Raw genomic sequence first — 57,671 nt, 5'->3', positions numbered from 1 at the left:
ATTCGTTACAGCCACGACACGTATCCTGTGTCAGCGCCATGTATAGCCCAACCCGATGCCATAGGTGATCTGGTCGCGGGTGCCGCGCTGGGTGACGATGGGGCTGTCGGCCGCGTCGCCGGTCAACCGCTGCGTATAGACCATGGCCCCGGCATACCAGTTCTTGTCGATCTGGTAGAGGAGCGCGAGCCACCCGGTGTACTGCTCCAGCCCACCCCCGGGGTTATACGCCGGCAGGCCGCTGGCAGCCGCATCCGCGTCGGTCACGCCGAAATACGTGCGGTTGAAGCTGTCGCTGACCCAGGTTGCGCCCAGGCCGATGCCGGCATAGATGCGACGGTGCATCGGCACCCATGCCGAGACATTGGCGGTCACGCGGGCGCCGCCGTAGACGATGCCCGCATTCGTCATCACGTTGATGCCGCCGCGCAGACGGAACGGGATGGAGCCTTCATGCAGGTACTCGTAGCCGATCCAGCCGCCGGCCTCGACCGTCGTGTCGATCTCATGGATGCGCGACACTACCGGGTCGTCGACCCCACTGCGCCCGAGGCGCAGCGACACCGCGGGCCCCCACTGGAAGCCGGTCAGCCCGCCGAAGTTGAATTGCGCGTACGGCCCGTACCACTCAAGCAGCCGCCCGCCCGGCGTCACATAGCGCACGCCGGGTACAACGCCGATCATGCGGTCCTTGCCACCCGCGAACTCGGTGGTCGAACCTACGCCGAGGCCGACCATGTTGGGCAGCGCTCCAGGCAGATCCACGGGCGACGCGGCGCTGCTCCCTGTGGCCAGTGCCAAAGCCAAGCCCACCAGGCCCGGGCCTGCGATACGCCGGATCAGTGCCGTCAGTGCCATGTCTTGCCCTCTTCCAATCGAATACGCCGATTCAGGCGAATCTATCAGCACATGGACGGCGCGGACGCAGGTCAGTGATATGAAAGTTTTCGGGCCCGCGCAGGCGGTTTGTCGGAGAGGGCTTGCGCCGCAGCGGGATGCCGCACGGCGGCGTAGCGGTCACTGGAATAGCGACTAATATAAAAGCGCGCCAGCCGGCACCCCCTGATCGGAGACAGGCGCGACGTTGAGGCGGGCCATCATGCGTCCCGGTCCGCGCAGGAGTGTGCAATGACAACAAGGCAGAAACTGCACGCGTGGACCGCCGTGGCGTGCATGGCGCTTGCCATGGCATCGGGCGTGGCCAGTGCCGACGAGGTCCCGCTGGTCACAGGCAAGCAGTGGACCGAATCGACGGAGCAGATGAAGAAGGCCTACCTGGTGGGCATTGCCAATGTGGTGCAGGTCGATGTTGCCTACCACGCCGGCAATATCCCGCCCGACTCGCAAACCATCGTGCCGCGCCTGGCCAGGGGGTTAAAAGGCCATACGCTGGATTCGGTCCGCGACGGACTGGACCGCTGGTATGCCGCCCACCCCGACCGCCTGCAGCGGCCGGTGATCGAGACCATCTGGTTCGAGATGGTGGTGCCTGGACTGCAGGGCAAGAAGTAAGGCAAGGCCATGAAACGACTTCAATGGATCAGCGCAGCGCTGGCGGTGGCCAGTGTTGCCGCATGCACGGGCATGACGCCGCAGCAGCAAGGTACCGTATCGGGAGCGGCCATCGGTGCTGCAGCCGGCGCCGGCATTGCCGCCATCGCAGGCGGCAGCGGCTGGACCGGTGCTGCCATCGGCGCGGTGGCGGGCGGTGTGGCGGGCAATATCAAGGGACGCAACGAGCAGCAGCGGTATTGACTGCCGGGGCTTTCACGCGCGTAGCCGCGGCACGATCAGTCGCCGTGGCGTGACTCCCTGCCCGACGGCAACGTGCCTGGACGTCGCCGTGCGTCCGTTCGTTGTGCATGGCTGCTTGCCGCTCAGCGGGAATCCAATCATGCCAGCAAGATGATGCTCCCGGTCACCAGACGCTGGCTTCGCTCGACAACCCGGCGGTAGGCGAGGCGAACCCACCGCATCCGCGCGAGCAGATCGTCGCTTTCGATCCGCACCGCCGTCTTATGCTGCTCGAGCAGGCCCTGATCGTCATCGGTTTCCGAGCCGGTTGGCTTCCGGTCGTGCGCAGCAACGACACCCCTCGTGAGAGGAAGAGGCACGAAAAAAGAAGCGCGGACATGCCGCGCTTTCCAATGTCCTGTCAGAAACGGGGAGTGTTCTGCAGGGGAGGCCTCAATGACACTTTATGTTCGCCCCCCCATGGAGACAATTGAAACATTCTAAGGACGGCTTTAAGCACTTTGCGAAAAGTGTCACAAAGAGACATGTGAAGGCGGGCTGCCGGAACTGGCCTGCGGATGCTCGGCTCAGGTCTTGCCCGGGCGTAAACAGCTCTTGAGGCAAAACGCGCGAAAACGCAGGAAACCGTCGTGGGGATTGGTGCGCCCGGCTGGGATCGAACCAGCGCCGTTCCAGTCACGCGCGTTTCGCTGCAGCCTCTTGAAATTCATCTGCCACCAATAGCGGGGCTTTGTTAGCAGTCCTCGGCTTCTGCGGGCACGTGGAACGCAAACCGTCGATATGCTCATTGAGGTTTGCCGGAATCGTCTGCCACATCGGGTCCAGGATGAAGTCGATTCCTTCGCGCCGAGCCTGCTTTGCAGCCGGTACAAAATCCGCGTCTCCCGCGATGAGGACAATCTGGTCGACCTGTTTTTTGAAGGCCAGGGACGACACGTCCACGCCGATCCGCATGTCGACGCCCTTTTGCCGGATATCGACCGTCACGTCTTCAGGGCGGAGGTCATTCATCTGGATTTTGCCTGCGAGCAGCTCGCCGACTTTATGCGGCTTGATCGCCCACTGCGTATAGGCGGACAAGTGGCCCAAACGGAGGGCAACTTTGCGCATTCCTCGCAAGTGCTCGTGGAGCGCCAAGCGAAATATGGCCTCATCCGACTTGCTGAAGTCGATGGCTTTCTTGCTGATGGGGTTGTGCATCTTCTTATCCAGAGGTGGGCAGTCATAGAAGAAGATACGGTAAAGCTCCCGTCGCTCGCGACGCTGGCGCTGTCGTTCCGCAGGAGCGTCCTGGGCGCCTCCTGGGCGGCGCGGAGCCTTCGGGGCCAGGTGGGCGCAAGCCCAGCGATGAGCGCACTCTGCCGCGCGGCGCGGGTTGTGCGCGTTCTCAGGTTCGATCGCCCGAAAGCGCTTAATGAAGAAAGCCCCGTCAATCAGAATGGCAGTCGGCATTGCGCCTCCCTTCGATTTTCTCGTTGTCAGACGCAAGAAAGCCCATGGGCTCGGCACGCTGCTTGATGTTTGCAACGGCGTACTGCCATGGGCTGGATGTCGAAACTTTAGCAACTGCTAACTGAATGTGCAACGCAAAGTCGCACTTTGTAGCACTTATCCATTCGATCGCACCCGTGCCAGCGCCAAAGGTAGGTGCAATTTAGGTGCAGTCGCCCTTCGCGGTGGTGGGAAAAGCCGGAATCCCTTGATGGGATTGGCGCGCCCGGCTGGGATCGAACCAGCAACCCCTGCCTTCGGAGGGCAGTACTCTATCCATTGAGCTACGGGCGCGCGGAAGTGGTATGGCACTGGCGGCAAGCACTGCCGCGGGTGCAACCGTTGCGGCGGACGAACGCCGCCGCAGGAAAGTCACATAGGATACCGCGTTTGCAGCGACGCGTCCATGCGCAGGAATCCGGGGGCGTCGCCGGACGTCTCGAAACCGCCTCTTTTGACCCTGCCATGAGGCCTTTGGGGCTATAATCGCGAGCTATTTCCGTTAAAACGCAGCCGCGCGGCGGTCGTAAACGGGGGACAGTACCGAACCACGCAATCAGAAGGACCCAGGCGTTCAAGGGCCCCATAAATCAAGCCGAGCGTGAGCGGCTGAAGGTTTCCTGCAAAACTGAGAGTTCTGTATGAGCGACGTCCAACACCAACACGACGAACACGAGTCTCCCATCAAGACGCCGAAGCAGCTGATTGCGGTGGTGATCGCTGCGTTCCTGGTCCCGATCATCGTGATCATCCTGCTGGTCAATTTTGTCGGCCACGGCTCCAAGGAAGGTGCCGGGTCGGTCACCACGGCGGAAGCCATCAATGACCGCATCAAGCCGGTCGCGTCGCTCGAGATCAAGGACGCCAACGCACCGCGCGTCTTCAAGACCGGCGAGCAGGTCTACAAGGAAGTCTGCGCTGCCTGCCACGCCACGGGTGCGGCGGGTGCGCCGAAGTACAGCAACGCTGGCGACTGGGCCAGCCGCATCGGCCAGGGTTTCGACGGGCTGATGAAGTCGGTCCTGAACGGCAAGGGCGCCATGCAGGCCCGCGCCGGCACCACGCCGGACGACTACACCGACTACGAACTCGGCCGCGCCGTGGTCTACATGGCTGACGCCGGCGGCGCCAAGTTCCCCGAGCCGGCCGCGCCTGCCGCCGCTGCTCCGGCCACTGCCGCGGCATCGGACGCCGGTGCCGCACCTGCAGCAGCGGCTGCCCCGGCGCCCGCTGCCGCTGCGCCGGCACCGGCCGCAGCGCCTGCTGCAGCTTCCGCCGATGTCGGCAAGAAGGTCTACGAGCAGGTCTGCGCTGCCTGCCACGCAGCTGGCGTTGCCGGTGCTCCCAAGTTCGGCGACAAGGCCGCCTGGGCGCCGCGCCTGAAGGAAGGCATGGACGCCGTTCACAACTTCGCGCTGAAGGGCAAGGGCGTGATGCCGCCGAAGGGTGGCTATGCCGGTCCGGATGCCGACGTCATCGCCGCCGCAGACTACATGGCCAGCGCTGCCAAGTAATACCGGCTCCGCATACAAAAAAAAGCCCGCGACATGTTCGCGGGGTTTTTTTCGCCTGTCGGTCGCGCGCCTGGATCGGCGCCGCCGCTTTAGACCACGCGGGAATATCGCGGCATGAACCGCACCGGCTGGGCGCCGTCGTTGGCGGCCGGCTGCGCGGCAGGCGGCCGCGAAGCGTCTTCGCGCAAGTACCGGTCGAACACCATGGCGACGCGGCGTACGAGCAGGCGGCCCAGCATGGTGACTTCGATCCGGCCCGGCTCGCGCCGGACCAGGCCATCGGCGCCAAGCCGGTCGAGATCCGCGAGTTCGGCGGCAAAGGTGTTCGCGAAATCGATGCCATGGCGTGCCTCGATCTGCGCGATGTCGAGCACGCCATTGCACATCAGCGCGCCGATAATCTCGCGGCGCAGGTGGTCGTCGCGCTCCATCGTGAAGCCCCGCATGACCGGCAGCCGGCCGGCGTCGAGTGTGGCGTAGTAGTCGTCGAGCGTGCGCGCGTTCTGCACGTAGCGCCCCGCCACGGCGCCGATCGCGGAAATGCCGAAGCCGAGCTGGTCATAGCCGGCATGCGTGGAATAGCCCTGGAAATTGCGTTGCAATCGTCCCTCGCGCTGGGCCACGGCGAGATCATCATCGGGCAGCGCGAAGTGGTCCATGCCGATATAGACGTAACCGGCGGCGGTCAGGCGTTCAATCGTGGAGACGAGGATATCGAGCTTCTCGCCCGCGCTCGGCAACGCGTTTTCGTCGATGCGCCGCTGCGGCTTGAAGACGTGCGGCAGGTGCGCATAGCTGTAGACGGAGAGCCGGTCGGGCCGCAGCGTCAGTACCCGCTCCACGGTGGCATTGAAGCGCGCCGTGGTCTGGTGCGGCAACCCGTAGATCAGGTCCAGGCTGACCGAGCGGAAGCCCAGTTGGCGCGAGGCCTCGACCACGGCGCGGGTTTCCTCGAACGGCTGTACGCGGTGGATGGCCTGCTGCACTTCGGGATCGAAATCCTGCACGCCCAGGCTGACGCGGTTGAAGCCGAGTTCCGCGAGCAGCGCCATGCGTTCGTAGTCGACGCGGCGCGGATCGATCTCGATCGAGTGCTCGCCGTCGGCCGGCAGGTCGAAATGCTTGTGCAGCGATGCCATCACGCGGCGCATCTCGTCCGGGTTCAGGAAGGTCGGCGTGCCGCCGCCCCAGTGCGATTGCAGCACCTGCCTGCGCTCGCCAAGGTGTGCCGCCGCCAGGGCCATTTCGCGGCCGAGGTAGTTCACGTACTTGGCGCTGCGCCCGTGGTCACGCGTGATGACCTTGTTGCAGCCGCAGTAGTAGCAGATGTTCTCGCAGAACGGGATGTGCAGGTACAGCGACAGTGGGGCCGGCGCCGCTACGCGGCAGTCCGCCAGCGCAGCGTGGTAGCCGGCCTCGTCGAGGCCGCCGTGGAAGCGGTCAGCCGTGGGGTAGGACGTGTAGCGCGGGCCGTTGCCGTCGATGCGGCCGGCCAGTGCGCGGAAATCGGACAGGGCGCGGCGGTCGAGCGCCGGCGATGGCGTGGTGGACGTGTTCATGGGGGCGGACTTATCGGGGAGTTTGATGATCCATGCTAGTTCCGTGACGCGTGTAGGGAATTGACGCGCGTCAAGCACGACAGCCGCAACGCACGCACAGACCCCACGTCAGCGGGGGCATTTCGTCACATTTCTGTCATGGGTGCCGGATACGCTGCGCCCCGCACCTCTGGCAGCCACCGCCTGGAGCACCAGCCATCCCCGTCCCCATGCACTCGATCCCGCACTTTCCGACGTACCCATCGCTGCGCAACGAAACGCTGCCAGCCTCTGCGCGACGCCGCCAGCTGATGGCCGCGCTTGGCGGCCTGGCCGCCGCACCGCTGGCCCTGGCCCAGTCGCCGGCCCGGCGCACCGTCGTGGTCGGCCATCTGCTCGACCGCAACGGCGCCCAGGCCGACCTGGCGCGCGACTACCTGGCAGGCGCCAAGGTCATGTTCGACGCGGCCAACGCCGGTGGCGGTCCGGTACGGATCGCGCATGTCGTGCGCGACGCCGATGCCGATCCGCGCGCGGCGCTCATGCAGGCGCTGTCGCTCGTGGACGGCGAACATGCCGAGTTGCTGTTCGGCCCCGGCGACCGACTGTTGCCGGCGCTGGCGGCCTCGTCCGAACTGCACCGGCGCGGCGTGCAGATCGTGGCGCCGCTCTCGGGTCTCGCGCTGAACGCGGACAACGTCTGGTTCACGCGCGCCGACTACCAGGCCGAGCTCGACACTGCGGTGAAGCAGTTGCGCGACTATGGGCTGACACGCGTAGCACTGGCTGTCTCGGCGGAATTTGCCTCGACCGTGCCCGGTGATGGCGCATCGTGGCTGGGCCGGCTTGAATCTGCGATGGGCACCCGTGCAGTACCGCTGGGCAGCAACCCGGAGGCCGCCGCGCGCAGCATCGCGGCGCAACGGCCGGGCGCCGTGATCGTGGCGGGCGACACGCTGGCCTATGCCGGCCTCGGCCGGGCCCTGGCCGCGCAAGGCTGGTATGGATTTCTGGTCGGGCTTTCTGCAGTCAGCCCGACGGTGGCGCGTGAAGTGCTCGGCGCAGGCTACCCGGGCGGCATGGTGCTGACGCAGGTCGCGCCCGGCCCGCAGGCCGCCACGCTGCGCGTGGTCAAGGAACACGTGGTGCGCATGAAGCAATACCTTGACGAGCCACCCTCGCCTGCGACCATCGCCGGATACATCGGTGCGGCATGGCTGGTACGCGCCCTCGGCGCATGGCGCGGCGGCGGCTCCGCGGAGTTGCGGCGCGCGCTGCAGGCACGCATCGACGTGGGCGATTTCACGCTCGACTTCACGCAGGGCCAGCGCGGCTCGCGCTACGTGCAGCTCGCCGCCTCAGGGGCGCGGTAAGTTGATACGCACGCGCAGGCCGCCGGCCTCGCTCCGCGCCAACGCCAGAACATATCAGGCGCGGCCCCCCCGTCGAGCCATGTCCCGCTGGTACCGCCCTGTATCAGCAGGGATACCACAGCCGCACGGGCCATCGGGGCATCACCTGCGCAGCCTCAACCCTGCGCCGCCTTGCCACCATTGCCGAGCAGCGCCTTCAGCGCGCCAAGCCGATCCTTGGGACTCATCGCGGGCGTTTCGTCCTTCGGCGCAGGCGCCTCTTCCAGCTTCATCTCGCCGATGAACCGCGACGGCTCGCAGGAATAGGTCTCCCGCGCGCGCTTGCGCTTCTTGCACCAGCTGATGTGCAGGCTGCGCTGGGCGCGCGTGATGCCCACGTACATGAGGCGGCGCTCTTCCTCGATCTTCTCGTCGCCCATGTCCTCGTCCTCGCGGCAATGGGGCAGGATGCCCTCTTCCACGCCGACCAGGAACACGTGCGGATACTCCAGCCCCTTGGACGCATGCAGCGTGGACAGGCGCACCGCGTCGGGATCTTCCTCGCGCCCTTCGAGCATGCTCATCAGCGCCACGGTTTGTGTCAGTTCGAGCAGGTTCTTGCCTTCGTCGCCGAAGCCATCGGCACTGTCGAAACCAGTGGCTTCACTCTCGCCGTCCGGCTCGGGCCGCGTGCCCTTGCGCTTGAGCCAGTCGAGGAACTCCAGCGTGTTGGTCCAGCGCGACTGGGCCTGCCGTTCGTCGAACGCGTCGTACAGGTAGGCTTCGTAGTGGATGCCTTCCATCATGTCGTCCAGCACCACGCTGGCCGGGTCCTTCGTCGCGCGGTCGGCCAGGCGCACCATCGATTCGCAGAACACGCGCAGCGGCTCCAGCTGGCGCGGCTGCAGTTTCGCTTCGATGCCACCCATCATGGCCGCCTCGAACAGCGACACCTTGGCCTGCCCCGCGAACGTGCCCAGCACTTCGAGCGTGGTGTTGCCGATGCCGCGGCGCGGCGTGGTGATGGCACGGATGAAGGCAGGATCATCATCCGGGTTGGCGATCAGCCGCAGGTAGGCGCAGATGTCCTTGATCTCGGCCTTGTCGAAGAAGCTCTGGCCGCCCGACAGCACGTACGGGATGCGCTCGCGCCGCAGGATCTGCTCGAACAGCCGCGCCTGGTGGTTGCCGCGATAGAGGATGGCGTAGTCGCGGAACTGCGCGCGGCGTTCGAACTTGTGCGCGGACAGGCGGAACACCACCGACTCGGCCTCGTGCTCCTCGTCGTTCATCGGGTGGACGGCGATCGGGTCGCCCATGCCGTGCTCGCTCCACAGCTTCTTGTCGAACAGCTTCGGGTTGTTGGCGATGACCGCGTTGGCGGCCTCCAGGATGCGCACCGTGGAGCGGTAGTTCTGTTCCAGCTTGACGACCTTGAGGTCGGGGAAATCGGTCTGCAGCAGGCGCAGGTTGTCCAGCGTGGCGCCGCGCCAGCCGTAGATGGCCTGGTCGTCGTCGCCCACGGCGGTGAACGCCGGCGCGCGCAGGTGCGAGCCGCCCGCCAGCAGCTTGAGCAACTGGTACTGGCATGCGTTGGTGTCCTGGTATTCGTCGACGAGGAAGTAGCGCAGGCGGTTCTGCCACTTGAGTTGCACTGCTTCATTGCGCGCGAACAGTTCGGCGGGCAGGCGGATCAGGTCGTCGAAATCGACCGCCTGGTAGGCGTGCAGCGTGGCCACATAGTTGCGGTAGACCAGCGCGGCCTGGTGCTCGTCGGCGTTGGCGGCCTGCGCGATCGCCGTTTCGGGATCGACCATGCCGTTCTTCCACAGCGAGATGGTGCCCTGCACACCGCGGATCAGCTTCTTGTCGGTGGTGCCGAGCTGCTCCTGGATCAGGCCGAAGCAGTCGTCCGAATCCATGATCGAGAATTGCGGCTTCAGGCCCACGTGTTCGGCCTCCAGGCGCAGGATCTGCACACCGAGCGAGTGGAACGTGCACACCGTGAGCTGCTTGAGCCGCAGGCGCTTGCCCTCGCGCGTGGTCTTGCCTTCCATCAGCTTGCCGATACGCTCCTGCATCTCCTTGGCCGCCTTGTTCGTAAAGGTGACGGCGGCGATGTGGCGCGGCTCGAAGCCCTTGTCCTCGATCAGGTGCGCGATCTTCTGCGTGATCACGCGCGTCTTGCCCGAACCCGCTCCGGCAAGGACGAGGCAGGGCCCGTCCAGGTAGCGGACGGCTTCGGATTGGGCAGCGTTCAGGCCGTGGGTCATGCGCGGGATGTCTGGCGTGGGTGGGCGGTGGAGGCGCTTGGTACACAACATGCCGCAGCATGCCGGCGGCCGGCGCGAAGCCGGCCATGTTAACACGCTCGGCCGAGGGTGTTCTGTCAGCGGAAATCGCTATTTCCTTGCCGCGGACATTACCGAGGTAACACTTGGTAAGTCCCAAAACCCGCGGTATGCCGCGGCTTCTAATCAGTATGGCGGGATGGATTCCGATCCGCCCCCAACGTATTCGAAGTCACTTCCGGAGCCAATCATGAAAACACTACGAGCCCTTGGCAAAGCGACACTGGTCGGCGTGGCGGTAGCCGCCCTGGCGGGCGGCTGTGCCGATATGACGCCAAAGCAACGTAACACCGCCATCGGCGCGGGCGCCGGCGCGGTGGGCGGTGCCGTGCTCACCAACGGCAGCGCGGTAGGCACTCTGGGCGGTGCCGCCCTCGGCGGCGTGATCGGCAACGTGGTCACGGACGACAACCACCATCACCGCTAATTTCGTGGCAACAGCGGGCGGGCCTGCCGCGTTGACAAAGGCAGGGCCCTCCCGTACATTGCGCGCATCCGACCGGGAGAGCGCGCACAGTCTTGCGCCGCCGAAGGGGTATCACCCGAAAACTCTCAGGCACCACGGACCGTTCGGATCGGCATGCAATATGCACACGATGCATGCCGCACTCTGGAGAGCGGCACCCGCCATCAATGGCGAGCGTGCCCACCGAAGGGGCGCGCGAGGATGAGGTCCAGCGGATCCGTCTCGTAATCTCTCAGGTATCGAGGACAGAGGGGTCATCCGCCGCAGCGGATTGCAACGCCATTCGGGCGAAGCAAGCGTTGCGGCGGATGACCCTTTTTTTGTTTTCGCAACCCGAGACTGCCCGAGGATTCCATGACGCTCCAGGCCACGCCCCTCAATGCCATCCACCGCGCCCTCGGCGCCCGCATGGTCGACTTCGGCGGCTGGGACATGCCGGTCAACTACGGCTCCCAGATTGAAGAACACAACGCGGTGCGCAGCGACGCCGGCATATTCGACGTGTCGCACATGTGCGTGGTCGACCTGGCCGGCGCGAATACGCGCGCCTTCCTGCGAGGCCTGCTGGCCAACAACGTCGACAAGCTGCAGACGCCGGGCAAGGCGCTCTACTCGTGCATGCTCGACGAGAAAGGCGGCGTGATCGACGACCTGATCGTCTATTTCTTCGCCGAGGACCGCTTCCGCCTGGTCGTCAACGCCAGCACGGCGCTTGGCGATATCGAATGGATCCGCGCCCGGAACGACGCCACCGACAGCGGCGTGAGCATCACCCCGCGCCGCGGCGATGTGGCCCCGGCCGGTGCGCTGCCCCTGGCCATCGTCGCCGTGCAAGGCCCGAACGCCCGCGCCAAGGTGTGGAGCGCCTTCCCGTCCACCCAGCCTTCCGACGCCCTCAAGCCGTTCAACGCCGTCGTGGTCCAGGACGCCTCCATCGGCGAGATCATGGTCGCGCGCACCGGCTACACCGGCGAAGACGGCTTCGAACTGGTTGTGCCCGCCGAAAACGTCGCCGCCGTCTGGGAAAAGCTCGATGCCGCTGGCGTGCGCCCGGCCGGACTCGGCGCGCGCGACACGCTGCGCCTGGAAGCCGGCATGAACCTGTACGGCCAGGACATGGATATCAACACCTCGCCGCTGGACGCGGGCCTGGCCTGGACCGTGGATCTGCAGAGCGAGCGCGATTTCACCGGCAAGGCGGCGCTCGCCGCGGCTGGCCAGCGCCAGCAGTTCCTGGGCCTGATCCTGCGTGACAAGGGCGGCGTGCTGCGTGCGCACCAGAAGGTCATCACCGCCGCCGGTGACGGCGAAATCACCAGCGGCACCTTCAGCCCGTCCCTGTCGCAGTCGGTCGCTTTCGCGCGCCTGCCGATGGGCGTGGCGGTCGGCGACACCGTGCAGGTGGAGATCCGCGACCGCAAACTCGCGGCGACTGTGGTTAAACTGCCGTTTGTGCGTAATGGCAAGGCACTCGTGAGCTGAGGCGGCAACGCCCCGGCCCACCACAACGGTCGCCCGTCGCGCCTGCCCCATCCACCGATGGCAGGCGCCCGAACCAAGAACAAATCTGAATCCGGAGAACCTTCATGAATTTCCCCGCTGACCTGAAATACACCGAGTCGCACGAATGGGTGCGCGTCGAAGCCGACGGCACCCTGACCATCGGCATCACCGACCACGCGCAGGATGCGCTGGGCGACATCGTCTTCCTGGAACTGCCCGAGGTGGGCAAGTCGGTCGGCGCCGGCGATGCGCTCGCCGTGGTGGAATCGGTGAAGGCCGCTTCCGACATCTACGCCCCGGTGGCCGGTGAAGTCATCGCCGTCAACGAGGCCGCCACGGCCGCGCCGGAAAGCGTGAACGCCGACGCGTTCGATGCCTGGCTGTTCAAGCTCAAGCCGGCCAACAGCGACGATGTCAACGGCCTGATGTCGGCCGACGCCTACAAGGCCAGCGTCGGCGCCTGACGCACGTCATTCCCGCACAGGCGGGAATCCAGTGTCTTTGATGCGCCGCTGAAACGCTGAAAAAGTCACTGGGTTCCCGCCTGCGCGGGAACGACAAGCAGATTTTGATGCGCGGCGGCATGGCCGACCACCTGCCACCGCGCCCCCAACGAGGTTCTTGCCATGAACGCCCCGCTTCCCATGACCGCTGCCCAAGGTAACCGGCCCACGCTGGCCGAACTGGAGGCGCGCGACGCCTTCGCCGCCCGCCATATCGGCCCCGACACCCCCGAACAGCAGCACATGCTCAAGGTGCTCGGCTACGACAGCCGCGCCGCGCTGATCGATGCCGTGATCCCCGAAGCCATCCGCCGCCGCGACGGCATGCCGATGGGCGAGTTCACCGCACCGCTGTCCGAGGAAGCGGCACTGGCCAAGCTGCGCACGCTGGCCGGCAAGAACAAGGTTCTCAAGAGCTTCATCGGCCAGGGCTACTACAACACGCTGACCCCGGCCGTGGTCCTGCGCAATATCTTCGAGAACCCGGCCTGGTACACCGCGTACACGCCGTACCAGCCGGAAATCTCGCAGGGCCGCCTGGAAGCGATGCTGAACTTCCAGCAGATGGTCATGGACCTGACCGGCCTCGATATCGCCAACGCCTCGATGCTCGACGAAGGCACCGCCGCGGCTGAAGCCATGACGCTGCTGCAGCGCGTGAACAAGCACGCATCGAACACCTTCTATGTGGCCGACGACGTCCTGCCGCAAACGCTGGAAGTGGTACGCACGCGCGCCAGGCCGCTGGGCATCGAAGTGAAGGTCGGCCCGGCTGCCGATGCGGCCTCGGCGCACGCGTTCGGCGTGCTGCTGCAGTACCCGGGCGTCAACGGCGATGTGACCGACTACCGCGCCATTGCCGACGCCGTGCACGCCGCCGGCGGCCTGGTGGTGGCGGCCGCCGACCTGCTCGCGCTGACGCTGATCGCCGCGCCGGGCGAATGGGGCGCAGACGTGGCCGTTGGCAACTCGCAGCGCTTTGGCGTGCCGCTCGGTTTCGGTGGCCCGCACGCGGGCTACATGGCGGTGAAGGATGCCTTCAAGCGCTCGATGCCGGGCCGCCTGGTCGGCGTGACCATCGACGCGCAGGGCAACAAGGCCTACCGCCTGGCCCTGCAGACGCGCGAACAGCATATCCGCCGCGAAAAGGCGACCTCCAACATCTGTACCGCGCAGGTACTGCTGGCCGTGATGGCATCGATGTACGCCGTGTACCACGGCCCGCAGGGCCTCAAGCGCATCGCGCAGCGCGTGCACCGCCTGACGGCCACGCTGGCCGCCGGCCTGCAGATGCTAGGCTTCACGCGCACCAACGCGACGTTCTTCGACACGCTGACGCTCGAAACCGGCTTCAATACCGAGGCCATCCATGCTGCCGCCACCGCGCGCGGCATCAACCTGCGCCACGTCAGCGCCACGCGTATCGGCGTGTCGATGGACGAAACCGCCGCCCGCGATGACGTGGTGGCGCTGTGGGAAATCTTCTCGCACGGCAAGCCGCTGCCGGCATCGCTGGCGTTCGACGCGATCGAAGCTGCAGTCGAAGACGCCTTCCCGGCCGGCCTCGCGCGCCAGAGCGCGTACCTGACGCACCCGGTGTTCAATACGCACCATGCCGAGCACGAGATGCTGCGCTACCTGCGCATGCTGGCCGACAAGGACCTGGCACTGGACCGCACCATGATCCCGCTGGGCTCGTGCACGATGAAGCTGAACGCCACCAGCGAGATGATCCCGGTGACCTGGCCCGAGTTCAGCCAGATCCACCCGTTCGCGCCGCTGGACCAGTCCGTGGGCTACCGCGAGATGATCGACCAGCTCGAGGCCATGCTGTGTGCGGCCACCGGGTACGCCGCGGTGAGCCTGCAGCCGAACGCCGGCTCGCAAGGCGAGTATGCGGGCCTGCTGATCATCCACGCCTACCACGCCAGCCGCGGCGAGAGCCATCGCGACATCTGCCTGATCCCGTCGTCGGCGCACGGCACCAACCCGGCGTCGGCACAGATGGCCGGCATGAAGGTGGTGGTGGTGGCCTGTGACGAGAACGGCAACGTCGACCTGGAAGACCTGGCGAAGAAGGCCGAGCAGCACAGCAAGAACCTCGCGGCCATCATGATCACCTACCCGTCCACGCATGGCGTGTTCGAGCAGGGCGTGCAGCAGATCTGCGAGATCGTGCACAAGCACGGCGGCCAGGTCTACGTGGACGGCGCCAACATGAACGCCATGGTCGGCACTGCCGCACCGGGTCACTTCGGTGGCGACGTGTCGCACCTGAACCTGCACAAGACTTTCTGCATCCCGCACGGCGGCGGCGGCCCCGGCGTGGGTCCCGTGGCCGTGGGCGCGCACCTGGCCGACTTCCTGCCGAACCAGGACAGCGTGGGCTATCGCCGCGACGACAACGGCATCGGCGGCGTATCGGCCGCGCCGTTCGGCTCGGCCAGCATCCTGCCGATCTCGTGGATGTACATCGCGATGATGGGCTCCGCCGGCCTGACCGCCGCCACCGAGAACGCGATCCTGGCCGCCAACTATGTCGCCAAGCGCCTGTCGCCGCACTACCCGGTGCTGTACACCGGCCAGCACGACCTGGTGGCGCACGAGTGCATCCTGGACCTGCGCCCGCTACAGAAGGACACCGGCATCAGCAATGAGGACGTAGCCAAGCGCCTGATGGACTACGGCTTCCACGCGCCGACCATGAGCTTCCCGGTGCCGGGCACGCTGATGATCGAGCCGACCGAGAGCGAGGCCCTGCACGAACTGGACCGCTTCATCGACGCGATGATCGCCATCCGCCAGGAAATCGGCCGCGTCGCCGACGGCACCTTCGACCGCGACGACAACCCGCTCAAGCATGCCCCGCACACTGCGGCGGTGGTCACCGCCAACGAGTGGACCCGCAAGTACACGCGAGAAGAGGCAGCCTATCCGGTGGCATCGCTGCGTACGCAGAAGTACTGGCCGCCGGTCGGGCGCGCCGACAACGTCTATGGCGACCGCAACCTGTTCTGCAGCTGCGTGCCGATGAGCGAGTACGCCGAAGGCTGAGCCGCGGACTGAGGTCGTCTTTTGCCTGGCGTCCGGCTACGGCCGGCCTCCAGGCGCGCTATGCTCGACCATAGGGGCGCCGCGCGTCGCGGCGCCACCAGCACAGCGGAGGCTGCATGTGGAATCTCAGTGCCCCCTGGTGGGAGTTCGTGCTGCGCGGCCTGATCGTCTACGGCGCGGTGCTGGCCCTGCTGAGGTTGTCGGGCAAGCGACAGATCGGCCAGCTCACGCCGTTCGACCTGGTATTGCTGCTGGTGCTGTCCAATGCCGTGCAGAACGCCATGAACGCCGGGGACAACTCCGTGACGGCAGGGCTGATCCTGGCGGTGACGCTGGTGGCAGCCAATGCGGGGCTGGGCTATCTGACCTGGCGCAGCCGCAGGCTGGAGGTCCTCGTCGAAGGCCGGCCGCAGTTCCTGATCCATGACGGCAAGGTGCTGCGCGACGTGATGCGCAGCCAGCGCATCAGCTTCGACGACCTCAACAAGGTGCTGCGGCACGCCGGCTGCAGCAACGTGGCCGACGTGCATTTCGCCATCCTGGAAACCGACGGCACGGTATCGGTCAAGGCTCGCCAGCCGCCGGCCGAGACTGCGCCGGCCAGGTCGGCCGCCTCGGTCTGGAGTGAAGTCGGCAAGGACGACGCCGTTTGAACCCGCAATGTCCGCTTGCGATCCGCGGGCGGCAGTGACCTCAGGAGCTTGTCCGTGGCAGTCAGCGTCTTCGATCTGTTCAAGGTGGGTATCGGCCCATCGAGCTCGCACACCGTGGGACCGATGCGCGCCGCCCTGATGTTTGCGCATGGCCTGGAGCGTGACGGCCTGCTGCCGCGGGTGTCCAGCGTGCGCGTGGAACTGTACGGTTCGCTAGGTGCCACCGGCAAGGGCCACGGCACCGACAAGGGCGTGATGCTGGGCCTGATGGGCGAAGCGCCCGATACCATCGACCCCGACTCCATCGACACCCGGCTGCGCGCGCTACGCACCAGCCGCACGCTGTCGCTGCTGGGCCGGCACCCGATCCCCTTCGTCGAGAAGGAGCACATTGCCTTCTACCGGCGCGAGGCCATGGCCGAGCATCCCAACGGCATGAAATTCCACGCGTACGACGCGCAAGGTACGTCGCTGCGCGAGGCACGCTACCTGTCGGTCGGCGGCGGCTTCGTCGTTACCGCGGGCGCGCCCAACACGCAGGTGCTCAACGCGGCGCAGCAGCTGCCGCATCCGTTCCGCACTGGCAAGGACATGCTGGAAATGGCGAGCGGGAGCGGCAAGAGCATCGCGCGCCTGATGATGGAAAACGAACTCACGTGGCGCAGCGAGGAAGACGTCACCGCCGGGCTGCTGCATATCTGGGACGTGATGCAGGCCTGCGTAGTGCGCGGCTGCCGCACCGACGGCGAACTGCCGGGCCCGTTCAAGGTCCGCCGCCGCGCGCCGGAGTTGTACCGCAGCCTGACCGAGCGCGCCGAGCGTACACTGTCCGACCCGCTGTCCGTGATGGACTGGGTCAACCTCTATGCCATTGCGGTCAACGAGGAAAACGCAGCGGGCGGCCGCGTGGTGACGGCGCCGACCAACGGCGCGGCCGGCATCATCCCGGCCGTGCTGCACTACTACGACCGCTTCGTGCCCGGCGCCAACCGCCAGGGCGTGGTGGACTTCCTGCTCACCGCCGGCGCGATCGGCCTGCTCTACAAGCTCAATGCGTCGATCTCGGGCGCCGAAGTCGGCTGCCAGGGCGAGGTGGGCGTGGCCTGCTCGATGGCGGCCGGCGCGCTTGCGGCGGTGCTGGGCGGCTCGCCCGCGCAAGTGGAGAACGCCGCCGAGATCGGCATGGAGCACAACCTTGGCCTGACCTGCGATCCGGTGGGCGGGCTGGTGCAGATCCCATGCATCGAGCGCAACGCCATGGCTTCGGTCAAGGCGGTGAACGCGGCGCGCATGGCGCTGCGCGGCGACGGCACGCACTACGTATCGCTCGATTCGGTCATCAAGACCATGCGCGAGACCGGCGCCGACATGAAAACCAAGTACAAGGAAACGGCGCGCGGCGGGCTGGCTGTGAATATCGTGGAGTGCTGAGGCCGTTGGGGCGTATGATGGCGCCAGGCTCCCAAGGGCGCCACCGCTGGTGCCCACAAGAACCAAAGCAAGAGCGAGGCGGCCATGCAAACCTTCTACCAGCTGTTCGACGAAACTTCGTCAACGTTCACCTACCTGCTGATCGATGCCGCCACGCGCGAGGCCGTGCTGATCGATCCGGTCGACCACCAGTTCGAGCGCGACATGGCCGTGCTGCGCGAGGCAGGGGCCAGGCTTGCGTGGGTGGTGGAAACGCATGCGCATGCCGACCACATCACTTCCGCAGGCCACGTGGCCATGCAGACCGGCGCGCATACCGCGGCGCCGTCCGGGTGTGACATCAAGCCTGCGCAGAAGCAGCTGATCGATGGCGATACCCTTGCCTTCGGCGCGCAGGTGCTGCGAGCCATCCATACGCCGGGCCATACCGCCGGCAGCATGAGCTACCTGTGGGAAGAGCTGGCGGCCGATGGCGTGGCGCGCCGCGTGTTCACGGGTGACGCGCTGCTGATCGACGGCTGCGGGCGCACCGATTTCCAGTCGGGCGATGCCGGCACGCTGTACGACAGCCTGACGCGCAAGCTGTTTGCACTGCCCGACGACACGCTGGTCTACCCGGCGCACGACTACAAGGGCCACACATCGTCGACCATCGGGCGGGAGCGCGCGCATAACAGCCGCGTGGCCGGACGCTCGCGCGACGAGTTCATCGAGATGATGCGCAACCTGAACTTGCCCCGGCCGAAGCTGATCGACGTGGCAGTGCCGGCCAACAGGCGGCTCGGGCTGCGCGACGGCGAAAGCGTGCCCCACGGCGCATGATGCGCGGCGAACTCGCCGATTCCGTCCGTCCAAAACTCTGAATTGACTTCGCGCCACCCGCTGCAATACTGATCTCTCCACCCATTCTGGCGTGCGGATGCGCTGCAGCGTGACGCATCCAGCGCGCCGGCCCACTCACAGGGGATTTCGTCATGAAACCTAACGGGAATGCACGCCGTGGATTGGGTACGCTGGCGGCGGTGCTGGCTACGCTGGCCGTCGCACCGGCCCAGGCGCAGCAAAAGCCGATTGCCTATCCCGCCAAGGGACAGAGCCAGCAGCAACAGTCCAGCGACGATGGCGCGTGCTATAGCTGGGCCAAGCAGCAGACCGGCGTCGACCCGGCCCAGGCCGCAGCCGCGCCCCCCCCTGCACAGGCGCAAGGCGGCCAGCGCGTGCGCGGGGCGGCGGCGGGCGCGGCAGTGGGAGCGATCGCGGGCGATGCCGGCAAGGGTGCGGCGGTTGGCACAGTCGCGGGCGGCGTCGCCCACCGGCAATCGCGCCGGCAGGCCGCAGCCGCCAATCAGCAGGCCGCGGCCAACACCGGCCAGGCGATGTCCAGCTACTACCAGGCCTGGGGGGCGTGCATGCAGGGGCGCGGCTACACAGTGAAGTGAGGTGAGCGCCGTGGGCAGCGTCAGGCTGCCCAGCGCTCGCAGGCCTGGCGCACGGTTTCGCGCTGGCTTCGCGCATCGGCGTCGACCTGGCGCAGCCACTCGGCGTCACCGTCGCGCCGCTCGGCCAGCGCGCGGATGTTGGCCAGCGCCTGCAGCGATCCCAATGCCTCGGCATGCGGGACCAGCGCATCGCAGATCGACAGGATGTGCTCGGCGATCGGCCGGCGCGTCAGCTCGTTGGGATGTACATATTCGCCCTCCAGCCCGAAACGGCAGGCCTGGAAGCGGTTGAAGGTGTAGACCAGGTAGTCGTCTTCCTGTGGCATGAACGGGCGCGACAGCAGCAGGTAGCGCGCCAGCATCTGGATGTACGCGGCGATGTCGCAGGCGCGGCCGACCGTCAGCGGCGTATCCATCACGCGCACCTCGATCGTGCCGAATTCGGGCTTGGGGCGGATATCCCAGTAGAAGTCCTTCATGCTCTCGATCACGCCCGTATTGCGCATCTTCTCGAAGTACGCGGTGAAGGCGTCCCACGTGAGCAGGAACGGCGCGCGCCCGCTCATCGGGAAGGCCGCAACCGAATTCAGCCGCGCCGACGCGAAGCCGGTATCGACGCCCTGCACGTAGGGGGAGGACGCCGCCAGCGCGACAAAGTGCGGCACGTAGCGGCCGATGGCATGCAGCAGGAACAGCGATTCGTCCGCACTCGGGCAGCCGATATGGACATGCTGGCCGAACACCGTGAACTGCTTGGCGAGGTAGCCATACAGCTCCGAGATGTACTGGTACCGCGGCGAATCGGAAATGATACGGTCGGCCCATTGCTGGAACGGATGCGTGCCGCCACCGCTGATGCCGAGGTTGAGCGAACGCGCCGCGGCCTGCATCAGGTCGCGCATGGTGGTCAGCTCTTCCACCGCCTGGTCATAGGTATGGCAGATGCCCGTGCTGATCTCGATCATCGACGGGCTGATTTCCGGCTTGATGTCGCCGGCATGCTGGGCACCCTTGAGCGCGCGGAGCAGGTCGGGCGCGAATGGCGCCAGGTCGTAATCGTGCCGGTTGACCAGCTGCAGCTCCAGCTCCACGCCGAAGGTCAGCGCCTCGGAATGCTTGAACGGTTCGAGCGACATCAGCGCCCTCCTCCATTGCTGCGCAGATCGGCACGGACTTCACCGGCGAAGCGCAGTGCCCAGGCCGCGATCACCGGGCCCAGCAGTTGCTCGATGGCCAGCGCGCACAGGATGATGGCGGCCAGAGGTTCCCCGGTACCCGGATACAAGCGCGCGACGTCGTTCATCAGCAGGTACGCCAGGCCCGACATGGGTGCCAGCGCCAGCCCGAGCGCCATGCACTGGCGCAGGCTCAGCCCCGAGAACGAACCCAGCGACACCACGCCCGCCAGCTTGGCCGTGTGGCGCAACAGCACCAGCACCACGGCATAGGCGCCGCCGACCACCCAGTCATGCGCGGTGAGAGGCAGGCCCAGCGATACCACCATGACAATGATCAGCAGGCTGCCGGCGCTGCCGAAGTGCGTCGGCCACACATGCGGCTGGCTATCCTGGTGCTTGAACACGACACCGGCCAGCAACAGCGCGATCGGCATCGACAATTTTAGTACCCGGGTCAGCGCCAGTGTGAAAAGTACCAGGCCCACCAGCACGAGAAAGCTGTAGTGATCGTCCACCGACATCCGGCCGTAGATGGCGTGGCCCACCTTGCCAACCACCCAGGCCAGCAGGCAGGAGCCGACCAGCAGGTAGAGCGGGTGCAGCAGCGCGGCGCCCAGGTTGCCATACTCCGAATGCAGCCAGCCGGTAGCCACCTGCACGATCACGGCGGCGTAGATGCTGTTGAGCGCGGCCATGGCCATCAGGCGCTCGGTCACCTGGCCTTCGGCGCGCAGTTCGTTCTTGAGCTGCAACACGATGGTCGGCGACGTGCTCACCGCGATGCCGCCGGCCAGGATGGCAATGGCTGGCGAGGCCCCGATCCATTGCAGCACCGCGGCGACCAGGCCCCAGGTCAGCAGGCTTTCGAAGGCGCTGGTCAGCAACAGCCAGCGGTTGGCGCGCAGCCAGGTCAGCGAAAGACGGTGCCCCAGTTCGAACAGGGCCAGTGCCAGCGCCATATCGATCAGGATACGGGTCTGGGCGATCATGTTGTCGTCGACGATGCTGCGCCCGAGCATGCCCGCGCACAGGCCCGCCGCCGCGTAGCCGACAATGCGGGGACAACGCAGCCAGCGGCGGCTCAGTTCGCCCGCAAGGCCGGCGCCGACCAGCGCCAGGCCGACCCAGAACAGGCCGCCGGGCGCGAGCGGAAGTGACGGGAAAAGTTGGCTCAGTCCATTCATGCGTGACATGGTAATGGAAGCACATGACATTCCTTGTCAGTGATTGTCTGACACCGCACGGAATGCGCCAAATTTTGCTTCTAACTTTCAATAAAAAACGCCATCTTCGCTGATGGCGTTTCTCATTGCGGAATTACCCCAAGCGGGGGACGTCAGGACGGCGTCAGACGCCCCACAGCTTCCACTTGGGCCGAGTCGCCCGCAGGGCGGTCTCGACCTTCATGTTCAGGCCGCGCGTGCGGCCTTCGCCGGCGCCCGCGGCACGCGCCTTGTCGAAGTAGGCGAGCGCCGTCTCCCGCTGCCCGAGGCCGACAGCCGACTCCACGGCGCGCAGCCAGGTTTCGGCATCCCAGTCGTCACGTGCGGCAAACGCGGCGGCGAAGTCCTCCAGCGCAGCCGCATGGCGTGCGGCCGCGTTGTGGATCAGCGCGCGCTGGATGCGCGGCGCGGCCTGGTCCCACGCATCGCCTTCGGTCATGGCGACGGCCTGCTCGAACAGCGGCAGGGCACGTTCGTGGTCGCCCAGGTCACGCCAGACCTGGCCGAAGCGGTTGAACAGCCACACGTCCTCCACCAGCAGCGCGCGGCGCTGCTGGGCGTCGATCTCGGCCAGCGCATCGGTGCGGTCGTGCTGGTCCATGCCGTCCATGCGCGCCTGCACCAGCGCGGCGTAGTGGGCGCGCGCATGCGCCATCGGATGCGCGGCCTCGCTGCGTGCCTCCACGGGCAGGGCGTCGAGGCGGGCATCCATGTGCGCCATGGCCGCGCCGGCAGCCTCGGCCGCCTCGGCGCCGCCGATGGCCTTCCAGGCCGCGATCAGCCGGCTGAACGCCCACGTCACATCGGCCGGGTTACGTTCGAGCGGATAGCGGTTGAGCACCTCGCCCGCCAGCTCCACCACTTTCTGGTGCTGGCCGGCGCTGGTGTGGCAGTCGAGCAGGTCGATCCAGTGGTCGATGAACTCGCTCGCCGCCATGCCCTTACGGTGCAGGGCGATGCGCGCGTCCAGGCTGGCCGCGTCGTCGGGCAGGCTGCGCGCCAGCAGGCGGCACAGCAGCGAATAGACGTGGGGGTCGGCGTTGCCGCCATGGCCGCCGGCATCGCCTTCATCCGTGGCGAAGTAGTTTTCGAAGCGTGCCACGCCAAGCTGGCAAGCCTCCACCAGGCGGGGCCGCAGCGCGGCTTCGGCCTGCGGCACCTGGTCGATGAACTCGCCCAGCGCCGTGGCGGCACGGTAGTAGCCGGCGCCATCGTCGCACTGGGTGGTCAGGCTGAAATTCAGCCAAGGCTGGGCATCGGCACCCTGCGCGCCGGCCTGGGCGGCCTTTGCAGCCTGGTGGCGCCACGCCATGGCGCGTACCTCGGTCTGCGGGTCGGGGCACTGGCGCTGGTAGACGGTCAGGTCGTCCTGGGCGCCGTCGGCGTCGCCGGTGCCGAAGCGCAGCGGCGCGCGCAGTCGGCGGGCCTGCGGATGATCGGGAAAATCGGCCAGCACCAGGCCGGCCTGCTCGCCGGCGAGCGCGTCGGCGGCCTCCGGTTCGAGCTCCAGCAGGTCCGGGTTGTCCAGTGCGATGCGGCCCAGGCAGACCCGCATCATGGGCTCGACCGGCTGGCCGGCGACCTCGGCGCGCGCGATGGCATCGCCCACCAGCGGCAGGATGTCCTCGGCGCCAAGGTCGGGGGCCCGGTACAGCAGGTCATGCCAGTAGCGGCCGGCGCCGGCCAGGTCACCAAGCCGGTAGCAGGCCAGGCCTGCATGGAAATGCGCGGCCCATTCGCCCGACACCAGGCCATTGCGCCGCGCGGCTTCGTGCAGCCACGGCTGCGCGTCGCGGTCGCGGCCAAGGCTCAACAGCATCGCACCGTAGCGATGCGCGATCACCCCACGCGAGGCCCAGCGGTGTGGCGCCGCCAGGCCCAGCGATTCCAGCCGCGCCAATGCGTCGTCGAGCACGGCGAAGGCTGCCTGCGCATCGCCCTTGTCGAAATGCAGCCGTGCCCGCAGCGTGACGAAATCGACCACTTCGGGCCGGGCCTGGGACAACTGGCCGGCGATTTCCAGCGCCTCATCGAACCGGCCTTCACCGGCCAGGTCGATTGCGCGGTCGTAGCTGACTTCCTGCACGGACACGTACTGCTCCTTCTGGATTGGATATGCGAATGCGGGATTATGCGCCAATGGGACGATCCCCCATCCGGGACAACAAACGGCAGCGGCCAGTTCAATCTTTAGGATTGCCAAGAAAAAAACGCCACCGGGCGGGTGGCGTTCTTCAGGCTGGTGCCGGCCGGCTTACTTGCCGCCAACCGTCTCCAGCACGGTCCACTTGCCGCCGACCACCTTGTAGACGGTGATGCCGCCGTCCTTCAGGTCGCCACGGGCGTCGTACGCCAGCGTCTTGGTGGTGACGCCCTGCATGTTGGTGGCGGCCAGCACCGGCAGGTAGCGCGCCGGGTCGGCCGAGCCGGCCTTGATCATGGCCGTCATCATCGCGGTGGCGCCGTCATAGGCGTACGGCGAATAGGTCTGCACCTTGGTGCCGAAGCGCTTCTCGTACTTCTTCTCGTACGCGGCGCCGCCCGGCATCTGGTCCAGCGGCAGGCCGGCCAGCGACACCACGGTGCCGTCGGCAGCCGGGCCGGCCAGCTTCAGGAAGTTGTCGGTCTTGGACATTTCGCCCGACACCAGCGGGGCCTTGATGCCCAGTTCCTTGACCTGCTTGGCCATCGGAGCAGACTGCGTCTCGGCGCCGCCGTAGAAGATGATGTCCGGGTTGCTGCGCTTGATGTTGGTCAGCACGGCCTTGAAGTCCACCGCCTTGTCGTTGGTGAACTCGCGGCGCACGATCTTGCCGCCGGCGGCCTTGGCGGCCTTCTCGAACTCGTCGGCCAGGCCCTGGCCGTAGGCGGTGCGGTCGTCAACGATCGCAATGTTCTTCGCGCCCAGCTTCTTCACCACGAAGGCGCCGATCACCGAACCCTGCTGGGTGTCGGAGGTCATCATGCGGAAGGTGGTCTTGAAGCCTTGCTTGGTGTATTCCGGCGCAGTCGCCATGGCGATCTGCGGAATGCCGGCGCGATTGTAGACCATCGAGGCCGGGATGCTGGTGCCCGAGTTGAAATGGCCCAGCATGCCCTGGATGCCGTTGTCCACCAACTTCTGCGCCACCACGGAACCGGTCTTCGGGTCGGCCTGGTCGTCTTCCGACACCAGCACGAACTTGACTTCCTTGCCGCCGATCTTCGGCTTGGTGGCGTTCATGTCCTCGATGGCGAGGACGACGCCGTTCTGCATGTCCTTGCCGTACTGGGCCTGGCCGCCGGTCATCGGCGCGGCGAAGCCGAGCTTGATTTCCTGCGCCTGGGCGAAGGCTGCCGTGGCACCGGTCAGGCCGGCGAAAGTCAGGGCAACGGTCAGGGCCGTCTTGTGGAATGTCGAGGTCATCAGTTCTCCTTGGTGGCTGGTTCAGCCTGTCTGCTGCGTCTTTTCTACGCTTATCGGGAACGCCGGCTGGGCGCTCCGCCCCTATGGATGCGTATGGCGGCAGGATCGCCGCCGCGCATACGCACATCAAACTTTGTCCGCGCCGGCTCAGCCGATCGTCATCAGGCTGGCGTTACCGCCAGCGGCCGCGGTGTTGACCGACAGCGAGCGCTCGATCAGCAAACGCTCCAGCGCGATATTCGGCTCACCCTGCGCCAGGCCCTGTACGCCGATGATCAGGCCCGGCCGCGCTGCCACCTGTTCGCATATGGTGCGCAACTGGTCCGAATCGCCATGGTGGATCACCGCGTCGAACTCGACCTCCGGTGAAGTCCAGTCGGCCACGAGGCGGACGCGCGATTGTACGCCCTTAGGCAACCGTGCAAACAGCCCGCGGGCAACAGGGTTTTCCGCCATGACAGCCTGGCTGCCGACGGCCAGCACGGCCGCCAGTTGCGTGGCAAGATCCGATTCCTGCGCGGCCAGGCACAGGACGTGATGGCGCGGCAGCAGCGAGTAGGTATTGCGCTCGCCGGTCGGCCCGGGCAGCGTCACCGAAATGCCGGCGGCCGAGGCTTCGGCAAAGCGGTCGCATGCGGCGGCCACCTCGGGCATCTCCGTCTTCGCCCAGTCCTTCAGCGCTTGCGCGGCGACCGGGCGCTCCGGCGTGGCCGGCGCGGTGCCCGAAGCCTCCGCATGGCGCACGCTGTGCACTACCGCATCCTGCGGGCAGACCGACAGCAGGCGGTGCAGGTACAGCGGGCCACCGGCCTTCGGGCCGGTGCCGGACAAGGACTCGCCGCCGAACGGCTGCACGCCCACCACGGCACCGACGATATTGCGGTTCACGTACAGGTTGCCCACGTCGGCGTGCTGCACGATCTGCGCAATGGTTTCGTCGATACGCGTGTGGATACCCATCGTCAGGCCATAACCGGTGCCGTTGATCTGGCCGATCATGGTGTCCAGCGACGCGCGCGGGAAACGCACCACGTGCAGCACGGGGCCAAACACTTCGCGCTTGAGTTCCTCAATGCTGTCGAGCTCGATCAGCGTCGGCGGCACGAAGGTCCCGTGGCGGCAGCTCGCGCCCTGCGGGGCATTCGGGTCGGCCTGGTGCACGCGGCGGCCCTTGGCGCGCATGGCGTCGATATGGCGCACGATATTGCCGCGCGCCTCGTCATCGATGACCGGGCCCACGTCGGTGGACAGACGGTCCGGGTTGGCCATGGCCAGCTCGGTCATGGCGCCCTTGAGCATCTCGAGCACGCGGTCGGCCACGTCTTCCTGCAGGCACAGCACGCGCAGCGCCGAACAGCGCTGGCCGGCCGAGTCGAACGCCGAGTTGACCACGTCGCCCACCACCTGTTCGGCCAGCGCCGAGGAGTCGACGATCATCGCGTTCTGGCCGCCGGTTTCGGCGATCAGCGGAATCGGGCGGCCGGCGGCATCGAGGCGGCCGGCGATATTGCGCTGCAGGATGCGCGCCACTTCGGTCGAGCCCGTGAACATCACGCCCTTGACGCGCGCGTCGCCCACCAGCGCCGCGCCGACGGTCTCGCCGCGGCCCGGTAGCAGTTGCACCGCGCCCGCCGGCACGCCCGCCTCGCGCAGCAGGCGCACGGCGGCGGCTGCGATCAGCGGGGTCTGCTCCGCGGGCTTGGCCAGCACTGTGTTGCCGGCGGCGAGCGCCGCGGCCACTTGGCCAGTGAAGATCGCCAGCGGGAAGTTCCACGGGCTGATGCAGACGACCGGGCCCAGCGGGCGGTGCGTCTCGTTGTCGAAGCTGCGGCGCACCTCGGCGGCGTAGTAGCGCAGGAAGTCGACGGCTTCACGCACTTCGGCGATGGCGTTGGAGAAGGTCTTGCCGGCCTCGCGCATGATGATTCCCATCAGCGACTGCATCTGCGCTTCCATCAGGTCGGCGGCACGCTCCAGCGCGGCGGCGCGCACGTCGGGCGGCGTGGCCTGCCAGATCGGCGCCGCGTTGGCGGCGGCCTGAAGGGCGGCATCCACGTCGGCCGGACTGGCCTCGGTGACCTGGCCCACCACGTCGCGGTGGTCGGCGGGGTTCAGCACCGGCGTGGTGATGGCATCGGGCGCGCCCGGCACCTCGGCACCGAGCATCGGCTCGGCCGCCACGCGTTCGCTGGTACCGGCCAGCAGCGCCGACGACAGCGACGCCAGCCGGTGTTCGTTGGCCAGGTCGATACCGGCCGAATTGGCGCGCGACTTGCCATAGAGGCCGCGCGGCGACGGGATCTTCGGGTGCGGCAGGCCGAGCGTGCCTTCGTCGCGATGCATGGCTTCGACCACGGCCACCGGGTCGGCCACCAACTCATCGAGCGAAATCGTGTCGTCGGCAATGCGGTTGACGAACGAGGTATTGGCGCCATTCTCGAGCAGGCGGCGCACCAGGTAGGCCAGCAGCGTCTCATGCGTGCCGACCGGCGCGTAGATGCGGCACGGGCGGTTGAACTTGCCGTCGGCGACGGGGCCCACCACCTGGTCGTACAGCGGCTCGCCCATGCCGTGCAGGCACTGGAACTCGTACTGGCCGGGGTAATAGCTGTGGCCGGCGATCTGATAGATGGCCGACAGCGTGTGCGCGTTGTGCGTGGCGAACTGCGGGTAGATCGCGTCCGGCACCGAGAGCAGCTTGCGCGCGCATGCCAGGTACGACACGTCGGTGTAGACCTTGCGCGTGTAAACCGGGTAGCCCTCCAGCCCGTCCACCTGGGCGCGCTTGATCTCGCTGTCCCAGTAGGCACCCTTGACCAGGCGGATCATCAGGCGGTGGCGGCTGCGGCGCGCCAGGTCGATCAGGTAGTCGATCACGAACGGGCAGCGCTTCTGGTAGCCCTGCACCACGAAGCCGATGCCGTTCCAGCCGACCAGCTCGGGCTCGAAGCACAGGCGCTCGAGCAGGTCCAGCGAGATTTCCAGGCGGTCCGCTTCTTCGGCGTCGATGTTGATGCCGATGTCGTACTGGCGTGCCAGCAGCGTCAGCGACTTCAGGCGCTCGTACAGCTCGGTCACCACGCGCTCGTGCTGGGCGCGGCTGTAGCGCGGGTGCAGCGCCGACAGCTTGATCGAGATGCCTGGGCCTTCATAGATGCCGCGGCCGCGCGAGGCCTGGCCGATCGCATGGATTGCCTGCTCGTAGGAAGCGAGGTAGCGCTGCGCATCCTCTTCCGTCATCGCGGCTTCGCCGAGCATGTCGTAGGAATAGCGGAAGCCTTGCGCCTCGTACTTGCGCGCGTTGGCGAGCGCTTCGGAAATGGTTTCGCCGGTGACGAACTGTTCGCCCATCAGGCGCATGGCCATGTCCACACCCTTGCGGATCAGCGGCTCGCCACCCTTGCCGATGATGCGCGTGAGCGCCTTGCTCAGGCCCGACTCGGTATGCGTGGCCACCAGCTTGCCAGTCAGCAGCAGGCCCCAGGTGGCGGCGTTGACGAACAGCGACGGGCTCTGGCCCAGATGCGACTGCCAGTTGGCGCCGCTGATCTTGTCGCGGATCAGCGCGTCACGCGTGGGCTTGTCGGGAATGCGCAGCAGCGCCTCGGCCAGGCACATCAGCGCCACGCCTTCCTGCGACGACAGCGAGAATTCCTGGATCAGGCCCTGCACCAGGCCTTCGCGGCCGGTGCCGACCTTCTGCTCGCGCAGCGCCGTGGCCAGCTTCTTGGCCATTTTGATGGCGGCCTCGGCCTGCGGCTGCGGCAACCGGGCCTGTTCCAGCAGCACCGGCACGCAATCGGTCTCAGGACGACGATAGGCAGAAGTAATGGCGGCACGCAGCACGGACTGCGGCTGGATGCTTTGCGCGAACTCCAGGAAAGGCTGGGGCGCACCGTCCGCATGGGCCAGGTCGCCCGCGTCAGCGCCGTCCGCATCCGCCGCACCGCCAGCCGTCGCCTCATGCGGCAGGTGGCCGTGCTCGATCTGCTCCAGGTACGTGAAGATCGCCTGCTTGATCAGCCAGTGCGGCGTACGGTCGATGGATTGGGCGACGCGCTTGAGGCGATCGCGCGAGGCGTCGTCAAGCTTGACGCCGAGAGTGGTGGTGGCCATGCGAGCTGTTCTCCGTAAGACAAGGCTGCGGGTCGATGCCGCCAGGACCGGCCTGGACGGCATAGGGGCCCGACCTGCGCAACCTCTGGGCTGGCGCGATCTTACTCCCGAAAAACGCAAAGGTGCAACCTAGTGCAACCACCATCTCGAAAGCCGGTTGCTACGGTTGCACCACAGCCATATGCAAACCGGCCTTCAGATCCTCAGCGGGTCGATTTCCAGTTGCCACCGGACGCCCCGGGCGTCCGCTCCAGCTTCCGGAAAAGTCCGCACCCACTCACTCACAAAGCGTTGCAATACTGGCCTTGAGCTTGCCTCCACCAGCATCTGCGCACGCTCCCGGCCGGCAATGCGGACCATCGACATTGGCACCGGGTCGTGCAGTTGCACCTCGGGCGCAAGGACGTTGCCGTCGGCCAGGCGGCGAACCGCCTGGAGGAACTGCAAGGCCCGCTCAAGCTGGCCATGCTCGGCAGTCAGCAGCACCTGGTAGCAGAACGGGGGCAACCCGGCCTGGCGCCGCTCGCGCAACTGGCCGGCGGCGAATCCATCATAGTCATGCCGCAGCAGGGCCTGCAATGCCGCGGCGTCCGGATAGCGGGTCTGGATGAGGACCTCGCCCGGCAGCCCGGCCCGCCCTGCCCGGCCCGCCACTTGCATCAACGATGCAAACAGGTGCTCGGCCGCGCGGAAATCGTGGCTGAACATGGCGGCGTCCGGATGGATCACGCCGACCAGGGTGACGCGCTGGAAGTCATGCCCCTTCGCGACCATCTGCGTGCCGACCAGGATGTCGACCTCGCCCGCATGGACGTCGTCGAACATCGCCTGCGCACTGCCCTTGCGGCGCGTGGAATCGGCATCGATGCGGGCGATGCGCGCCTGTGGAAAACGTGCCGCCAGCGCTTCTTCGATGCGCTGCGTGCCGCGGCCCAGCGGCGCGATATCCACATTGCCGCAATCGGGGCAATGGTGCGGCACCGGGGCTTCCAGGCCGCAGTGGTGGCAGCGCAGCCGTCGCTCAGGCCGGTGCAGCACCAGGTACGCGGAACAGCGCGGGCAGCCGGACAGCCAGCCGCAGCTATCGCAGGCGAGGACTGGCGCATAGCCACGGCGGTTCAGGAACAGCAGGCTCTGCTCGCCGCGCGCAAGACGCCCGTCGATCGCCTCCAGCAGCGGGATGGACAGGCCCTCGAACAGCGCACGCTGGCGCTGGCGCTCATGGTTCAGGTCGATCAGCCGCACGGCCGGGAGCGCCGCCTCGGCCTGTGCGCGCTCGCGCAGCACCAGCTTGCGGTAGGCACCCTGCTCCGCGCGCCACCAGGTTTCCATCGAAGGCGTGGCCGAACCCAGCACCACCGGGATCTCCAGCCGCTTGGCGCGCCACACGGCCAGGTCGCGTGCGGAATAGCGCAGGCCCTCCTGCTGCTTGTAGGAGGTATCGTGCTCTTCGTCGACGACGATCAGCGCGAGATGCGGCATGGACGCCATTACCGCCATGCGCGTGCCGAGCACGATGCGCGCCTCGCCACGATGGGCGGCCAGCCATTGCAGGCTTCGCTCCTGGTCGGCCAGCCCGCTGTGCAGCACCGCCAGCGGCAGGTGCGGGAACCGGGCGGCGATGCGCGACTGGAGCTGCGGCGTCAGGTTGATCTCAGGCACCAGCATCAGCACCTGCGCGTGCGGATCGCGTGCCAGGACCTGCGCCATCGCGTGCAGATAGACCTCGGTCTTGCCGCTGCCGGTCACGCCATGCAGCAGGAAGGGGGCGAACGATGCGGCGGCGCTGATGGCCTCGACGGCCGCACGCTGCTCCGCATGCAGGGGCGGCGCTACCGAAGGGGCCTGCGACGGCGCCGTGACCAGCAAGATGCGTTCGGCAGCCAGCGCCTCGACCCACCCCGCCGCGATCCACTCCGCCAGCCTGGCCGGCGCGGCAGCGCACAACTCGCGCGCCTCGGCCAGGCTCATCGGCTCCGGCACCATGCGGCCTTCGGCGCGATCGGCCAGCGCCTGCGCGAGCGCCCGCACGGATCGCGCGCGCACGGGCACAGCCTCCAGCAATGCAGGAACGTGCGCTGGCACCACGCGGTACGCTTCGGTACGTGCGCGCTGCGCGAGGCGTGGCCAGCCTTCCGGTTCGCGCAGTGATGGCGGCAGCGCCGGCAGCATCACTTCACCAAGGCAGCGCTGGTAGTAGCGCGCAGCGAATGCTGCCAGGTCGCGCCACTCCTCCGCCAGCGGCGCCAGCCAGTCCAACCGACCGGACACCGGCTTGAGACGTTCCGCGGGCACTGCGGAATCGGCTGCGCGCGCCACGGCCACCCCGACCATGCTACGGCGCCCGAAAGGCACCACCACCAGGTCACCTGGCGACACTTCAGGCCCGGCAAGATAGTCGAAGCAATCGTCCGCGGGAGTGTCAAGCGCCACGCGAACAATGCCCGCGCCGCGCAGTCCGGTGTCGTCTGGCAACGTCATGACAGGCGGTTATGGTGCACGGCGCGTGCGCGAAGGTTGTGCAGGATGCGACGCAAGGGAGACGGGTGGAGGCTTTGTGTGCGGCGCAACATCAACTTAAAGTAAAACTTCAAATGTGGCCCTAAGTCGATGATAGATGACTGCTTTTCCACTAATTCCATCGGCCCTGTGGATAACTTTGTTGAAAAGTCGCTCCGAGATGCCGCCAAAGCCCGAAAAACAAGGGAATCACTGGCAAGCGCGCTGGCATTGAAAAACTTCCAATTCCTTAAAAATCAAGACCTTGCAAACATCCCCCAGATGAGTTAAGGGGTTACCCGTTCTTGCACTGCGGCAAACCTATTGGTGTGCATAAGTCAAGCCTTCACAGTCAACTGCAAGCACCTTTTTGGCGAATGCATATGAAATTGTTTACTTGACAGGATCGCTGACGCGCCTCTCGCGGCACCGGCGGTGGCTGGCGCAAGGATCGCTGCACCGCGAGGTAACCGCTGCCGGCACACGCAGCGCCGGCCTTGCCGGGACAAGCGGTAGTTCAGTTGTTCGCCGCGCGCAGTTGCCGGCTGTAGCGATGCACTTCATCGACCAGTACGGCCACGCTTTCCGGCGGTGTGAATTGGGAGATACCGTGGCCCAGGTTGAACACATGGCCATCACTGCCGCCCGCGGCGGCATAGCTGTCCAGCACGCCACGCACCTGTTCGCGGATGGCAGCTTCCGGGGCAAACAGCACCGTGGGGTCGATATTGCCCTGCAGCGCCACGCGGCCGCCGGTGCGACGCCGCGCGTCGGCCAGGTTGACCGTCCAGTCCAGGCCAATGGCGTCGGCACCGGTTTCAGCGAGGCCTTCAAGCCACAGGCCGCCGCCCTTGGTGAACACGATGGCCGGGATCTGCTGCCCGGCATGCTCGCGCTTCAGGCCAGCCAGCACCTTGCGCATGTAGGCCAGCGAGAACGCCTGGTACATGCCGTCGGCCAGCGCGCCGCCCCAGGTGTCGAAAATCATCACAGCCTGGGCACCGGCCTCGATCTGGGCGTTCAGGTACTGGCTGACGGCCTGGGCATTGATGTCCAGGATGCGGTGCATGAGATCCGGGCGGCCGTACATCATCGCCTTGACCGTGCGGAAGTCGTCCGAGCCACCGCCTTCGACCATGTAGCAGGCAAGCGTCCAGGGGCTGCCCGAGAAGCCGATCAGCGGCACGCGCTGGCGGCCATCCTGCACCAGCGCGCGGCGGATTTCCGCCACGGCATCGAAGACGTACTGCAGCGACGCCATATCGGGTACGGCCAGCTTCTGCACGTCGGCCTCGGTGCGCAGCGGGCGGGCAAAGCGCGGGCCCTCGCCCTGGGCGAACGACAGGCCCAGGCCCATGGCATCGGGTACGGTCAGGATGTCCGAAAACAGGATGGCAGCGTCAAGCGGATAGCGGTCCAGGGGCTGCAGCGTCACCTCGGTCGCATAGGCGGGATTCTTGGCCAGTCCCAGGAAGCTGCCGGCGCGTGCGCGCGTCGCGTTGTACTCGGGCAGGTAGCGGCCCGCTTGGCGCATCAGCCATAGCGGCGTGTATTCGGTCGGCTGCCGGCGCAGCGCGCGCAGGAAAGTATCGTTCTGCAGTGCGGTCATGGTCATCCTCGTAAGACCGCCATTCTAAGGGATGGCCACGGCCCGCCGGTGCCTGACGCGACGGGCCGGTGTGCCGGAACGCTATGCCTCGTCGAACAGGCTGGTGAAGGCCCGGGCGGCGCGCTGCATCCATTCGCGGGCACGCGGCGCATCGGGCTGCAGGCGGGCGAAGCCGTGCGTCATGCCACCGGCTTCGATCGTGACCACGGTGGTGTCGTGGCGGACGAGGAAATCGGCATAGGCGAGACCGTCATCGCGCAGCACGTCGTTGGCAGCCACGACGATGGCGGTGGCCGGCGGCTGCATTGGCGGAGCCTTCGCCATCAGGTGGACGCGCGGATCGTCGTGCTGCACGCCGCGCGCCAGGCCGTCGGCGCCAATGAACTGGGTCCAGAACCAGGCCATTTCGTCGCGCGTCAGGCCAGGGCCATCGGCGAAGGCGCGGTAGCTTTCCGTACTGAGCACGGGCGCGGTGACGGGGTAGACCAGCAGTTGCGCTCCCACTACGTGCCGGCCGGCTTCGGCGTTGACCCGCTGGGCCGCGAGCGCGGCCAGGTGCCCGCCGGCACTGTCGCCGGCCACAGCCAGGAAGCCGGTATCGAGCCCCAGCGACGCCCGCTGTCCGGCAAACCACTGCACTGCCTCGACGGCGTCATCGCAAGGCACGGGAAATGGGTACTCGGGCGCAAGCCGATAGTCCACGCTCGCCACGGCACAGCCGGTGTCGGCGGCCAGCAGCGCAGCAACGGTATGGTGGGTCCGATGCGAACCGACTACCCAGCCGCCACCGTGAAAATAGACGACCAGCCGTGCAGGCTCATTGGTTGCATGCCTGAACAGGCGGGCCGTCAGCGCTCTGCCGTTCAGCGCCACCGGAAGGTCTGTCCATGTAATGCCGGCAGGATCTGGCACCACCGACGAGGCTGCGACTTCCGCGAAGCGTGCGCGCCGTGCGGGCGCATCAACGGGTACGGGCGCGCCAGCGTATTGCGCTGCCAGGCGGCGGTAGTAAGCAAGGAGTTGCGGATCGATAGCCATCGGGGTCAGGCAAAGAGGGATTCGGGCAACGCGGGACTCAGGACAGCCCAAGCTGCCGGGTCAGTTCGATCTTGCTGCAGCAATCCTGCACCGCCAGCAGTCCGGCTGCACGGGCCTGGTCGATCGCGGCATCATTCACGATGCCAAGCTGCAGCCATACGCCGCGCGCGCCAATGGCAATGGCATCCGCCACCACCGGCGGCGTATCCTCGGCACGGCGAAAGATGTCGACCCAGTCGATGCGTCCGCCCTGATCCCGGATCGCCCTGGCCGCGTCCTGCAAGCTGGCGTGGCAGGGCTCTCCGAGGATTCGCTCACCGGCATGGCGTGGGTTGACCGGGATGATGTGGAAACCATGCTGCTGCAGGAACTCGGCAACTTCATGGCTCGGACGGTCGGCACGGTCCGACAAACCGACAATGGCCACGGTCTTCATGCCGAGCATCTTCCGTACCGCGTCCTGCATACCTGTCATCACGGGCTCCGTTACATTGCCACGGCAGTCGCCGGGCGTGGTTCGAACGGAGCAATCGTAACCGCGAACGACGCGTGGCGCCGAAAACGTCGCATAGTTCGCCATCACACATGCGATCCGGATGCAAGAAGTTGCGCGTCAGAGACTCAAGCCGGAAAAAAGTGATGCATGGCCGCGCCAATGTGCGCATGGCGTTTCATTTACACCGACACGGCTTTCAACTTCTTGCAAAAGGATACATTTTGTTACTGCCATTGCAGGGACTTTCCCCCACAATGCATTGACACACCGACGTTTGGTGGATCGCGCCCCGCGAAGAAGCGAGAAGTCAGAAGATGGGGCGCTGAAGAAAGCCTTTGGCAGTGATTCCCGATTTTCCGGCCGAGCAGGCGATGCCTGCTGGCCGGATACCAGGAAGACCCGGTGGCGCGTGGCCTTGTTGGCCGCTTTTGCGAACGTGATTCGCTGCGCCTTAGTAGTCCTGGACCGAACCCGTTCCTTCGAATTGACCCCTCGAAGGGATTTTCCCGTCCGCGCGGAGCCTCCCCGGCCCGCGCGCTTTTTTTTGTCCAGAACAGCTGAAGGATATCTCCAGCCCAACAAAAAAGGCAGCCGCGTGGCTGCCTTTTTTGGGCTGTCGCACCGAAAAAACAACAGTGCGCCAGGTACTGCTTGTTGCTTACTTCTTACGACGCAGACGGGCGATGGCAGCCAGTTGCGCGGCGGCCACGGCGAGCTCGCTTTGAGCGCGTGCAATGTCCAGATCGCTGCTCTGGTTCTGCATCAGCTCTTCGGCGGCACGCTTGGCTTCCTGCGCCTTGGCTTCGTCCAGGTCGGTACCGCGGATGGCGGTATCGGCCAGCACGGTGACATGCTTCGGCTGGACTTCGAGAATGCCGCCGGCAACGAACACGAACTCTTCGCTGCCGTCTTCCTTCTCGATACGCACGGCGCCCGGCTGGATACGCGTAATCAGCGGCGTGTGGCCCGGCAGGATGCCCAGCTCACCCGACTCGCCCGGCAGCGCCACGAACTTCGCCTGGCCGGAGAAGATCGACGCTTCCGCGCTGACGACGTCTACAAGAATGGTTGCCATATGAATTCCTTTGTCCGTTCGCTTCACTTCTGACGGCAGACTGCGCAAGGCGGCCTGCCGCCACTCCCGCACCAGGGCGCGGGAGTACCAAAGCGAGGCTTACTGGAGCTTCTTGGCCTTCTCGAAGGCTTCGTCGATCGAGCCGACCATGTAGAACGCCTGCTCGGGCAGGTGATCGCACTCGCCATCCACCAGCATCTTGAAACCACGGATGGTTTCCTTCAGCGGCACGTACTTGCCCGGCGAACCCGTGAACACTTCGGCCACGTGGAACGGCTGCGACAGGAAACGCTGGATCTTACGCGCGCGGTTCACGGCCATCTTGTCTTCCGGCGACAGTTCGTCCATGCCCAGAATCGCGATGATGTCGCGCAGTTCCTTGTAGCGCTGCAGGGTCTGCTGAACGGCGCGCGCGACGTTGTAGTGCTCCTGGCCCACAACCTGCGGGTCCATCTGACGCGAGGTCGAGTCGAGCGGATCCACTGCGGGGTAGATACCCAGAGCGGCGATGTCACGCGACAGCACCAGGGTCGAGTCCAAGTGCAGGAAGGTGGTTGCCGGCGACGGGTCGGTCAAGTCATCCGCAGGCACGTACACGGCCTGGATCGACGTGATCGAGCCAGTCTTGGTCGACGTAATACGTTCCTGCAGCTTGCCCATTTCTTCAGCCAGCGTCGGCTGGTAGCCCACGGCGGAAGGCATACGGCCCAGCAGTGCCGACACTTCGGTACCGGCCAGCGTGTAGCGGTAGATGTTGTCGACGAAGAACAGGATGTCGCGGCCTTCGTCGCGGAACTTCTCGGCCATGGTCAGGCCGGAGAGTGCCACGCGCAGACGGTTGCCCGGCGGCTCGTTCATCTGGCCGAACACCATGGCCACCTTGTCGAGCACGTTCGAGTCCTTCATTTCGTGGTAGAAGTCGTTCCCTTCACGGGTACGCTCGCCCACGCCGGCGAACACCGACAGACCGCTGTGCTGCTTGGCGATGTTGTTGATGAGCTCCATCATGTTGACGGTCTTGCCCACGCCAGCACCACCGAACAGGCCAACCTTGCCGCCCTTTGCGAACGGGCAGATCAGGTCGATCACCTTGATGCCGGTTTCCAGCAGGTCGGTCGAAGGCGACAGTTCGTCGAACTTCGGTGCCTTCTGGTGAATCGCGCGACGCTCGTCCGAAGCGATCGGGCCAGCTTCGTCGATGGGGCGACCCAGAACGTCCATGATGCGGCCCAGCGTGCCCTGACCCACCGGCACCGAGATCGGCGCTTCGGTGTTCTTCACGGCCATGCCACGGCGCAGGCCGTCCGACGAACCGAGGGCAATGGTACGCACCACGCCGTCACCCAGCTGCTGCTGGACTTCGAACGTCAGGCCCTTCTCGGCGAACGACGTTTCGCTGCTGTCTTCCAGCACCAGCGCGTCATACACCTTCGGCATTGCGTCGCGCGGGAACTCGATGTCCACCACGGCGCCAATGCACTGCACAATATTTCCGATACTCATTTCGTATCTCCGATAGCTTGAATTCTTGACGCCTCAGACCGCTGCCGCGCCGCTGACGATCTCCGACAGTTCCTTGGTGATCGCTGCCTGCCGGGTCTTGTTGTAGTCCAGCTGCAGTTCGCCGATCACGTTCTTCGCGTTGTCGGATGCTGCCTTCATGGCCACCATGCGCGCCGACTGCTCGGACGCCATGTTCTCGGCCACAGCCTGGTACACCAGCGCCTCGACGTAGCGGACCAACAGCTCTTCCACCACGGTCTGCGCGTCAGGCTCGTAGATGTAATCCCACGAGTAGGCGCGCTTCTCTTCTTCCGTCTGCGACAGCTTGTCGGCGGCGAGCGGCAACAGCTGCTCAACCATCGGTTCCTGCTTCATCGTGTTGATGAACTTGGTGTACGCCAGGTACACCGCGTCGACTTCACCGTTGGTGAATGCGTCGAGCTGGACCTTGATCGCGCCGATCAGCTTTTCCAGGTGCGGGGTATCGCCGAGCTGCACCACATTCGAGGCCACCTTGGCGCCGATGCGGCTCAGGAACTGCATGCCCTTGCTGCCGATGGCAGTGGCTTGCACATCCACGCCGCGGCCCTGCAGGCTCTTCAGCTCGTTGGTCACCGCGCGCAGCACGTTCGTGTTCAGGCCGCCGCACAGCCCCTTGTCGGTCGTGACCACGATCATGCCGACGCGCTTGACTTCGCGCTCCTGCATGAACGGGTGCTTGAACTCGGGGTTGGCCGAAGCCAGGTGCGCCGCAATGTTGCGCACTTTCTCGGCATAGGGACGGGCATTGCGCATCCGCTCTTGCGCCTTGCGCATCTTGGATGCGGCGACCATCTCCATCGCCTTGGTGATCTTGCGCGTGTTCTGCACGCTCTTGATCTTGGTTCGAATTTCTTTCGTTCCGGCCATATCTTCCTCTCCGTCCGAACCGCTGCCGCGACTGAACGCTCAGGCGCAGCAGTGGTTTCGTGGAATCACGCGGTGGTTAGAACGCGGCGGACTTCTTGAAATCCTCGATCGCGGCACGCAGGGCGGGCTCATCTTCCTTCGAGAGCTGCTTGGTCTCTTCGATGCGGTTGACGAGGTCGGCGTACTTCGTCTTCAGATGGTCGTGCAGGCCCTTCTCGAACGGCAGAATGTCCTTCACTTCCACGTTGTCGAGGAAGCCGTTGTTGGCGGCGAACAGCGATGCGGCCAGCTGCCACACTTGCTGCGGCTGGTATTGCGCCTGCTTCAGCAGTTCGGTCACGCGGCGGCCGCGCTCCAGCTGCTTGCGGGTGGCATCGTCCAGGTCCGAAGCAAACTGCGCGAACGCAGCCAGTTCACGGTACTGGGCCAGGTCGGTACGGATACCGCCTGACAGGTTCTTCACCACCTTGGTCTGTGCAGCACCACCCACGCGCGACACCGAGATACCGGCGTTAATGGCGGGACGGATACCGGCGTTGAACAGGTCGGTTTCCAGGAAGATCTGGCCGTCGGTGATCGAGATCACGTTGGTCGGCACGAACGCGGACACGTCGCCGGCCTGCGTTTCGATAATCGGCAGCGCGGTCAGCGAACCGGTCTTGCCCTTGACGGCACCGTTGGTGAACTTCTCGACGTAGTCTTCGTTCACGCGGGCAGCACGCTCCAGCAGGCGCGAGTGCAGGTAGAACACGTCGCCCGGGTAGGCTTCGCGGCCCGGCGGGCGGCGCAGCAGCAGCGACACCTGGCGGTAGGCCCAGGCTTGCTTGGTCAGATCGTCATAAACGATCAGCGCGTCTTCGCCGCGGTCGCGGAAGTATTCGCCCATCGTGCAGCCGGCGTAGGCAGCCAGGTACTGCATGGCGGCCGAGTCCGAAGCGGCGGCGGCCACGACGACGGTGTATTCCATCGCGCCGTGCTCTTCCAGCTTGCGCACCACGTTGGCGATCGTCGAAGCCTTCTGGCCAATGGCGACGTACACGCAGTACATGCCCTTGCCCTTCTGGTTGATGATCGCATCCACGGCCACGGCGGTCTTGCCGGTCTGGCGGTCGCCAATGATCAGCTCGCGCTGGCCACGGCCGATCGGCACCATGGAGTCGATCGACTTCAGGCCGGTCTGCACCGGCTGGCTCACCGACTGACGCGCGATCACGCCCGGCGCGACCTTTTCGATCACGTCGGTTTCCTTCGCGTTGATCGGGCCCTTGCCGTCGATCGGCTGGCCCAGCGTGTTCACCACGCGGCCCAGCAGTTCCTTGCCAACGGGCACTTCCAGAATGCGGCCGGTGCACTTGACCGTGTCGCCTTCCGAAATGTGTTCGTAGTCACCCAGGACCACGGCGCCGACGGAGTCGCGCTCGAGGTTCAGCGCGAGGCCGAAGGTGTTGCCGGGGAATTCCAGCATCTCGCCCTGCATCACGCCAGACAGGCCATGCACGCGGCAGATACCATCGGTCACGGAAATCACCGTGCCGGTGTTGCGCACTTCAGCTTCGGCGCCAAGACCCGAGATGCGGGTCTTGATCAGCTCGCTGATTTCTGAGGGGTTCAGTTGCATCACAATGCTCCTAATTCTTCAATCCGACGGACGGCCGGTCAGACGGCGGTCAGCGCGGTTTGCATGGCAGCCAGGCGCGCACGCACGGAGGTGTCGAGCACTTCGTCGCCGACCTTGACGCACACGCCGCCGATCAGGGACGGATCCACCGCCACCTTCGCGTACAGCTTGCGGCCGAACTTGCGTTCGAGCGCAGCGACCAGGTCGTTCAGTGGTTGACCATCCAGCGGGAATGCACTGGTGATCTCGACGTCCGACGATCCTTCGCGGGCGTTCTTGAGCGCATGGAACTGCTCGGCGACTTCCGGCATCACCGTCAGGCGGTTGTTTTCCACCAGCAGCTTGACGAAGCGGCGTGCCTCGTCAGTGACCGGGGACTTCACCACCGACAGGAACAGTTCGGCCAGCTTCTCGCCGGGAACGTTCGGATCGTCGGCGAGCGCCTTCATGTCGGGGTTGGCGGCAATCTGCCCCATCTCCGACACCAGCTCGGACCATGCACCCAGATTGCCGGCTTCGCTGGCGACGCGGAACAGCGCCTCAGCGTAGGGACGGGCAATGGTTGCGGTTTCGGCCATGATTAGAGCTCAGCTTTGAGTTGATTGAGCAGGTCGGCGTGGACCTGCGCGTTCACTTCGCGCTTGAGGATCTGCTCGGCACCCTTGACTGCCAGCACAGCGACCTGGTCGCGCAGATCTTCACGTGCGCGGGTCACTTGCTGCTCTGCTTCGGCCTTGGCCTGGGCAATGATGCGTGCGGCTTCCGCCTGGGCGTTCTGCTTGATCTCGTCCGCCGTCAGCTGGGCGCGCTTCTCGGCGTCAGCGACGCGTTGAGCACCCTCGGTGCGGGCTTCGGCCATAGCCTGGTCCACACGCTTGTTGGCGAGTTCAAGCTCGGCCTTGCCCTTCTCGGCAGCGGCGAGGCCATCGGCGATCTTCTTTGCGCGTTCGTCGAGCGCCTTCACCAGCGGCGGCCAAATGAATTTGGCAACAACCCACCACAGGATGAAGAACACGACCATCTGCGCAAAAAACGTTGCGTTCAGATTCATGGTGTGTTCCTTTCGGTAATCAAACTACAGATAAATGCACAAAAGGCGGCCAGGCTGATGGCCTGCGCCGCCCGTCAGCATCATGCAGACCGAAAAGAAATTACTGAATGACAGCCAGCAGCGGGTTGGCGAAGGCGAACAGCATGGCAACACCCACGCCGATCAGGAACGCCGCGTCGATCAGGCCAGCCAGCAGGAACATCTTGGTCTGCAGCGGGTTCATCAGCTCGGGCTGACGTGCGCAGGCTTCAATGTACTTGCCGCCCATCAGGGCGATACCCAGGCAGGCGCCGATAGCGCCCAGACCGATGATGATGCCGATACCGATGGCGGTCAGACCCTGGATGTTGGCGAGAAATGCTTGCATGATGACTCCTTTAATTTAGAGAGACTTAGAACCAAAAAACCAAAAAACCAAAAACCTAAAATCTGCAGCGATCAGTGGTGATCGTGAGCCTGGCCGATGTACACCAGCGTCAGCATCATGAAAATGAAGGCCTGGAGCAGCACGATCAGGATGTGGAAGATCGCCCAGACCGTGCCGGCGACGACGTGGCCGACAAAGCCCAGCGCCGACAGGTCAGCACTGAACGTCCAGATGGAACCCAGCAGTGCGATCAGCAGGAACACGAGTTCGCCGGCATACATGTTGCCGAACAACCGCATGCCGAGCGACACGGCCTTGGCCAGGAATTCGATGATGTTCAGGATCAGGTTGAACGGAGCCAGGTACCACTTGGCGCCGAACGGGGCCGAGAACAGTTCGTGCATGAAGCCGCCCGTGCCCTTGATCTTGAAGCTGTAGTAGATCATCAGCACCAGCACCGAGCACGACATGCCCAGCGTACCGTTCAGGTCAGCCGTGGCCACGGCGCGGTGGTGCGGAAGATGAATGTGGAAAATACCGAGGAGGTTGTTCAGGCCGGTGACCCAGTCGACCGGAATCAGGTCGATGGCGTTCATCATGGTGATCCAGCAGAACACCATCAGCGCCAGCGGAGCAATCCACGAACGGTCGCCGTGAATGATGCCCTTGGCCTGGTCGTCGACCATCTCGACGATCATCTCGACGAAGGCCTGGAAGCGGCCCGGCACGCCTGCGTGAACGCGACGCGCGGCGATCAAGAGGAAGATCACGGCGATGGCGCCGCACAGCACGGACCAGAACACCGTGTCATAGTTGAGCACGGAGAAATCGACCACCGACGCTTGCTTGCCGCCGACCGAATTCAAGTTCTGCAAGTGTTCGGCGATATAGCCGGAGGGTGTCAGCGCGTGTTCGGCGCCTTGGATAGCTTCTGACATGTCGAAACGAACGGTATATTGCGAAATCGTTGAGCCGGCACCCTCGCATTGGCGGGCAGCCGGTACGCGTCTTGCATTGCCTTCGGCCATCGTGGCCGGTCACCGCCATGCAAGCGGGTCAAACTTTGTCGGCCCATGGTTTCACCACTGTGAAACCATGCACCGAGGATCTTGATATTCCGTTTTGGTGCCCCACTTCTGCATGAAGCACACACTTCGTGCGGCTGGCCTGGCGCTACCGTTTACCGAATCGCCATCGCCACCACCCAATACGTCTTGAGCGCAAGCAGGAACGTGACAAGCATCGGCACCCAGCGCAGATCGCGGTACAGCACCACCACCAGCACGAGCAGCGCGACGGTGGCGAACACCTTGATCGCCTCGCCCATCACCAGCCCGCCGACTGAAGCCCGCTCGCGCGCCATCCACAGGCGCAACGCGAAGAATCCGCTCGGCACGAAACACACCGCACCGCCGAACAAAGCGGACCAGCCGTACGGTCCCGCCTGCTTGCCGAACAGTGCCCAGCACAATGCCGAGAGCAGGGTCACAACCACCTGCGCCAGCACTACCTTGCCGGGTGTCATGCGCGAAGGACGCAACGCGCGTTCGCCAAACAGTGTCACCGCTTCGGCGTGTGACAGCGGATCGACAGCTTCTTCTTCACGTTCTGCGTCAGAATCCCAGTCATCATGACCGGCGTCTGCCCGACGCGAATCGTTTTGCTGCTGACGGTCTCGCACCACTACCTGCCTGCCTCATTCAGGCCGGAACTTTTCGGCCCGACCAGAATTCAAACCGCACGATTTTAAGGGGAACTACTGAGTCGCGTCAATGTACTTACAGTTTGCTTGCAACGGCAAACTGCACAACGGTTGCCATCACGATTGCATGATGGCTTCGTTGAAATTGCGCAGCAACGACGCTTGACGTAATTGGATTGCGCAACCTGCGTGACGCATGATGGTGGATTCGCGACTGCCCGGTACGTTAACCGAACATCGGATTGTTAACTGCTGCGTGATTGCAACAGTGAGCCTGCAAATGGCCGTTTATCGCGCAGCTTTTCAGGCTACCCGCTGCCCTTCACTCGCATCGCGCAAACGCGCGAGCACGCCATCGAGCGCTTCGTTGTTGGTGAAGTGAATGGTGAGCTGGCCCTTGCCGCGCACACCGAGCTTGATCTGCACCGACAGCCCGAGCGCATCCGACAATTCTTCTTCCAGCCGCGCAACGTCGCGCATGCCATTGCCGGTCTTGTGCTTGAGCGACTTCAGCTCGAACGGCTTGAGCGTGGACGCCACCAGCTTCTCGGTCTCGCGCACCGACAAACGCTTGTTGATGATCTGGTTGGCCAGCGTGATCTGGTTCGCGCCATCGACCGCCAGCAGCGCACGCGCGTGACCCATGTCGAGATCGCCCGCCATCAGCATGGTCTGCACCGGCGCGGCCAGGTTCAGCAGGCGCAGCAGGTTGGACACCGCGCTGCGCGAACGGCCCACCGACTCCGCGGCCTGTTCATGCGTGAAGCGGAACTCGCGGATCAGTCGCATGATGCCTTGCGCTTCCTCGAGCGGATTGAGGTCTTCGCGCTGGATATTCTCGATCAGCGCCATGGCCGCCGCCGCTTCGTCGGTGACCTCCTTCACGAGCACCGGCACCTTGTCGAGCCCGGCGATCTTTGACGCGCGGAAGCGCCGTTCGCCGGCAATGATCTCGTAGCGGTCGGGCTCTGCCACGCGCCGCACCAGGATCGGCTGCATCAGGCCCTGCGCACGGATGCTCGCGGCAAGTTCCTGCAAGGCGCCCTCATCCATGCGCGTGCGCGGCTGGTACTTGCCCGGCTGAAGCTGGTCCAGGCGCAGCACGGTGGGCGCGCCCTCCTGCTTCGCGGTCTCGACGATCTCTGCAGGTCCACCCAGCAGGGCTTCCAGGCCGCGGCCCAGACCCTTCTTCTTCACGGTGCTCATGGTCACTGTCCTTGCATGGCGGTGGCAGCTTCCGGCGCCGACAGCTGCCTGACACGGGCGATCATCTCGGCGCCGAAGTCGAGATAAGCCTTGGCGCCCTTCGACGATGGATCGAAGGCAACGCCCGGCATGCCATAGGAAGGCGCCTCGGCCAGGCGCACGTTGCGCGGGATCAGGGTCTTGAAAACCTTGTCGCCGAAGTGCGATTCGAGCTGAGCCGATACCTGCTGCTGCAGCGTGACACGCGGATCGAACATGACACGCAACAGGCCGATCACCTTCAGTTCACGGTTCAGGTTCGCATGTACCTGCTTGATGGTGTTGACCAGGTCGGACAATCCTTCGAGCGCGAAGTATTCGCACTGCATCGGGACAATCACGCCATGCGCCGCGCACAGGCCATTCAGCGTCAGCAGCGACAGCGACGGCGGGCAGTCGATCAGCACGAAGTCGTACTGATCGTCGACCTCGGCAATGGCCTGCTTGAGCCGGCGCTCGCGTTGGTCCAGTTCCACGAGTTCGACTTCCGCGCCGGCCAGCTCGCGGTTGGCGGGCAGCACGTCATACCTGCCGGTTTCCGAACGCTGGCGTGCCTGCGAAACGGAGGCCAGACCGACCAGCACCTGGTACACGCTGTGTTCCAACGAATGCTTGTCGATGCCCGAACCCATCGAGGCATTGCCCTGCGGATCCAGGTCGACCAGCAGCACGCGCTGGTCCTGCGCAGCCAGTCCCGCGGCGAGGTTCACCGTCGTGGTGGTCTTGCCCACCCCGCCCTTCTGGTTTGCGATCACGAATACCTTGGCCATATGCTCCTGAGGCTCCCGATTGAATTCTTCATCCGGCCGCGGCCCGCTGGCCCCGTCCGGTTCGCGGCGCACACCGCCAATATCACCTGCGCGACAAGAACACCAGATGGCGCTCGGCATCCAGCCCGGGCACCGTCAGTCGCCGCACTTCCTCCACCTGCCACGCAGCCATCAGGCCCGCTGCATCCATCCGATCCAGCTCGGCCTGCGGATACACGCCCTTCATCGCAATCAACCGCCCTTCCGGCGCCAGCAGATGGCCGGAGAGGTTGACGAAGTCGGTCAGCTCCGCGAATGCACGTGACGTAATCACCGCAAATTTATTCGTGTCTTCCAGCTTCTCGACCGGCCCCCAGTGGGCTGCGGCATTCGGCAGGCCAAGCTGGGCACGGCACTGTGTCAGGAAAGCTGTCTTCTTCTGCACGATGTCGACCATCAGCACGGAGACATCGGGGCACGAAATCGCAAGTGGCAAGCCCGGCATGCCACCACCCGAACCCACGTCGAGCACCCTGCCCCGCGCACCGCCGGCCACCGCCGTCGAACGTGCCGCCTCCGCCAGCGCCGGGACGGCAGCCAGCGAATCCAGCAGATGATGCGTCAGCATTTCATCTGGATGGCGGATCGCGGTGAGGTTATAGACGCCATTCCACTTGCGCAGCAGCGCAAGGTACGCGAACAGCGTGTCGATGCGGTCCGAAGGCAACGCCAGGCCGATCTCGGCCAGGCCGGCCTCCAGGCGACGACGCTGGGCTGCGTCGTCGATCACGGTGTGTCGTTGGCCGCCCACTCAGGCAGCCTCTTGGGAGTTGCCGGAACGGGTGCGCCCCAGCCCCTTCTTCTTCAGGTGAACCAGCAGCAGCGAGATCGCCGCCGGCGTCACGCCCGAAATGCGCGAGGCCTGGCCCAGGGTCTCGGGCCGGTGCTGGTTCAGCTTCTGGCTGACCTCGAAGCCCAGGCCGCGCACCTCGGTATAGTCCAGCCCTTCCGGCAGGCGCGTCGATTCATTGGCTTCAAGCTTGTCCACCTCGGCAGCCTGGCGGGTGATATAGCCGTGATACTTGATGCCGATCTCGATCTGCTCGCGGATCTGGTCCACCAGCAGCGAATCCGCGTCCAGCGGCGCTTCCGGTGCGTGGCGACCTCCCTGCAATGCCATCAGGGCGTCATAGCGCACTTCCGGCCGGCGCAGCAGGTCAGCCAGGCTGTACTCGCGCTCGATCGGCTTGCCCAGCAGAGGCACGGCATCTTCGGCCGGCAGCATGGCCGGGTTGACCCATGTGCTCTTCAGGCGCTCTGTTTCACGTGAAACAGCATCGCGCTTGCGGTTGAAGGCGTCCCAGCGCACGTCATCGACCACCCCGAGTTCGCGGCCCATCTCGGTCAGGCGCATGTCGGCATTGTCTTCCCGCAGGCTCAGGCGGAACTCGGCCCGGCTCGTGAACATGCGGTACGGCTCGGTCACGCCACGCGTGATCAGGTCGTCGACCAGCACGCCCAGGTAGGCTTGATCGCGGCGCGGCGTCCAGGCATCGCGCTCGCGCACATAGCAACCGGCGTTGATGCCGGCGAGCAGGCCCTGCGCGGCAGCCTCTTCATAGCCGGTAGTACCGTTGATCTGGCCGGCAAAGAACAGCCCGGCGATCGCCTTGCTTTCCAGCGAGGCCTTAAGTGCACGCGGATCGAAATAGTCGTACTCGATGGCGTAGCCGGGGCGCAGGATATGCGCGTTCTCCAGGCCACGGATCGAGTGCACCAGCTCGAGCTGCACGTCGAAAGGCAGGCTCGTGGAGATGCCGTTCGGGTAGAACTCGTTGGTGGTCAGCCCTTCCGGCTCCAGGAAGATCTGGTGGCTGTCCTTGCTGGCAAAGCGATGGATCTTGTCCTCGATGCTCGGGCAATAGCGCGGCCCTACCCCCTCGATCACGCCGGTGTACATCGGCGAGCGGTCGAGCCCACCGCGGATGATGTCGTGGGTACGGCTGTTGGTATGGCTGATCCAGCATGGCAACTGCTGCGGGTGCTGCTCAGGCCGGCCGAGGAACGAGAACACCGGCACCGGATCCAGGTCACCGGGCTGCTCTTCCATCACGGAAAAATCAATGGTGCGGCCGTCGATACGCGGCGGCGTACCGGTCTTCAGGCGCCCCTGCGGCAGCTTCAGCTCCTTGAGCCTGGCCGACAACGACACCGAAGCGGGGTCACCCGCGCGGCCGCCCGTATGGTTGTCCAGGCCGACATGGATCTTGCCGTCCAGGAACGTACCGGCCGTCAGCACCACCGCACGGGCACGGAAGGCAATGCCAACCTGAGTCACCGCGCCAACGACGCGGTCGCCTTCCACCAGCAAATCGTCAACGGCCTGCTGGAACAGCATCAGGTTCGGCTGATTCTCCAGCCGGGTACGGATGGCCTTGCGGTACAGCACGCGGTCGGCCTGGGCGCGCGTCGCGCGCACGGCCGGTCCCTTGCTGGAATTGAGGATACGGAACTGGATCCCCGCCTCATCGGTGGCGGCAGCCATAGCGCCGCCCATCGCGTCCACTTCCTTGACCAGGTGCCCCTTCCCGATACCGCCAATCGACGGATTGCAGCTCATCTGCCCCAGCGTCTCGATGTTATGGGTCAGCAGCAGCGTCTGGCAGCCCATCCGGGCAGCGGCCAGGGCGGCTTCCGTGCCGGCATGGCCACCACCGACGACAATGACATCGAATTCTTTTGGGTAAAGCATGGGACACCTCCTCCAGGAGGCTGGCGGGAACGATCAGGATTTCGAATTATAGCGGCAATCTACTGGGGGCTTTTTGGGGGTTGTGGTGTTTCACGTGGAACAAGGGGTGGGATTTTGGGGTTGGCGTGCTTGGCGGGCGCCGCTGTTTCGCCGGCGTAGCCGGCGAGTCACTTTTTGCCCGAGCGGCAAAAAGTAACCAAAAAGCGCGTTTGGTTGCCCTAACGGGCGAATATTGATCGTAGTGTGCCAAGGGTGTTGTACGGGTATGGGCTTCAGAGTGTTTCTGGCTGCCTGCCGCGTGGGGCGCGGCCGTAGTCAGGATTACAGCGCTGATTGAACGAGCCCCGAAACTGTCCGTGGCCCCTGCTGCTACCGGTATCGCGTGGACGCCTACGGCTGCACTGCGCGCGGTGTCCTAGTCGGCATGGCGAGGGCATCAACGTCGCTGGCGCCGGCGCTTCCCCTTCTTCGTTTTCTCTCTTCGCGCATGGCACATGCGCCAAGGGCTTCGTCACTACGCTCTGGTTCGGGCTGCGGCCCGGAAACCCGGACTGCTGACCGCGCGTAGCGCAGCCGAAGGCGTCCCCGCGATATCGCTGTCAGGAGGGACCACTCCGTAATCCGGGTTCGTTCGTACGCCCTGTCCATCCTAATCATCTACGCGGCAGGCAGTCTGGTTATGCCCCTGGACCGTCTTCACCTCATCGAGCCGTTCGTCCACCACGAAAACGCGTTTTTGCCTACTTTTACCGCTCGGGTAAAAGTAGGTCGCCGGCTACGCCGGCGAAACAGCCACGCCCGCCAAGCACGACAGCCCATCAAATCCCCCCCAAAACCCCCGCCAACTGTTCCACGTGAAACACCCTCAAACCTCCCGCCTCACGTAAGCGGCAATCTGCAGCGTCAGCAAAGCCAAATCCCTCTGCAAGGCAACAAAACCCTCATTCCTCTCCCGCGTCCGCTCATCCATATAAAGCGGTCGCCGGATCTCGATCTGCAGGCTGTTGCGTCGTTCCGCCGGGCGCCCGATCTGGGCGATGAGCTGCACGCCCTTGTACGGGTCGTTGCGTGCGACGGTGTACCCCATGCCTCGCAGTTCCCTCTCTACCAGATCGACCAGCCCCGGCTCACACGTGCTGCCATCCCGATCCCCCAGCACAAAATCCGCCAGCGGATGCGGGCTCTGGATCTTGAGCCGCTCATAGGCGTTGTTTGGCATGGAATGCAGGTTCAGGTGCCAGACGGCACCGAAGCGCTGATAAGCGCCCTCCACCGCCTCCGACAGCGCTGCGTGGTACGGCCGGTAGTAGCGGTCGATGCGGGCCTGCACTTCGGCTACCGTAAGTTTCCGGTCGTAGATCGGCGTCTCGGCATCGATGTTTCGCCAGATCAGCCCATAGCCCAGCCGGGTTTTCTCACCCGGAGCCAGGGGGGTCGGCCAGGGCGCATCCAGCTGATCCGGATCGATGTCGTCCAGCATGCGGTTCGGGTCGATATAGACCCGCGGAAAGGTTGCCGCGAGCAGCGTACCGCCGACACGAGGCACGCTCTCCCACAGCGCATCGATGTGTGTATCCTCGCCGCCACGCAAGCGCTCAGGCGCCACTGCGGCGCCGAAGTCCGCCGGATAGACGGTGCCGCTATGCGGCGAATCGCACACCAGCGGCAAGGCTTCGTCCTGCGGCAGCGCCAACGTGAACGGCGCGACGGTGGTCGTTTTTACGGCTTCGGTCATGCGTCAGTCCAGCTTGATGTTGGCCGCCTTGGCCACGCGCGCGTATCGCGCCATGGCCTGCTGGATCTGCACCTTGAACTGGTCGGGCGTGGTCGGCACCAGCATGCCGCCCGATTCTTCCACCTTGCGCTTGAACTCGGGGTTCTGCATGGCCTTGTGGATGGCCTGGTTCAGGCGCGTAACCACGGCTGACGACGTACCGGCCGGTGCGACGATGCCGAACCAGCCACCCTCACCCATGTCCTTGTAGCCCAGTTCCGCATACGTGGGTACGCCCGGCAGCTGCGGTGAACGGCTCGCGCCCAGCACCGCCAGCGCACGCAGCCGGCCCGATTTCACGTGGGGCAGCGTCGACGAAAGATTGTCGGTGATGGCATTCACCTGCCCTGCCACGGCGTCGTTGAGCGCCAGGCCTGCGCCCTTGTACGGCACGTGCAGCAGGTCGATGTGGGCCAGCATCATGAAGTTCTCGATATTCACATGGCCCAGCGAACCGGCGCCCGGTGAGGCGAAGGTGTACTTGCCCGGGTTGGCCTTGGCCAGCGCAATGAACTCCTGCATGGTCTTGGCCGGTACGCTCGGGTGCACGGCAAAGACGCTGGGAATCGCCACCACATTGGTCACCGGCGCAAAGTCCTTGATCGGGTCGTACTTCAGCTTCGGGTAGACGGCCGGGTTGGAACCGTGCGTACTGACCGTGGCCATGCCGATGGTGTAGCCATCCGGGTCCGACTTGGCGACCTGCTCCATGCCGACCGAGCCCCCTGCTCCACCCTTGTTCTCAACAACGATGGGCTGGCCAAGCTCGCGGCCCGCGAACTCCGCTACCAGGCGGGCCGACAGGTCGGTCGAGCCGCCCGCCGCGAACGGCACGATCAGGCGGATGGGCCGGTTGGGATAGGTAGCCTGTGCAAATGCGCTGCCGGTAAATGCCAGCATGGCGGCAGCTGCGGTGCCGGACAGCATGAGTTGGCGGCGCGACATCCGGGCTCGGGTCATCGGGCTTTCTCCTGTTTTTTGTGATGAATAGCCGCCCGAGTGTCAGCCGTTTACCGGCCGGAGGCAAACGACTATATTGCACCTTCGCATTACCAAAGATCATTCTCTACCGTCCGGCCCATGCGCTTGCATTCCCCTTCGATGTCCGAGCTGCATGCCTTTGTCGCCGCCGTGCGGCTGGGCAGCTTCACGCGTGCAGCCGAGATGCTCTGCGTCACGCAAGGGGCGGTAAGCCGGGCCATTGCCCGGCTCGAGGAGCACTTCGGCCAACCGCTGATCCAGCGCAATGCGCACCGGCTGATGCTGACCGGCGCCGGTCAGCAGCTGCTGGATGCCGTGGCAGGTCCGCTCGCCGCCATCGAGAACGCCAGCGCGGCACTGCGTGCCGGCGACCGGAGCCACCATCTCACGCTGTCGGCCGTTCCGACGCTTGCCAGTGTCTGGCTGGTACCGCGGCTACCCGACTTCCACCGGCGGCACCCGGACATCCGGCTCGAGTTCGTGCCCTACCGCCGCGACGAGGATTTTTCCGGTGCCGTGCCCGATGCGGCGCTGCTGGCCGGTGAACCGGGCAAGTGGCCAGGCTTGCAGGTGGACTATGTCGTGGGACGTGAGATGGTGCCGATCTGCCACCCCGACCGCGCGCGCCAGCGACAGGCGGCGGGGCGCTGGCGCGAACCCGCCGAACTCATGGATGAACCCCTGCTCTACCACACCACTGCGCCCGCCAACTGGGCGAACTGGTTGCAGGCGGCAGGCGTACCCAACGCTGCGCCAAAGCTGTCGTCGGGCTTCGACCAGGTGTCGATCCTGATCCAGGCGGTGCGCGCCGACATGGGCATCGCGGTGCTGCAGCGCTGCCTGCTGCACGATGAACTTGCCGCAGGCCGGGTGGTGGCGCCATTCGATCTTCCGATACGGCTGCAGCGCGGCTATTTCCTTTGCACACCAAGGGAACGACGCGATCACCCTGCCCTTCGGTGCTTTCGTGAGTGGCTGCTGGAGACGGCAGCGCAGGATTCGGCGGCTGTCGCCGACAACAATCATTCCGAGGAAGGATGATTCAGCTTATTTTTCGCCATTGAATATTCATATAAAGAATCACAAAGCCACATTCAACAATAATGATTCTTCAAACGGATTTTTTTAATGAAAATTACGAGTTAGCATCCGTTTTGCGAATATAAGTGAGCAAGCCTATCGGTCAAGCCATCTCAGTATCCATATGACAAATAAAAAGGCCCGCTAACGCGGGCCTTACTATTCATCTATCAACTAACCCTACGGTTCATGCAGCTTTCTTCGCCAATCCAAGGTAGGTCTCGATCACCTTCGGATTGCTGGCCAGCTCCGCCGCCGGTCCCTCCATCGCCATATCGCCGGTCTCGATCACATAGCCGTAGTCCGCCACCTGGAGCGCCGCGCGCGCGTTCTGCTCGATCAGCAGCGTCGCCACGCCGGTCTGGCGCAGGTTGCTGATGATGTGGAAGATCTCCTTCACGATCAGCGGCGCCAGCCCGAGGCTGGGCTCGTCGAGCATCAGCAGCTGCGGCTTGGCCATCAGCGCGCGGCCCACGGCCAGCATCTGCCGCTCGCCGCCCGACAGCGTGCCGGCGTCCTGTCGCGCGCGTTCGCGCAGGCGCGGGAACAGGCCGTAGACCACATCCATCTGGTCCAGGAAGTTCTTCTCCCCGGCTCGCTTGCGCCGGAAGGCACCCAGCAGCAGGTTGTCCTCCACCGTCATCGACGCGAACAGCTCGCGCTTCTCCGGCACCAGGCACATGCCGCGCGCTACGCGTCCTTCCACCGGGATACCCGCCATGTCATGGCCGAGATAGCTGACCGTGCCGCTGGACGAACCATTGACCGGCAGCGCACCCATGATGGCGTTCAGCATGGTCGACTTGCCGGCGCCGTTGGGGCCGATCACCGTGACAATCTTGCCGGCCTCCACTTTCAGGCTCGCGCCGTGCACCGCTTCCACCTTGCCGTAGCGGACATGGAGGTCCTTCACTTCGAGGATCGGGCTCATATTGCGTTCCTTGTCCACACCGTTACTCCACACCGCCCAGGTAGGCTTCCAGAACGGCCGGGTTCTTCTGCACTTCCTCGGGCACGCCTTCAGCGATGCGCGTGCCGAACTCCATCACCACGAGGCGGTCGGTCAGGTTCATCACGAAGTCCATGTCGTGCTCCACCAGCAGCACGCTCATGCCCTCCGCCTTCAGCTTGCGCAGCAGTTCGGCCAGCGCCTGCTTCTCCTTGTAGCGCAGGCCCGCGGCGGGCTCGTCCAGCAGCAGCAGTGCCGGGTCGCAGCACAATGCGCGCGCGATTTCCAGGATGCGCTGCTGGCCCAATGCCAGGCTGCCGGCCTCCATGTACATGCAGTCTGCCAGCCCCACGCGCTCGAGCTGCCGCCGTGCTTCGAACAGCAGCTTCTCTTCCTCGACGCGATTCATGCGCAGCATCGCGGCCGACACGCCCCCTTGCGCGCGGAAGTCGCCGCGCAGGTGCGCGCCGATCGCCACGTTTTCGAGCACCGTCATGGTCGGCAGCAAGTGCACGTGCTGGAACGTACGGCCGATGCCGCGCTTGACGATCTCGCGCGAGGGCAGACCCGATATCACTTCGCCGCGATAGCGCACCTCGCCGCGCGTGACCGGCAGCACGCCGGTGACCAGGTTGAACGTCGTCGACTTGCCTGCACCGTTCGGCCCGATCAGGCCGACGATCTCGCCGGCGCGCACCTGGAAGCTGACGTCGTTCACCGCCACCAGTCCGCCGAACTGCTTGCGCGCGGCGCGCACGTCCAGGATCAGCTCGCCGGCTTCGGGCTTCTGCCTGACCGGGAGCGCATCGGCAACTTCCGGCGCATGCACCGGCGGGCCCGACGGAAACAGCCGGCGCAGGAACGGCCACAGGCCATCGCGCGCGTACTGCAGCAGCAGCACCAGCAGCACGCCGAACACGATGATCTCGAAGTTGCCGTTGGCGCCGAGCAGCTTCGGCAGCAGACCTTGCAGCGTGTCCTTGAGGATCGTGAGCAGGCCGGCACCAAGCACCGCGCCCCATACGTGGCCCACGCCACCGACCACGGCCATGAACAGGTACTCGATGCCGTAGTTCAGGCCGAACGGCGTCGGGTTCACCGCGCGCTGCAGGTGCGCGTAGAGAAAGCCCGAGACGCACGCCAGCACCGCCGCCACCACGAACACCACGACCTTCATCCACGCCGTGTTCACGCCCATCGCCTCGGCCATCACGCCACCGCCCTTGAGCGCGCGCATGGCGCGGCCCGGACGCGAGTTGAGCAGGTTCTGCACGGCCAGCACTGCGAGCAGCACCACGGCCCAGATCAGGTAGAACATCGAACGGCCCGACTGCAGCTCGACGCCGAACAGCGACAGCACGGGAATGCCATTGAGCCCGTCGTACTTGCCGAGGAACTCCAGATTGCCGAACAGGAAGAACAGCGACAGGCCCCATGCAATCGTGGCCAGCGGCAGGTAGTGGCCGGACATGCGCATCGTGATCAAACCAATCACGTACGCGCACGCCATGGTGATCACCAGGCCCACCAGCAGGCCGAACCACGGCGACAGCCCGAACTGCGTGGTCAGGTACGCGGTGCTGTACGCGCCGAGCCCGACGAACGCGGCCTGCCCGAACGACGTCATGCCGCCCACGCCAGTGAGCAGCACGAGCCCGATCGCCACGATGCTGTACAGGCCGATGTAGTTGCCCAGCGTGATCCAGAATTCCGGCGTCGGCAGCACCGGCATCAGCGCCAGCACCACGATGCACAGCAGCGTCAGCACGCGGTTGCGCTGCAGGCCGGCGCGGGTGCCGGCGCGTTCGCCGCCCACGGCCGCCTGCTTGTCGGTCAGCATCGTCATGGCTTATTCCTCCTCCTCGACGTGCTTGCTCGTCAGCGAGCGCCACAGCAGCACCGGAATGATCAGCGTAAAGACAATGACCTCCTTGAACGCGCTGGCCCAGAAGGACGAATACGATTCGAGCAGGCCCACCAGCAGCGCACCCAGCGCTGCGATCGGGTAGCTCACCAGCCCGCCGACGATCGCGCCGACAAAGCCTTTCAGGCCCACGAGGAAACCCGACTCGTAGTACACGGTCGTGAGCGGTGCGATCAGGATGCCGCACAGCGCGCCCATGGCCGCGGCGAGCGTGAACGACAGCCGCCCCGCCTGCGTCGTACCGATGCCCACCAGGCGCGCGCCAAGGCGATTCACCGCCGTCGCGCGCAGCGCCTTGCCCTGCAGCGTGCGCTCGAAATAGAAATACAGCGCGCCGATCAGCAGCGCCGATACGCCCACGACCCACAGGCTCTGTCCCGAGACGCTGAGGCTGCCCACCTCGAAGCGCGCGTCGGAAAATGCCTCGGTACGCGAACCCTCCGCGCCGAACATCACGAGCCCGAGCCCCACCAGCGCGAAATGCACGCCGACCGAGACGATCAGCAGCACGAGCGTGCTCGCTTCCGCGAGCGGCTGATACGCGAGGCGGTACAGCATCGGCCCGAGCGGAATGATCACGAGCAGCGTCAGTGCGATCTGCGCCAGCATCGGCAGCGGCTGCGCGCCGTATTGCTGGACGAGCCCGTGCACCGCCAGCGGAAACACGAGGTACTTGCCGGCCAGCACGCCGAGCCTGCGCGCGAGCGTGCGGCGCAGTTCCGCGCTGCGCAGCACGGTCACGGTTTCATACAGGAACGTCAGCACGCCCATGGCCAGCAGCAGCCAGCTGGTCTGCGGCACCTGCCCGGCCTGCATGGCGGCCAGCGTCAGCGCGCCATAGGCGACGAACTCCCCTTGCGGGATGAAGATGACGCGGGTCACCGAAAACACCAGCACCAGTGCCAGCGCCAGCAGCGCGTAGATCGCGCCTGAGGTGATCCCGTCTTGCGCCAGGATGGCGGCAATCGAAAGGTCCATTGTCTCCCCGTGTTGTGGAATGACCTGCCAGCAAGCCAAGGGGGCGGACAGGGCGCGATGTGCGCTGGGATTACGGAATGGTAAACGGGTTGCCTATTGCGGAAATACAGGGCAACCCTAGTATCAGGAACTGAACGATGACATGGATGAAAAAAGAAAGCGCATGGGGTTCACCATGCGCCTTCCTTTTCTGCTCGTCCAGCAAACAACCAGCCGCTTACTTCGTCAGCAGCTTCCACTTGCCGCCGACGATCTGCACCATCACGCGCGAGCGCTGGTCGAAGCCGAGGTGGTCGGTCGGGCTCATGTTCATGATGCCGTGCGATACCGGCAGGTTCCTGATCTGCTCCATGGCGTCGCGCAGTCCCTTGCGGAACTCCCTGGTGCCCGGCTGGCCCTTCTTCAGCGCTTCGGGAATCGCGTGCTGCAGGATCAGGCCCGCATCCCACGCATGGCCGCCGAACGTCGACACCTGGCCGCCAAAGGCCTTCTCATAGGCCATCTTGTAGGCCATGGCCGGCTTCTTGACCGGGTTGCTGTCGGGAAGCTGGTCAGCCACGAGCAGTGGACCTGCTGGCAGCAAGGTGCCTTCGCAGTCCTTGCCGCACACGCGCAGGAAGTCGGGGTTGGCGATGCCGTGGGTCTGGTAGATCTTGCCCTTGTAGCCGCGTTCCTTGAGCGCCTTTTCCGGCAGCGCCGCGGGCGTACCCGAGCCTGCGATCAGTACGGCGTCAGCATTGCTGCCCATCATCTTGAGGACCTGGCCGGTCACCGAGGTATCGGTGCGCGCAAAGCGCTCGTTGGCGACGACCTTGATCTTGCGCATCTCCGCCACCTTGGCGAATTCCTGCGCCCAGCTGTCACCGTAGGCATCCGCGAAGCCGATGAACGCCACCGTCTTCACATTGTTGTTGGTCATGTGCTCGGCAATGGCTGTGGCCATGTGCGAGTCGTTCTGCGGCGTCTTGAAGACCCAGGCGCGCTTGGCATCCATGGGTTCGATGATGCGAGCCGAAGCGGCCATGGTGATCATGGGCGTTTCGTTCTCGGCCACGATATCGACCATGGCCAGCGAGTTCGGCGTGACGGTGGAACCGACCACGACGTCGACCTTGTCTTCGCTGATCAGCTTGCGCGTGTTCTTGACTGCCGTGGTGGTGTCGGACGCATCATCGAGGATGATGTACTCGACCTTCTTGCCCGCGATCTCCTTGGGCATCAGCGAGAAAGTGTTCTTTTCCGGAATCCCCAGCGATGCCGCCGGACCTGTAGCCGACACCGTGACCCCCACCTTGACCTGGGCGCTGGCTGTGCCGGCAACAAGGGCAGCCGCAGCGATGGCCAGCAGGCTGGCGCGCTTGAAGTTCATCTTGTCTCCTTCGGTTCCTGAAAACGGAAAGGCATCCGTACGGCCCCGGCCGCCGGATGCCTCTTGTTTTATCGACCCCTCGGGTCAGCGCAGGCACATCGCTGGCGCCTGCGTCCTGCAAGGATGGAGCCAATGGATCCGTCCCGTCTTTCCCGTCCGCACCACTCCCCCGGAGATGCCGCGGCTATTCCCCGACCGTACGGTCGGGAATGCGGATCGAGTCTAACACAGCGATTTATCGCGACCAGCAGGATTAACCCGCATCGCAGTGCAGCGGCGTCAGCGCAGGAATGCGTCCCACGCCGTCTTCAGGATCAACGCGCTGACCACCACGATGAACACCTTGCGCACGAAGCCGCTGCCGTGGCGCAGTGCCAGCCGGCTACCCACCTGGCTGCCGGCCACGTTGGCGACAGCCATGACCGCGCCAAGCTGCCACCAGATATGCCCCTTGGCGGCCAGCAGCAGCAACGCGGCCAGGTTGGTGGCCAGGTTCACCACCTTGGTGGAAGCCGAGGCGTGCAGGAAATCGTAGCCGAACACACGCACGAACACGATCATCAGGAAGCTGCCCGTGCCCGGCCCGAACACGCCGTCGTAGAAGCCGAGCGCGGCACCCGCCAGCAGCGCGGCGGCACGTTCGCGCGTGCCGCTGAGCGAGGGCGCGTGCTCGGTGCCGAGATCCTTCTTGGCCACCGTGTAGGCCAGCAGCAGCACCAGCACGAACGGCAGCGCCTTGCGCAGCGGCTCGGCGGGAATCATGGTGAGGGCCCAGGCACCGGCCATCGAGAACACAAAGGCCGCCACCACGGCCGGCGCCGTCGCGCCCCAGTAGATGCGCACGTTGCGCCCGTAGCGGATCGCCGCGTTGGCTGTGCCGGCGACCGACGCCACCTTGTTGGTCCCGATCAGCGTCGCCGGCGGCATGCCGGGAAAGGCCGAAAACAGCGCCGGAATCTGGACCAGGCCGCCGCCGCCGGCCACCGCATCGATCAGGCCGGCGAGAAAGGCGGCAACCGCCAGGAATGCG

46 protein-coding genes, 1 tRNA gene and 2 riboswitches (1 of these 49 cut by a window edge) are annotated in these 57,671 nt (G+C 65.4%); of the genes, 13 read left to right on the top strand and 34 right to left on the bottom strand.

Annotated features, from left to right (window positions below; all coding sequences use genetic code 11):
* Positions 1–30 precede the first annotated feature (30 nt).
* Positions 31–858 carry a MipA/OmpV family protein gene (locus LDO29_RS13160; RefSeq protein WP_224080224.1) on the bottom strand — a complete coding sequence of 276 codons (828 nt, stop codon included), beginning with the start codon at positions 856–858 and terminating at the stop codon, positions 31–33.
* A 270-nt stretch (positions 859–1,128) separates the two neighbouring features.
* Between LDO29_RS13160 and LDO29_RS13155 the strand changes: the two genes are divergently transcribed.
* Together LDO29_RS13155 and LDO29_RS13150 are read left to right on the top strand one after the other, a co-directional pair.
* On the top strand, positions 1,129–1,512 hold the full coding sequence (locus tag LDO29_RS13155) for a hypothetical protein (protein ID WP_224080223.1): 384 nt from the start codon (positions 1,129–1,131) through the stop codon (positions 1,510–1,512).
* Positions 1,513–1,521: 9 nt separating this feature from the next.
* Positions 1,522–1,755 carry a YMGG-like glycine zipper-containing protein gene (locus LDO29_RS13150; protein WP_224080222.1) on the top strand — a complete coding sequence of 78 codons (234 nt, stop codon included), beginning with the start codon at positions 1,522–1,524 and terminating at the stop codon, positions 1,753–1,755.
* Between the two features lie 675 nt (positions 1,756–2,430).
* On the opposite strand, the gene LDO29_RS13145 is transcribed toward LDO29_RS13150, so the two are convergent.
* Positions 2,431–3,207 carry an NYN domain-containing protein gene (locus LDO29_RS13145; protein ID WP_224080221.1) on the bottom strand — a complete coding sequence of 259 codons (777 nt, stop codon included), beginning with the start codon at positions 3,205–3,207 and terminating at the stop codon, positions 2,431–2,433.
* A gap of 257 nt (positions 3,208–3,464) precedes the next feature.
* A tRNA-Arg gene (locus LDO29_RS13140) sits at positions 3,465–3,540 on the bottom strand.
* Between the two features lie 347 nt (positions 3,541–3,887).
* Between LDO29_RS13140 and LDO29_RS13135 the strand changes: the two genes are divergently transcribed.
* Positions 3,888–4,760 (top strand): c-type cytochrome, encoded by an 873-nt coding sequence (locus LDO29_RS13135; RefSeq protein ID WP_224080220.1) that lies wholly within the window; start codon positions 3,888–3,890, stop codon positions 4,758–4,760.
* An 89-nt stretch (positions 4,761–4,849) separates the two neighbouring features.
* Here the strand turns inward: LDO29_RS13135 and hemN are convergent, their stop codons facing one another.
* Positions 4,850–6,319 carry an oxygen-independent coproporphyrinogen III oxidase gene (gene hemN, locus LDO29_RS13130; protein ID WP_224080219.1) on the bottom strand — a complete coding sequence of 490 codons (1,470 nt, stop codon included), beginning with the start codon at positions 6,317–6,319 and terminating at the stop codon, positions 4,850–4,852.
* Positions 6,320–6,528: 209 nt separating this feature from the next.
* Between hemN and LDO29_RS13125 the strand changes: the two genes are divergently transcribed.
* Positions 6,529–7,671 carry an ABC transporter substrate-binding protein gene (locus tag LDO29_RS13125; protein ID WP_224080218.1) on the top strand — a complete coding sequence of 381 codons (1,143 nt, stop codon included), beginning with the start codon at positions 6,529–6,531 and terminating at the stop codon, positions 7,669–7,671.
* 155 nt (positions 7,672–7,826) lie between these two features.
* Here the strand turns inward: LDO29_RS13125 and LDO29_RS13120 are convergent, their stop codons facing one another.
* Complete coding sequence (locus LDO29_RS13120; RefSeq protein WP_224080217.1) at positions 7,827–9,923, bottom strand: UvrD-helicase domain-containing protein; 2,097 nt, start codon at positions 9,921–9,923, stop codon at positions 7,827–7,829.
* 268 nt (positions 9,924–10,191) lie between these two features.
* Here LDO29_RS13120 and LDO29_RS13115 point away from each other — a divergent pair, with 268 nt between their 5' ends.
* The 8 genes from LDO29_RS13115 to LDO29_RS13080 all read left to right on the top strand — a co-directional run bounded on the left by LDO29_RS13115 (position 10,192) and on the right by LDO29_RS13080 (position 19,050).
* Entirely contained in the window at positions 10,192–10,428 is a 237-nt protein-coding gene (locus LDO29_RS13115; RefSeq protein ID WP_224080216.1) for a glycine zipper 2TM domain-containing protein, read from the top strand.
* 63 nt (positions 10,429–10,491) lie between these two features.
* Positions 10,492–10,580, top strand: a riboswitch (glycine riboswitch).
* A 21-nt stretch (positions 10,581–10,601) separates the two neighbouring features.
* Positions 10,602–10,726, top strand: a riboswitch (glycine riboswitch).
* Positions 10,727–10,821: 95 nt separating this feature from the next.
* Positions 10,822–11,949, top strand: coding sequence for a glycine cleavage system aminomethyltransferase GcvT (gene gcvT, locus LDO29_RS13110; RefSeq protein ID WP_224080215.1), 1,128 nt, complete (start codon positions 10,822–10,824; stop codon positions 11,947–11,949).
* Positions 11,950–12,053: 104 nt separating this feature from the next.
* Entirely contained in the window at positions 12,054–12,434 is a 381-nt protein-coding gene (gcvH, locus tag LDO29_RS13105; RefSeq protein WP_029046545.1) for a glycine cleavage system protein GcvH, read from the top strand.
* Positions 12,435–12,596: 162 nt separating this feature from the next.
* Positions 12,597–15,527, top strand: a complete 2,931-nt coding sequence (gene gcvP, locus LDO29_RS13100) for an aminomethyl-transferring glycine dehydrogenase (protein ID WP_224080214.1) — start codon at positions 12,597–12,599, stop codon at positions 15,525–15,527.
* Positions 15,528–15,643: 116 nt separating this feature from the next.
* Positions 15,644–16,180, top strand: a complete 537-nt coding sequence (locus tag LDO29_RS13095) for a DUF421 domain-containing protein (RefSeq protein ID WP_224080213.1) — start codon at positions 15,644–15,646, stop codon at positions 16,178–16,180.
* 54 nt (positions 16,181–16,234) lie between these two features.
* On the top strand, positions 16,235–17,611 hold the full coding sequence (locus tag LDO29_RS13090) for an L-serine ammonia-lyase (protein WP_224080212.1): 1,377 nt from the start codon (positions 16,235–16,237) through the stop codon (positions 17,609–17,611).
* Positions 17,612–17,695: 84 nt separating this feature from the next.
* Complete coding sequence (locus LDO29_RS13085; RefSeq protein WP_224080211.1) at positions 17,696–18,433, top strand: MBL fold metallo-hydrolase; 738 nt, start codon at positions 17,696–17,698, stop codon at positions 18,431–18,433.
* A gap of 152 nt (positions 18,434–18,585) precedes the next feature.
* A complete protein-coding gene (locus LDO29_RS13080) occupies positions 18,586–19,050 on the top strand; it encodes a hypothetical protein (RefSeq protein WP_224080210.1) in 465 nt (154 codons plus the stop codon).
* Positions 19,051–19,070: 20 nt separating this feature from the next.
* On the opposite strand, the gene LDO29_RS13075 is transcribed toward LDO29_RS13080, so the two are convergent.
* From LDO29_RS13075 to LDO29_RS12960, 24 genes are all read right to left on the bottom strand, one after another.
* The gene (locus tag LDO29_RS13075) at positions 19,071–20,186 is read right to left on the bottom strand and encodes a YbdK family carboxylate-amine ligase (protein ID WP_224080209.1); all 1,116 of its coding nucleotides are present in this window, start codon (positions 20,184–20,186) and stop codon (positions 19,071–19,073) included.
* Positions 20,186–21,421, bottom strand: a complete 1,236-nt coding sequence (locus LDO29_RS13070) for a cation:proton antiporter (protein WP_224080208.1) — start codon at positions 21,419–21,421, stop codon at positions 20,186–20,188. Before LDO29_RS13070 ends, LDO29_RS13075 begins: the two co-directional genes overlap by 1 nt.
* 154 nt (positions 21,422–21,575) lie before the next feature.
* A complete protein-coding gene (locus LDO29_RS13065) occupies positions 21,576–23,543 on the bottom strand; it encodes a tetratricopeptide repeat protein (protein ID WP_224080207.1) in 1,968 nt (655 codons plus the stop codon).
* Between the two features lie 162 nt (positions 23,544–23,705).
* Positions 23,706–24,857, bottom strand: coding sequence for a branched-chain amino acid ABC transporter substrate-binding protein (locus tag LDO29_RS13060; RefSeq protein ID WP_224080206.1), 1,152 nt, complete (start codon positions 24,855–24,857; stop codon positions 23,706–23,708).
* Positions 24,858–25,004: 147 nt separating this feature from the next.
* Complete coding sequence (gene putA, locus LDO29_RS13055; RefSeq protein WP_224080205.1) at positions 25,005–28,973, bottom strand: trifunctional transcriptional regulator/proline dehydrogenase/L-glutamate gamma-semialdehyde dehydrogenase; 3,969 nt, start codon at positions 28,971–28,973, stop codon at positions 25,005–25,007.
* A 195-nt stretch (positions 28,974–29,168) separates the two neighbouring features.
* A complete protein-coding gene (locus LDO29_RS13050; protein WP_224080204.1) occupies positions 29,169–31,454 on the bottom strand; it encodes a primosomal protein N' in 2,286 nt (761 codons plus the stop codon).
* A 535-nt stretch (positions 31,455–31,989) separates the two neighbouring features.
* A complete protein-coding gene (gene hemE, locus LDO29_RS13045) occupies positions 31,990–33,081 on the bottom strand; it encodes a uroporphyrinogen decarboxylase (RefSeq protein WP_224080203.1) in 1,092 nt (363 codons plus the stop codon).
* A gap of 81 nt (positions 33,082–33,162) precedes the next feature.
* Complete coding sequence (locus LDO29_RS13040) at positions 33,163–34,119, bottom strand: alpha/beta hydrolase (protein WP_224080202.1); 957 nt, start codon at positions 34,117–34,119, stop codon at positions 33,163–33,165.
* A 37-nt stretch (positions 34,120–34,156) separates the two neighbouring features.
* Entirely contained in the window at positions 34,157–34,594 is a 438-nt protein-coding gene (locus LDO29_RS13035) for a CoA-binding protein (protein ID WP_224080201.1), read from the bottom strand.
* Positions 34,595–35,273: 679 nt separating this feature from the next.
* On the bottom strand, positions 35,274–35,690 hold the full coding sequence (locus tag LDO29_RS13030) for a F0F1 ATP synthase subunit epsilon (protein ID WP_224080200.1): 417 nt from the start codon (positions 35,688–35,690) through the stop codon (positions 35,274–35,276).
* A 99-nt stretch (positions 35,691–35,789) separates the two neighbouring features.
* Positions 35,790–37,193: a F0F1 ATP synthase subunit beta gene (gene atpD / locus LDO29_RS13025; RefSeq protein WP_224001735.1), complete on the bottom strand. Its 1,404-nt coding sequence runs from the start codon at positions 37,191–37,193 to the stop codon at positions 35,790–35,792.
* A gap of 33 nt (positions 37,194–37,226) precedes the next feature.
* A complete protein-coding gene (atpG, locus tag LDO29_RS13020) occupies positions 37,227–38,102 on the bottom strand; it encodes a F0F1 ATP synthase subunit gamma (RefSeq protein ID WP_133097849.1) in 876 nt (291 codons plus the stop codon).
* 76 nt (positions 38,103–38,178) lie between these two features.
* Entirely contained in the window at positions 38,179–39,720 is a 1,542-nt protein-coding gene (atpA, locus tag LDO29_RS13015) for a F0F1 ATP synthase subunit alpha (RefSeq protein WP_224080199.1), read from the bottom strand.
* A 38-nt stretch (positions 39,721–39,758) separates the two neighbouring features.
* Positions 39,759–40,298, bottom strand: a complete 540-nt coding sequence (locus tag LDO29_RS13010; RefSeq protein ID WP_224080198.1) for a F0F1 ATP synthase subunit delta — start codon at positions 40,296–40,298, stop codon at positions 39,759–39,761.
* Positions 40,299–40,300: 2 nt separating this feature from the next.
* The gene (locus LDO29_RS13005; protein ID WP_224080197.1) at positions 40,301–40,771 is read right to left on the bottom strand and encodes a F0F1 ATP synthase subunit B; all 471 of its coding nucleotides are present in this window, start codon (positions 40,769–40,771) and stop codon (positions 40,301–40,303) included.
* Positions 40,772–40,871: 100 nt separating this feature from the next.
* Positions 40,872–41,138, bottom strand: a complete 267-nt coding sequence (atpE, locus tag LDO29_RS13000) for a F0F1 ATP synthase subunit C (RefSeq protein WP_011299478.1) — start codon at positions 41,136–41,138, stop codon at positions 40,872–40,874.
* 71 nt (positions 41,139–41,209) lie between these two features.
* The gene (gene atpB, locus LDO29_RS12995) at positions 41,210–42,076 is read right to left on the bottom strand and encodes a F0F1 ATP synthase subunit A (protein WP_224080196.1); all 867 of its coding nucleotides are present in this window, start codon (positions 42,074–42,076) and stop codon (positions 41,210–41,212) included.
* A 242-nt stretch (positions 42,077–42,318) separates the two neighbouring features.
* The gene (locus LDO29_RS12990; protein WP_224080195.1) at positions 42,319–42,822 is read right to left on the bottom strand and encodes an ATP synthase subunit I; all 504 of its coding nucleotides are present in this window, start codon (positions 42,820–42,822) and stop codon (positions 42,319–42,321) included.
* A 321-nt stretch (positions 42,823–43,143) separates the two neighbouring features.
* On the bottom strand, positions 43,144–44,046 hold the full coding sequence (locus LDO29_RS12985) for a ParB/RepB/Spo0J family partition protein (protein WP_224080194.1): 903 nt from the start codon (positions 44,044–44,046) through the stop codon (positions 43,144–43,146).
* A gap of 2 nt (positions 44,047–44,048) precedes the next feature.
* Positions 44,049–44,855: a ParA family protein gene (locus LDO29_RS12980; protein ID WP_224080193.1), complete on the bottom strand. Its 807-nt coding sequence runs from the start codon at positions 44,853–44,855 to the stop codon at positions 44,049–44,051.
* An 82-nt stretch (positions 44,856–44,937) separates the two neighbouring features.
* Positions 44,938–45,624 (bottom strand): 16S rRNA (guanine(527)-N(7))-methyltransferase RsmG, encoded by a 687-nt coding sequence (gene rsmG / locus LDO29_RS12975; RefSeq protein WP_396022660.1) that lies wholly within the window; start codon positions 45,622–45,624, stop codon positions 44,938–44,940.
* A 21-nt stretch (positions 45,625–45,645) separates the two neighbouring features.
* Complete coding sequence (gene mnmG / locus LDO29_RS12970) at positions 45,646–47,586, bottom strand: tRNA uridine-5-carboxymethylaminomethyl(34) synthesis enzyme MnmG (RefSeq protein WP_224080191.1); 1,941 nt, start codon at positions 47,584–47,586, stop codon at positions 45,646–45,648.
* An 865-nt stretch (positions 47,587–48,451) separates the two neighbouring features.
* A complete protein-coding gene (locus LDO29_RS12965; protein WP_224080190.1) occupies positions 48,452–49,321 on the bottom strand; it encodes an N-formylglutamate amidohydrolase in 870 nt (289 codons plus the stop codon).
* Positions 49,322–49,324: 3 nt separating this feature from the next.
* Positions 49,325–50,320: a Bug family tripartite tricarboxylate transporter substrate binding protein gene (locus LDO29_RS12960; protein ID WP_224080189.1), complete on the bottom strand. Its 996-nt coding sequence runs from the start codon at positions 50,318–50,320 to the stop codon at positions 49,325–49,327.
* Positions 50,321–50,440: 120 nt separating this feature from the next.
* Between LDO29_RS12960 and LDO29_RS12955 the strand changes: the two genes are divergently transcribed.
* Positions 50,441–51,382 (top strand): LysR substrate-binding domain-containing protein, encoded by a 942-nt coding sequence (locus LDO29_RS12955; RefSeq protein WP_224080188.1) that lies wholly within the window; start codon positions 50,441–50,443, stop codon positions 51,380–51,382.
* A gap of 226 nt (positions 51,383–51,608) precedes the next feature.
* Here LDO29_RS12955 and LDO29_RS12950 read toward each other — a convergent pair whose 3' ends face one another.
* The 5 genes from LDO29_RS12950 to LDO29_RS12930 all read right to left on the bottom strand — a co-directional run.
* Positions 51,609–52,352, bottom strand: a complete 744-nt coding sequence (locus LDO29_RS12950; RefSeq protein WP_224080187.1) for an ABC transporter ATP-binding protein — start codon at positions 52,350–52,352, stop codon at positions 51,609–51,611.
* Positions 52,353–52,374: 22 nt separating this feature from the next.
* Complete coding sequence (locus LDO29_RS12945; protein ID WP_224080186.1) at positions 52,375–54,216, bottom strand: branched-chain amino acid ABC transporter ATP-binding protein/permease; 1,842 nt, start codon at positions 54,214–54,216, stop codon at positions 52,375–52,377.
* A 3-nt stretch (positions 54,217–54,219) separates the two neighbouring features.
* Entirely contained in the window at positions 54,220–55,272 is a 1,053-nt protein-coding gene (locus LDO29_RS12940; RefSeq protein WP_224080185.1) for a branched-chain amino acid ABC transporter permease, read from the bottom strand.
* A gap of 217 nt (positions 55,273–55,489) precedes the next feature.
* Positions 55,490–56,641, bottom strand: a complete 1,152-nt coding sequence (locus tag LDO29_RS12935) for an ABC transporter substrate-binding protein (protein ID WP_224080184.1) — start codon at positions 56,639–56,641, stop codon at positions 55,490–55,492.
* A 279-nt stretch (positions 56,642–56,920) separates the two neighbouring features.
* On the bottom strand, positions 56,921–57,671 hold the 3' portion of the coding sequence (locus LDO29_RS12930; protein WP_224080183.1) for a sulfite exporter TauE/SafE family protein. The gene runs 8 nt beyond the window's last position; 751 of the gene's 759 nt are visible here — the last part of the coding sequence; its start codon lies off the right edge, out of view; it ends in the stop codon at positions 56,921–56,923.

It is taken from the genome of Cupriavidus laharis, from assembly GCF_914271435.1.
GTDB lineage: Bacteria > Pseudomonadota > Gammaproteobacteria > Burkholderiales > Burkholderiaceae > Cupriavidus > Cupriavidus laharis.
Note: the sequence above shows the minus strand (reverse complement) of the source record. Positions and strands in the feature narration are given on the sequence as shown.

What these genes read in the sequence shown, in the direction of transcription:
- LDO29_RS13060 (WP_224080206.1), bottom strand. Translation starts at nt 24,857, where the DNA reads ATGACCTCGACATTCCACAAGACGGCCCTGACCGTTGCCCTGACTTTC.
- LDO29_RS13080 (WP_224080210.1), top strand. Translation starts at nt 18,586, where the DNA reads ATGAAACCTAACGGGAATGCACGCCGTGGATTGGGTACGCTGGCGGCG.
- atpE (WP_011299478.1), bottom strand. Translation starts at nt 41,138, where the DNA reads ATGCAAGCATTTCTCGCCAACATCCAGGGTCTGACCGCCATCGGTATC.
- gcvP (WP_224080214.1), top strand. Translation starts at nt 12,597, where the DNA reads ATGAACGCCCCGCTTCCCATGACCGCTGCCCAAGGTAACCGGCCCACG.
- LDO29_RS12985 (WP_224080194.1), bottom strand. Translation starts at nt 44,046, where the DNA reads ATGAGCACCGTGAAGAAGAAGGGTCTGGGCCGCGGCCTGGAAGCCCTG.
- LDO29_RS12955 (WP_224080188.1), top strand. Translation starts at nt 50,441, where the DNA reads ATGCGCTTGCATTCCCCTTCGATGTCCGAGCTGCATGCCTTTGTCGCC.
- hemN (WP_224080219.1), bottom strand. Translation starts at nt 6,319, where the DNA reads ATGAACACGTCCACCACGCCATCGCCGGCGCTCGACCGCCGCGCCCTG.
- LDO29_RS13155 (WP_224080223.1), top strand. Translation starts at nt 1,129, where the DNA reads ATGACAACAAGGCAGAAACTGCACGCGTGGACCGCCGTGGCGTGCATG.
- gcvT (WP_224080215.1), top strand. Translation starts at nt 10,822, where the DNA reads ATGACGCTCCAGGCCACGCCCCTCAATGCCATCCACCGCGCCCTCGGC.
- LDO29_RS12935 (WP_224080184.1), bottom strand. Translation starts at nt 56,641, where the DNA reads ATGAACTTCAAGCGCGCCAGCCTGCTGGCCATCGCTGCGGCTGCCCTT.
- LDO29_RS13115 (WP_224080216.1), top strand. Translation starts at nt 10,192, where the DNA reads ATGAAAACACTACGAGCCCTTGGCAAAGCGACACTGGTCGGCGTGGCG.
- atpB (WP_224080196.1), bottom strand. Translation starts at nt 42,076, where the DNA reads ATGTCAGAAGCTATCCAAGGCGCCGAACACGCGCTGACACCCTCCGGC.
- LDO29_RS13050 (WP_224080204.1), bottom strand. Translation starts at nt 31,454, where the DNA reads ATGACGTTGCCAGACGACACCGGACTGCGCGGCGCGGGCATTGTTCGC.
- LDO29_RS12945 (WP_224080186.1), bottom strand. Translation starts at nt 54,216, where the DNA reads ATGACGATGCTGACCGACAAGCAGGCGGCCGTGGGCGGCGAACGCGCC.
- LDO29_RS12940 (WP_224080185.1), bottom strand. Translation starts at nt 55,272, where the DNA reads ATGGACCTTTCGATTGCCGCCATCCTGGCGCAAGACGGGATCACCTCA.
- atpA (WP_224080199.1), bottom strand. Translation starts at nt 39,720, where the DNA reads ATGCAACTGAACCCCTCAGAAATCAGCGAGCTGATCAAGACCCGCATC.
- LDO29_RS13145 (WP_224080221.1), bottom strand. Translation starts at nt 3,207, where the DNA reads ATGCCGACTGCCATTCTGATTGACGGGGCTTTCTTCATTAAGCGCTTT.
- gcvH (WP_029046545.1), top strand. Translation starts at nt 12,054, where the DNA reads ATGAATTTCCCCGCTGACCTGAAATACACCGAGTCGCACGAATGGGTG.
- LDO29_RS13075 (WP_224080209.1), bottom strand. Translation starts at nt 20,186, where the DNA reads ATGTCGCTCGAACCGTTCAAGCATTCCGAGGCGCTGACCTTCGGCGTG.
- LDO29_RS13135 (WP_224080220.1), top strand. Translation starts at nt 3,888, where the DNA reads ATGAGCGACGTCCAACACCAACACGACGAACACGAGTCTCCCATCAAG.
- LDO29_RS13125 (WP_224080218.1), top strand. Translation starts at nt 6,529, where the DNA reads ATGCACTCGATCCCGCACTTTCCGACGTACCCATCGCTGCGCAACGAA.
- atpD (WP_224001735.1), bottom strand. Translation starts at nt 37,193, where the DNA reads ATGAGTATCGGAAATATTGTGCAGTGCATTGGCGCCGTGGTGGACATC.
- putA (WP_224080205.1), bottom strand. Translation starts at nt 28,973, where the DNA reads ATGGCCACCACCACTCTCGGCGTCAAGCTTGACGACGCCTCGCGCGAT.
- LDO29_RS13030 (WP_224080200.1), bottom strand. Translation starts at nt 35,690, where the DNA reads ATGGCAACCATTCTTGTAGACGTCGTCAGCGCGGAAGCGTCGATCTTC.
- LDO29_RS13085 (WP_224080211.1), top strand. Translation starts at nt 17,696, where the DNA reads ATGCAAACCTTCTACCAGCTGTTCGACGAAACTTCGTCAACGTTCACC.
- LDO29_RS13070 (WP_224080208.1), bottom strand. Translation starts at nt 21,421, where the DNA reads ATGTCACGCATGAATGGACTGAGCCAACTTTTCCCGTCACTTCCGCTC.
- LDO29_RS13005 (WP_224080197.1), bottom strand. Translation starts at nt 40,771, where the DNA reads ATGAATCTGAACGCAACGTTTTTTGCGCAGATGGTCGTGTTCTTCATC.
- LDO29_RS12960 (WP_224080189.1), bottom strand. Translation starts at nt 50,320, where the DNA reads ATGACCCGAGCCCGGATGTCGCGCCGCCAACTCATGCTGTCCGGCACC.
- mnmG (WP_224080191.1), bottom strand. Translation starts at nt 47,586, where the DNA reads ATGCTTTACCCAAAAGAATTCGATGTCATTGTCGTCGGTGGTGGCCAT.
- LDO29_RS13040 (WP_224080202.1), bottom strand. Translation starts at nt 34,119, where the DNA reads ATGGCTATCGATCCGCAACTCCTTGCTTACTACCGCCGCCTGGCAGCG.
- LDO29_RS13010 (WP_224080198.1), bottom strand. Translation starts at nt 40,298, where the DNA reads ATGGCCGAAACCGCAACCATTGCCCGTCCCTACGCTGAGGCGCTGTTC.
- LDO29_RS12965 (WP_224080190.1), bottom strand. Translation starts at nt 49,321, where the DNA reads ATGACCGAAGCCGTAAAAACGACCACCGTCGCGCCGTTCACGTTGGCG.
- LDO29_RS13120 (WP_224080217.1), bottom strand. Translation starts at nt 9,923, where the DNA reads ATGACCCACGGCCTGAACGCTGCCCAATCCGAAGCCGTCCGCTACCTG.
- LDO29_RS13150 (WP_224080222.1), top strand. Translation starts at nt 1,522, where the DNA reads ATGAAACGACTTCAATGGATCAGCGCAGCGCTGGCGGTGGCCAGTGTT.
- LDO29_RS12950 (WP_224080187.1), bottom strand. Translation starts at nt 52,352, where the DNA reads ATGAGCCCGATCCTCGAAGTGAAGGACCTCCATGTCCGCTACGGCAAG.
- atpG (WP_133097849.1), bottom strand. Translation starts at nt 38,102, where the DNA reads ATGGCCGGAACGAAAGAAATTCGAACCAAGATCAAGAGCGTGCAGAAC.
- LDO29_RS12980 (WP_224080193.1), bottom strand. Translation starts at nt 44,855, where the DNA reads ATGGCCAAGGTATTCGTGATCGCAAACCAGAAGGGCGGGGTGGGCAAG.
- LDO29_RS13095 (WP_224080213.1), top strand. Translation starts at nt 15,644, where the DNA reads ATGTGGAATCTCAGTGCCCCCTGGTGGGAGTTCGTGCTGCGCGGCCTG.
- LDO29_RS13160 (WP_224080224.1), bottom strand. Translation starts at nt 858, where the DNA reads ATGGCACTGACGGCACTGATCCGGCGTATCGCAGGCCCGGGCCTGGTG.
- hemE (WP_224080203.1), bottom strand. Translation starts at nt 33,081, where the DNA reads ATGACCGCACTGCAGAACGATACTTTCCTGCGCGCGCTGCGCCGGCAG.
- LDO29_RS13035 (WP_224080201.1), bottom strand. Translation starts at nt 34,594, where the DNA reads ATGACAGGTATGCAGGACGCGGTACGGAAGATGCTCGGCATGAAGACC.